This window comes from Halomonas colorata, from assembly GCF_014897985.1.
In the GTDB taxonomy this organism is placed as follows: Bacteria; Pseudomonadota; Gammaproteobacteria; order Pseudomonadales; family Halomonadaceae; genus Vreelandella; species Vreelandella colorata.
In genome coordinates this window covers 114,004-156,636 of record NZ_JABUZA010000004.1, presented here as the reverse complement: position 1 = coordinate 156,636, position 42,633 = coordinate 114,004, and the positions used below count along the sequence as shown (strand labels likewise).

Here is a 42,633-nt window from a genome sequence, read left to right as displayed (position 1 = left end):
CTAAGGCTGTTTACCAGGTGCAGCTATCCAAGCCTGTGCGTGCTGATGGGCCCGTTGAATATGATCAGGTGATTGAATTGAGCAGTCAGCACGCGCTAAAACAGGGCGCGCCGCGACTTCGTTTAGTGGGATACGTCTGTCCGGACAGTGGTAAGCATTTTCGCTTTATCACGAACAACTTCAAGCTGGCAGCGACAACGATTGCCGCCATCTACAAGGATCGTTGGCAGGTCGAGCTCTTCTTCAAAGCCCTCAAACAAAACCTGAAAATAAAGGCCTTTTTAGGTAACAGTAAGAATGCTGTGCTGACGCAGATTTGGATTGCCATGATCTGCTATCTGTTACTCTCGTTTGCACGTCACAGTGCCCAAAAAGGCTGGAGCGTTCAGCGCATTATGCGCACGCTCCAAGTAAGCTTGTTCGAAAGAATCCCGCTTTGGGCTCTCATGAATCCGCCATCGCCAGAGCCACAAAAAAGGGATCCTCAGATGAGAATCCCTTTATGATCAAAAACTATGGGACAGCAATGACCGCGCGGTGGCCTTTTGCATCAACGGCTCAAGTAAAACCGAATGTCGATTTACTCTGCAATGGCTGCGCGGATGCGCGGCAGGTAATCGCCAAACTGCTCTCCATACTTCTCATAGACCGGCGCTACCTGCGCCCGGAACGCTTCAAGATCAGGCGTTTCGTTGATTTCCATACCGGCTTCTTTTAGAGCGCTTAGCTGTTCGGCTTCCATGTCGGCATTCACCTGACGCTCATGCTCGGCAGCTTCCTGAGCAGCTTCTTCCAGCACGGCCTGTGCCTCTTCCGGTAGCTTGTTCCAGGCGGACATGCCCATCACAAAAATGGCCGGGGCATAGGTATGGCGCGAAAGCGTCATGTAGTTTTGCGTTTCGCCCAGGTTGAACGAGTACACCACGTTGACCGGGTTCTCCTGGCCGTCGATAGTGCCCTGCTGCATGGCGGTCAGCGCTTCGGTCCAGGCCATGGGAATGGCGTTGGCGCCCAGTTCACGGAACGTATCGGTGTAAACGGGGTTTTCCATCACACGAATACGCAGCCCATCCATATCGTCTGGTGTATTCACCGCGCGCTCGCTGTTGGTCAGGTTGCGAAAGCCGCGCTCGGCGTAGGCCAGGCCTTTCAGGTTAACGTCGGAAAGCTTGTCTAAAAGCTCCTGACCGATTTCACCATCCAGTACGCCATAGGCCGCTTCAGGAGAAGGGAACAGGAACGGCAGTTCGAACACCGCCATCTCTTCGACAAAGTTGGCCACCGGGCCGTTGGTAATCAGGCCCATATCCACCGTGCCGATCTGCATGCCTTCAAGCAAGGTGCGCTCATCGCCCAGGGTCGCGTTGGGGAAAATCTCAATGCTTACCTTGCCGCCAGTGCGCTCTTCGACCAGCTCTTCAAATTTGGTGGAAGCGATATGAAAGCCATCCTGCTCGTTAACCACATGCGCCAGGCGCAGGGTTACCGGATCCATATCGTCAAAATCAGATGCGTTGGCAGCGGTTGCCAGCGCCAGAGAAATACCTAACGCCAGCGTGTTCAGCGTGAATGTTTTCATTTTTATGAGTTCCCGATGTGTAAAAAGACGAAGTGCCCACAAATCATGCCCTACACCTGGGAAAACGGTCAATCGGGGCAAGCAGTAAAGCCGCCGCGCGGCTGGACACAGCCCGCCCGCACAGGTACGATACGCACCCAATGCGCCCGTAGCTCAGTTGGATAGAGTATCGGCCTCCGAAGCCGAGGGTCGCAGGTTCAAATCCTGCCGGGCGCGCCAGAATTGCACGAAAAAAGCCCACGACTTAGTCGTGGGCTTTTTTGTTGGCTAGCGTTTATTAATTCTTACAGCCATTTTTGGCGCAGGTAATACGCTCTGACGTAGCTACCCAATGAGAAGCGTGTTCGCGGGTATCGAATCCGCATCCCGTTTTACCGCCCTTGGTGCCTTTGTGTACTTCGTTTGTCGGAGTATGTTTGACTGCCATTTGACCTCCTTCTCGCCACTATTAATTATTATGTTCTTTGCGTAGAAGCTATTGCTGTTATGCAATCGGCCTCTAAAAATAAAGCTTAGTTGCAATTAAGGTTAGTGCCGAAGATTTCTTCGCTTTTGATGCTTCCATGAAAACGATGTCGTAAGCTTGGGACCATCAATATCCACCCCGTCAGATAAGCAGGACCTGCAATGAATAAGAAAGGCCTCAGCGAACGCGATATTTTTACTCGCTATGAAGGTCCTGCGCGAAGCACTTGAATCGCTTGTGAAAAAAACATACACCGGTGCTGGTATTGCACTTAACGAAGATCTCAAAGTGCTGACGCTGGTACCCTTTAGCCGTATCGGCGCATCAATGAAGCTGTTACAAGCCTTGGGCGATAAACAGGGTACGACCAGGTAGGGTTTGAATTAGAAAATGTTCTTTATCGGCCAATTGCCTAGCCTGGCACTCTGCTCTGATAACAAGTCGTCGTGAAAGGAGCCCTGAACTAATGGTTTATAGCAGGCCATGGAAGTCTTTTTCCGAGCAACTGGAGCTACTCAAATCCCGGGACATGGTGATCACTGACGAAGCTGCGGCTTTGGATTACTTGGCGCGAGTAGGTTACTACCGGCTGAGCGCTTACTGGTACCCCTTCCGTCAATTTGAGCTGGTACAGAATAGTGAAACCGGCAAGATCTCCACGAAGGCGATGGATGCATTCCACCCAGACACACATTTCGTGGACGCGGTGCGCCTTTATCTTTTCGACAAGAAATTACGCTTGTACCTGGCCGATGCTTTGGAGCGAATAGAAATCTCTCTGCGGGTAGACTTATCCTACTTGCTGGGCAAGCACAGTTCCTTCGCTCATGTTGAGAATATCAAAGCTCATTTCCACCCTGGCTTTGCCAATCGCCCCTTTCGTAAGGGCAGCCAGAAATCCTGCTTTGATGCTTGGCTGAGCAAGTACAGAGGGTTGGTGGCCCGTTCAAAAGAGGATTTTGTTCGGCACTATCATGACAATCACGGTGACGAGTTGCCAATATGGGTCGCGGTAGAGGTACTGGATTTTGGTGCGATCTCCCAGCTTTTCAGCATGCTGAATGTGAAAGACCAAAGGGTGATTGCCAACCGCTATGGCGTTAATGACTGGCAGGTGTTTGCAAGTTGGCTCTTTAGCTTAAGCTATCTACGAAATCTAGTCGCTCATCATAGTCGGTTGTGGAACCGTAATATCACGTCTAAGCCAAAGTTGCCGAAGCGAGGCGAGATCTCGTGGTGTGACTCGTTCATTGAAAACGAGGACACCCGGTTCAAACCTTTTCTGCTTATGACCATTACACGGACGCTAGTGAAGTCTATTTGCCCCAATACCCAATGGCATAACCGACTTGCTGCACATCTAGATCAATTCCCAGAGCAGAATTCATCAAAGAAGTTGGGTCTGAGCGGGATGGGGATAACGCAGGACTGGAAAGATTGGTGGTAAGCAAAAAATAAAAACCCCAGCGTAAGTTGCAAGCAACCAAGAGGCCGGGGTCGTGTTGAGGTAAATACTAGGCGCCCACGTTTCGAAATACAACATTTTTTACACCTGTAGGGTGGCAAATTACTATGGCCATTGAGCAAGGAATTTGGAAGCTCGCGAGCACTCCTGGTGCGCTACCGCAAAAACTGCGTCCGGCGGGGCTAGCGGATGAAAGCCTGCTGGAAGAGCAAGTCATGCAGGATGTCTCGATTCTGAATCGAGACTGGTTGTTGATTGGCCGTCAGGTGCGTACCGGCTTCGATAAGCTGATCGACCTTCTTGCCGTGGATGCTAACGGTACGGTGATTGTGATCGAGCTAAAACGCGATAAAACTCCGCGTGATGTTGTTGCTCAAGCTATCGACTACGCCTCTTGGGTGGTGACGCTCGCCGATTACCAGTTGATTGATATTTACCAGCAGTTTGCCGAGCGCTACGCACGTCCGCATGTCACTTTAGGCGAAGCCTTTGAGGCCAAGTTTGGTATTGCGCTGGATAGCGTGACGCTCAACGAGAGCCATCAACTGGTCGTGGTCGCCACACAGTTGGATGCCAGCAGCGAGCGCATTATCAACTACTTGAACGAACATGCGCAGCTATCCATCAATGCCATGTTCTTCTCCGCGTTTGAAGATAACGGCAATCGCTATCTCAGCCGCGCCTGGATGATTGATCCTGACGAGCCGCCCAAGCCAGTAGCACGTAAAGTCAATAAAGAACCTTGGAATGGCGAGTTCTACGCCTCGTTTGGCGATGACCGGCCCTGGGAGCTTGCTCGGCGCTTGGGTTTTATCGCCGGAGGCGGTGCTACGTGGTATTCCAAAACGCTGGCGATGCTTTCAGAAGGCGACCGTGTTTGGGTCAATATTCCTAAAACAGGCTACGTGGGCGTTGGAGAAGTTATCGGCGAGCGCAGCCGGGCCACGGAATACCAGTTTGAAACGGAAAACGGCCCCAAAACGTTACTCGATATCGCGCTTCCAGATGATTACCCACACCTGTATCAAGCGCTTAATGACGAGGAAGACAACGCAGAATATCTAGTGCCGGTGCGCTGGCTCTATACCGTCGAGCGTGCGCAGGCGTTCAGCGAAGTGGGGCTGTTTGGTAATCAAAATACGGTGTGCAAGCCTACCGCGCCTAAGTGGTCGCATACGGTTAGTCGGCTTAAGCAGGTGTGGCCGTTAGATATTCGTTCTCCAACGTAATGCTAATTTTCTAGATACACCTCGTACTTCTGCGTAACTACACCCTCGGAAAGCGCCCTAACGCTCACCAAGGGCGTGCCTGGTTATCACCCCAAACAATACCCAGGCACGTTTCACCACTGAAAAACTACTGACTAGCAGTAGGCCGCACCACAATATCGCTGGTATCAACATCGCCAGGCTGGTTGATGGCGTGGGCGATGGCGGCGGCGATGGCCTCGGGTTTAAGAGCAGTCTGGCGATAAGCTTCCATGGCCTCGGCGGCTTCCTTGTCGGTGATGGTGTTGGCCAACTCCGACTCCACAACGCCTGGATAAACGCAGGTTACGCGCAGGCAGTTGGTTTCCTGACGCAGACCGTCGGAAATGGCGCGCACGGCGTATTTAGTCGCGCAGTAAACCGCAGCGGTGGGCACGACACTCAGCCCGCCGATGGAGGAGATGTTGATGACTTGCCCCGCCTGTTGCGCCTGCATGGTGGGAAGAACCGCCGCGATTCCGTTTAGTACGCCACGAATATTCACATCGATCATGCGGTTCCACTCGTCTACCTTGAGCGCTGACAGTGGGGAAAGCGGCATGATGCCCGCGTTATTGATGATGACATCGATGCGGCCATGGGTAGTGATCGCAAACTCTGTAAACGCCTGCATATCTTCAAGGCTAGTGACATCCAAGGCCTGGTAATCAACCGTGCCGCCGCTGGCACGCAGGTCGTGTGTCAGTGCTTCCAGTCGGTCGGTACGCCGCGCGCCAATAATCAGGCGATGGCCTTGCTTGGCCAGTTCGCGGGCCGTGGCTTCACCAATACCGCTGCTGGCGCCGGTCAATAAAATAACTTTAGAGGGGACGTTCGATAGGCTGGTCATACGTTTTTCCTGTTGTGGGAAAGTACAGGGAAAGCGTAGAGGGTGCCCACGAACGGCAATAGAGACGATCCTCTTGCATGCTTGCCTAAAGCTATTAATTGGCGGGCTGGAGGCAGGAAACCGACCCAACAACCTATACTATTGCTCTTATGTTGCCCAAGGTACTGGCAGTGTCAGCGGCAATAAACAATGGCGAACAGTGAGAGCATTTAGCGAGGTTGCCCATGGTAGCGAGTAGCGATGCGGTAGTGCAGCGCCGGATAATCGAACGGTTATATCAGCTCGCTCCGCAGGAGGGGTATACCCAATCGCTGGTGGGTGATGTGCGCCTGATGCGCTCAAACCGGACGCTTAAAAATACCCCGGTTCTATATGAGCCGAGCATCGTTATCATCTGCCAGGGGCGTAAGCGGGGCTATCTGGGCGGTGAAATGTATCTTTATGATGCCCATCACTATCTGGTACTGGCGGTACCTCTACCGTTTATTTCAGAAACGGAGGCGAGCCCTGAAGTGCCGATGCTGGGGATTGCGATCCGCCTTGATGCCGCGGTCATTGCAGAGCTTGTGACCCAGCTGGATGCAACGGGTGATTACCAGCCAATCCCACCCAGGGGCATGCTTTCCACGCCGCTTGATCAATCGCTTGCCGGTGCAACGCTACGTTTACTGGATGCGCTGGCAACGCCTGCGGATGCACGCATTCTGGCGCCGTCCATCGTGAGAGAAATTTGCTACCGGGTGCTGACCGGCGAACAGGGCGGAAGTGTTCGCTCGGCGTTATCCCACTATGGGCAGTTCGGGAAGATAGCCAAGGCGCTGCGCCGCATCCATGTACATTTCGCCGCTCCGCTGGAAGTAGGCACGCTCGCCAGTGAGGTGGGCATGAGCGCTCCGGCGTTTCATGTGCACTTCAAATCCGTCACTCAAACCTCGCCTATCCAGTACATCAAATCGACGCGCTTGCACCATGCGCGGCTGATGATGATTCGTGATGGGTTGACCGCCGCTGCTGCGGCGAGCCGGGTAGGCTATGAAAGCCCTTCCCAGTTCAGCAGGGAGTTCAAGCGATTGTTTGGTCAGCCACCGGCAGAAGAAGTGCGCGCCATGAAATTGAGCCTTGCGCTATCCCCGCCTGCGTCAATCACCGATATCGCTTTGCCGCATTGATATCGCCAAGTACTTTGCCCGCGAAAACAGCATCCGCCGCTCCTTTAATCAACCCGACTAATCGGCTCTCGATCAGGATCTACATACCAGACCAGCCCCATCCGCGAATTGCGCTCAAGCTCAGCGATGACCTGAGCGCCCAGCAATAAAATGATGGCGCCTATTTCCAGGCTGAGCAGCACGATCACCAAGGCTGCCAGGGAGCCGTAGATGGCGTTGACGAAAGAGAGGTGGGTAAAGTAGTAAACCAGCAGCAGCCGCACGCCTTCCCACAGTAGCGCCGCCACGAAGCCGCCGACGACTGCTCGGCGCAGGGAGATCCTGACCACCGGAAGCACCTTATAAATGGCGCTGAAGAGCAGGAATACACCGAGAAAACTAATCAGGTTGAGCACCGACCCTGAGAGCCCTGCCAGCGGTAGCTCCTGGGCGAAGAGGGCCAGCGCCAGCGCATTGAGCGAACTTGCCAGCGTGACGACCAGGGTCAGCGCCATTAGCCCGGCGCCCAGCACCAGCATGAAGGCATAGGGCAGCAGCATCGATATCCAGAGGTGGCGCTTTGGTGTCTCAGAGGTATGAAAGATCAGCGCCATGGCGTCTTCGAGCATGCGAAAGGCGAAGGAGCTCAACAGCAGCAAGATGGGCAAGCTGAGAATGCCGACCACGTCGCGGGAATCCAGCAGCCCTCGGACGGCGTCCATCACGACCTCGGCGTGAGCGGGGGCGAGATGGCGCGCCTGCACCGCCAGCACCTCTAGCAGGTGTTGCTCGTCGACCACGCGCGTCAACATCACCCCTAGCAGAGCAAAGAGCGGCACGACCGAAAGCAAAATGTTGTAGCCCACGCCGCCGGCCAGCAGAATACCGCGATTTTTCAGAAAGTGGCTCAGTACCCGCCAGGCAAAGGCGGTAAGCCTTGGCAGCAGTAACAAGACGCTGTTGAGCAGTGTGCGATTGCGAGCCATAACTTGCCACGCTCCTTGTGCATCAATGCATAGTTGAAAAAACATGAACGAAATATGAATGAACGTATCATGCTTGGGTAAGGTGGGCTTGAGTAGAGTGGGTGCCACTGGATGACATCGCCTCACCTTGAGGCGTTTCATTCATCGAAGCGTCACTTCATCGAAAAAGGATATTGCCATGAAAAAGACATCGATCGCACTCGCCTTCACCGCCGCCGCCACGCTAGGAATCAGCCAGGGCGCAATGGCCGACCGTAACGACTATCAAGAGGCGCTCGACCAGGCGGCTTTCTCCGATATGATAGGGCAAGCTGCCAGTGCTGGCGTCACGTCATTTCGCGAACTGCAGATAGACGAAGAGCGCGGCACATTGGAGTTTGAGGTTGAAGGCTGGAACGCCGAGGGTCAAGCGTATGAATTGACGCTGAACGGCGAGAGCGGAGAAGTGATCCGCGAGTCGAACAAAGATACTCAGGTTGCGCCCTGGGGGCTTGATCAGGAGCAGCTCAATAGTCTGCTCGACCGGGCCAGCGGCGACGGCTTCGACCGTTTCGAAGATATCGATCTTGATGAGGACGGTACGGTCGAAATCAGCGGCTTCGACAGCGACCAGCGTGAAATGGAGCGCAGCTACGGCATCGATGAGTTCAACGCTGGCCAATAACCATCAGGCCTCGATGCCGTCTTGCCACGCCCCGCCGTCCCACGCCGGCGGGGCGTTGTCGTTTTAGCCTTATCGATCAGTATCATCACTTAAGGTTTAGAGCCCATGCGTTAACGTTAGCGCATGGGCTCTAAACGTGGTGGCTGTTTAAACGAGTTCACGGTTTTCCTCGCGTGCGCTACGCCGGTCGCGCATGACGGCGCGGCAGATAACGACCAGTACAGCGAGTGTCAGCACAGGCCACACCAGCACATAGACAGTGAATAGTAGCGTCATGGAAGCAGTCTCCTGAAATAAGTTATTTAGGCATTGGCAGTCGTATGACGTGGCGGCGTCTGGGGCCGGTCGTCTGCACTTTTTTCGTCAAGCGTGTGGTCATAGTTGCCCACTTTCCTGCCTATCGTGGCAAAGTCGAAACGTGGCTTGCGGCTGGCAAGGCTAAGCACCACGCACACCAGTGTGCTGGTGCCGTAAGCGGTGAGGGAGGCCAACAGTACCGTGTAGTCATGCAGGAAGCCTGTGGCAAAAATCAGCATCGCTATCATCGCCAGCACACCGGCGATAAAACCAATGGTACGGCCAAGAAAGCCAAATACCATCAGGCCGATGATGACGCCTCCTCCAATGCTTGCGAGTAGCTCGAAGAACAAACCACCGAGCCCGGTGAGAGGGACTAATTCAAAGCGCGCAATGCAGAACAGCAGCATGGCGGCCAGTACGGATACCGTAAAGGCGGTATTGGTGACGCGGTCCCAGAAACAGCTGGCGATCACGGGAAAGACGATAGCCCCCCATAGCGCGCCAACGAAAACCAGCATCACCAGAATATCCAGCGAGAAACTGGCAAATACGATGCCAACGACCGTAGCAACAATCATGGTCAGGCGCCCGATAAACAGCATGCGTTTAGGGTCTGCCTTGCCGCGCGCAATGTTCTTGCCGTAGACATCGGCCATGATAATGGCGGAAAGCGCCGAAAGATCGGAGTCAGCGGTCGATGAGAGCGAGCCAATCACCAGAATAAAGAACAGGGCAATGAAGAAGGGCGACAGGTAGCTGGATACCATCTGGGGAATGAGATTGTTCATGTCGCCATTGAGCGGCTCAATCCCAAGTGTCAGTGCCATCAGGCCGATCATGCCTAAGCCGATTACAATCGCGCCGTAGCCTAGGGTGGCCGTCAAGAATGTGGGCTTGATATGGTCTTCATTCACCGCGAACAGGCGCTGGGAAATCGTCTGGTTACCAATCGCATAGGCCAATACGGCGACAAAAAACGGTGCGCCCTGATTAAGAATGGCGTCTGGCGAGAAGAAGTTGTTCTGCTCGGGCGTCAGATTTGCCAACCCTGCAACAAGCTGTGAAGGGCCACCCATGGCGAAGAAAACCGCAGGAATGATCACGATGGCAATGGCCATCAGCGCGACCAGTTGAGCAAAGTCGGTGAGTACGGAAGCGCGAAAACCGGACCACAGCGTGTAAAGCAGGACGCCGAAACCGGCAATGATGACCCCGGCCTGGAAAGAGAGTGGTGAAAGCACCGAAACCAATGCCCCAGCGGCGGTAAAATTGACCATCAAGCTAATCACGCTGCCCAGCACATTGGAAAGCGCCAGAATTAGTTGGCTAGACGCGCCATGGCGGGCATGAATAAGCTCTCCCAAAGTGTGTGCGTTGGGTGCCAGTTTGCGAAAGCGGCGCCCGAAGGGGTAGATAAATAGAATCATTAATGCGCCCCACAACCCATAGTGGATAGGGCCTGATACACCATAGGTATAGCCAGAGGTTGCGGCGGCGTAGAACGAGGCCGCCCAAATCCAGGTAGCGGTCATGCTGGCCGCCCCCATGCCAAAGCCCACTCGATGGTTAGATACCATAAAGGCATCGGCATCTTCGTTCTTTTTGCGTATGCCGAAAGTCATGAGGTAAGTGCCGCCGTAGAAGGCAAGCAGCAGTAAAATAACGGTCAGAGATGAGAATTGATACAGTGATTCGTTGTTCAAAAACAGGTCCTCGTTGGGTCAAACGGACACGATCAAGCAGTACCGCAAAGCAGTATGCTGAACGCAGCGACGAGCAAGGTGGGAGAGGTTTTAAGCCGTGGACGGAGTCCATCACCTTTTGCTAAAGCAAACGGTAATTAACGTGCGCGTAGCATCGCGTTGACGTTATTTTTATAACGGCAAGACACAGTAAACGTACTGTGGTTAGCGCTCCCCAAAAAAAGGAGTGCTGGGAGGCGGGCGTCGCGGCATGCACTTGCCCTCATCTGAGTAGTGACGTGACATGGATTCCCTCTTCTATCGAAAATGTCCGCGCAGGACAAAACGTCAAAAGTACTGGTGATCCAGCCTATCTATAGCAAAACAAGCAGCCCACAGGGGGCAAAATACAGGCTCGTTGTGTGTTGATCACGAACCCTAGGGGAGATCTACCTTAGTGTGTATGAGTTGCGATGTCTAATGAGCCGAGTGTGTAGCCGGAAACATTTCCAGCCACCGGAACAAGAAAAGCGCAATAGCGATAAGACGTTGGGCTATTAAGTGATCCGCGTATCTCGTTCCTTTTATATCGATCAAAAGCCCACCACGAGCATGCTTGATACTCGTTATTCAAACGTACCTGGCGTTTTTTTATCGCCTAATACGGTTAATTCTTGCATGCCAGGTATCAGGGCTTCGTCTGGGCGGTCTGATACCGCAGGCGAGCAGCCACAATAGTGCGGTGATGTGTATCGGCCCACGCCACCAGCTGTTGCATCGGCTCAAGAAAGGAGTGCCCCAGCGGGGTGAGGGTATATTCCACCCGTGGTGGGACTTCTGGGTAGAGCGTGCGCGTGATAAAGCCGTCCTGCTCCAGCTGTTTAAGGGTGCGGGAGAGCATTTGCTTTGAGATATCGCCAATCTCACGCATCAGGGCATTAAAGCGCAGCGTGCCGGGGGCCAAGGCTTCCAGAATCAGCAAGCTCCACTGGTCGCCGATACGATCAAGCACATCACGAATCGGGCAGGGCTGTTCAAGAACGATCTCTTCGCTAGCGGTAAGTGCAGTCATCAAAGCTCCATGGATGGGTATGCAGTGGGCATATGGGTATGACCGGGTCAGTTAAATGTGACTTCTTGCGCAGCTACAGAAACTACTTTAAGTTTATCTAAAGGTCTACATTTTAGACCGTATAAAACATAGAAGCTCCAGGAGGTTTCTCATGGCACAAGTTGCACTTATTGGCGCATCGGGTGATGCAGGTTCACGTATTCTCGCGGAATTATCACACCGCGGGCACCAGGTAACGGCCATTGCTCGCCATACCGATAAGATCGCCACATTGCCGGGTGTTACACCAAAGCAAGGCGATGCCAACGACCAACAGGCGTTGGGCGCATTGCTCAAGGGACATGATGCGGTGATCAGTGCCGTGCCTTTCTCCGCCAGCGATGTCAAAAAGCTGGTGGGTGCGGTACGCGATAGTGGCGTTGCCCGCTATCTGGTGGTGGGCGGGGCAGGCAGTCTTGAAGTTGCTCCTGGCGAGAAAGTTATTGATCAGCCGGATTTTCCTGAAGCGTACAAGCCCGAAGCGAGTGCCGGTGGTGAGTTTCTGGATTTTTTACGCGGCGTTAATGATCTTGAGTGGACATTCCTGTCGCCTTCGGCCGAGTTCGTACCCGGCGAGCGTACCGGCGTCTTTCGGCTTGGCCAGAATGAATTGCTGACCCATGACGCGGGCTCAAGTATTTCCTTTGAAGATTATGCCGTGGCATTAGTGGATGAGCTGGAGAAGCCTCGCCACGTGAATCAACGTTTTACCGTTGGCTATTGAGCCACCTACCCGAAACAGGAGTTTTGACATGTCGTTACTGAAATCGTTGAGCGTTGCCACGTCGGTGCTGATGCTATCTTTACCCGCCGCATCGTTTGCGCAAGCCGAACGTGATCTTGAGGCTGAGGAAGCAAATCGGGAACTGGTCATCCAGTTCTATAACCAGTTCTTCAACGAGCATGAAACAGAGCAGAGCTCATTGGTGCTGGCGGAAGATTACATTCAGCACAATCCGGACGTGCCGGATGGCAAGGCGCCTTTCGTGGATTACTTTGCAGGCTACTTCCAGGAAAACCCGGACTACCAGAGCGAGATCGTGCGTAGTGCAACCGATGGCGACCTGGTCTGGCTGCATGTTCACTCTACCAATGGTGATGATGATCGCGGTGAAGCCGTTGTGGATATCTTCCGCGTTGAAAATGAAATGATCGTCGAGCACTGGGATGTCATCCAGTCTGTGCCGGAAGAAGCGGCCAACGATAACACTATGTTTTAAAACAGATAGATTTGTTTTAAATTAAATAGCTATGTTCTAAATCGGATAGCAGTCGATTTTATTTGGCCCGAAAGGGCCTTTTTTTATAAACCACAAAAGCTACCTACCGGTATCAGTGTCGCAGGCCGGTGTGGCGTGGCCGCTTTATTGCTCTGCCGGCTTGCAGGCTCCATGACGAATAAAGCACAGGTCGCGGACTGCCTATCGAATAGTGAGGCACGTTGAGTAAACGGGCTAACCGACAGCCCTTAAACGAGAAGGCCGCGCAAAAATTGCGCGGCCTTTTTACTTGTGCTGAACGCTTTTAGAACTCGGTCCGTAGCGTTAGCGTGGCACTGCGTGGGTTGCCGTAAATGGCGCCGGCGTAGAAGCCGTAGCGCTGGTAGTAGTGTTTGTCGAACAGGTTGTCGACGTTGAGCGTGACGTTGGTGGCGTCAGTAATATCGTAGCGGGCCATGGCGTTCACAGTGGCGTAGCCTGCCCAGTTGGCGGGCGTGGAGCCGGTACTGACGCCGTCGGTGGGTTGGCCGGCGGGGCTTGAGATAGCGTCGATATTGCTCTGGGCGTAAACGCCGGTACCGAAGGTCCAGCGATTCAACAGGCCGGCGGGCTCGTAGGTGGTATGCAGCTTGAACAGGTGCGAGGGGTCGCTGCGACCGTCGGAGTCAATGCGCCGGAAGTGCAGGTAGGTATAGCCGCCGTAGACGTTCCAGTTTGGGGTGATAGCACCCGCGATCTCAAGATCGATGCCATCGGTTTCATTGCCGGTACCCGCGCGGTAGGCCTGGTTGCCGTCGGGGGTCAGGTTGCTGCCATCCAATACGGCGCTGTTCTCCTGGCGGGTGCGGAAGTAGGCCGCAGACGCATTCAATCGGCCATTAAACCACTCGCCCTTTACGCCAGCTTCATAGCTGTCGCCTGCGATGGGTTTGACCGTGTCGCCGCTGGTGGTTTGCCGACTTTGCGGGGTGAAGATGTTGGTATAGCTGGCGTAGAGCGAGTGGTTGTCCGTAAGGTCATAGACCAGGCCCGCATAGGGTGTGAATACGCCAGTTTCACGCTGGCTGGTAGTATCACCTGAAGCCGTTTCATTCTCGGTTTTATAGTAGCTGGTACGGCCACCTACAATAAGGGAAAGCGGCTCGGTGATGCTTAGACGCGTAGCCGCATAAATGCCGCGCAGGTCGGTCTCGGTGAGGCTGGACTGGCCGTTTCGGGCGCCACTCAGGTGGATGTCGGCATCGACGCCGTTGCGCCAATCGGTGATCGGCAAGCCGTTGTTGTTGCGGTACATGCAGCCTTCGGCAAACTCGGACGTGGTGGCGCTGCTCAGCATGCAGTCGTGGTCATGGGTGCGTGAACGCGTGCGGCTGTCGCTATAGCCAAGCGCGATCTCGTGACGACGACCGAGCAGACCATAGGCGCCGTTCAGGTCGATCCGGGCGGAGCGCTGGCGCGTCTCGTTATCATTGCGCATGCCGTTCAGAATGGCACCGCCGCCATCTTCTTCCCAATAGCCCGTGTAGGTGCCTCCTGGCCCGCGGTTCACCTTGCCCAGGGCGAGGTTGCTGAACGCATCGGTATTACTCTGGGCAGCCTGTACCTCAAGGCTCCAGTCGCTGTTGAAACGATGATTCAGCGAGGCGAAGGCAGTGTTGGTCTCTTGCTCTGCGTAGCTCCATTCAGGGACCAGATTGGTACTGCGTGAAAGATCCGTCTTTCGGCCGCTGGCGAACCAGATAGGTATGTTGGCACCCCAGCCAGCGCCCGAGGTCTTGTTGTATTCGTACTGGTAACCCACTCCCAGCGTAGTTGCGTCGCTTACGTCAAATTCGAAGTTGGCCAGTGCCGCCCGGCTGCGGGTGGATTCATGGTCGCGGAAGCCGTCGCCTTCGCCCTGGGTCACCACGAAGCGCGAGCGGATACTGCCATCCTCGGTAAGTGGCGTATTGATATCCACCGCGCCGCGCGCGTTGTCCCAGCGGCCATAAGAGGCGTAGGCACTGCCGCCAAACTCCCGCTCTGGGCGTTTGCGAATCAGGTTGACGGTGGCCGAGGGGTCACCGGTGCCGCCCAGCAGGCCATTGGCGCCACGCACGATATCCACACGCTCGTACAGGTCCAGGTTCACAGCGTTGCCGCCGCCACTGAAACCGGAATCGCCAGGGAACTGCAAGCCGTCGATTTTCCAGTTGCTGATGTTGTAGCCTCTGGCACGGTAGGACGTACGTACGCCCACTTCCGCTTTGCTGGCGGCGATACCGGGAGTGAGCTCCAGCGCATCTTCCAGGCTGACCGCTTGCTGATCGTCTAACTGCTGCCGGGTAACACTCGTAACGGATTGCGGCGTCTCGCGAGGGGAGAGATCCAAACCGGTGGAGCTGCTGGTTTCGGACACTGTATAGCTTCGGGCAGGGTCGCCTTGATAGGCCGCCTCGACCTGCACAGTACTCATCTGGACGTCGGATATACGTTGAGGTTCATCAGCTGCTGTCTGGGCCAGTGCGCTGGTACTTAACAGACAGCTACCACAGGCGGCCGCAATTGCCTTGGCGAGTGGGGTTTTTGAACACACAGGCGAGTTCCTGAAGGTGTGCGAGGCGCGATACATCATGAATGTCCCTTAAAATAATAATGATTGGCATTTACCATTTCCCAGGCCACGATTATATTGGCGTCTTTGGCTAAGAAACTTTTGCTCTATGGGGCATATGTAATGAATTGTATGGGTGATGTAGCGCCGTTGGCGTCAAGCGCTGAACAACACGATGAATCTGCCCTCGTTCTGGTGGTGGATGACGATGATGAAATCCGTGAGCTGATCTGCGACTATCTGGCCGGGATGGGATACCGCACGCGCGGCGCGGCCAATGGCCGCGAGATGTGGGGCCAACTGAATGGCAGCGTGGATCTGGTCATTCTCGATCTGATGTTGCCAGGCGAAGACGGCTTGAGCCTGTGTCGTGTCCTGCGTCAGCAAAGCAGCCTGCCAGTGATCATGATCAGCGCCCGAGGCGCTTCGGCGGAGCGTATTATCGGCCTTGAGATTGGTGCCGATGACTACCTGTGTAAGCCCTTCGACCCGCGCGAACTGCTGGCACGTATCCGCGCCGTCATGCGCCGAGAACCGCATGCCAGAGACAAGCCGGACACCCCGCCGCAAGCTGCGGCCGATGAAGCCGTGCTGTGTTTTGCCGGTTGGCGTCTGGATCTACAAACCCGTCGGCTGAAATCACCCGCCGGCCACGCCTGCGATCTCGCCCGCTCCGATTTCATGGTGCTAAAGACCTTGAGCGAGATTCCTAACCGCATCGTCAGCCGGGACGAGCTGAGTCGCCGCGCGTTTGGGCGGGAGTATTACGTTAACGACCGCTCCATTGATGTCTGCATCAGCCGCTTGCGTCATTATCTTGAGGATGATGCTCGTCGTCCGCGTTTTATTCGTACCGTGCGCAACGAGGGGTATCTGCTCGAGCAGCCCTCTATTTCTCAATGACGCGCATGTTCAGAATGACGCGTACGCCGGGATGGTGGTGCCGATTATGGCCTGGTTCGTTGTTCGGGCAGTTGAGCGTGATTGTGGTGGCCGGTGGCCTGGCGATTCAACTGCTGTTCAGCAGCATCTGGTATGACGTGCGCTACAGTCAGGTACTCGAAGTACCCGCTCGCCTGGTGGCGTTTCGTACCGTGGAAACGCTGCATAAACTGGCCAATGGCGAGGCGATGACCCACCTGGCGTCGGAAACCTTTCACCCTGAGCTTCTGGTATCGCCACTTGCCACACCGCCACGGCTGGACAGTGGCCAGCAAAACGTGGAAAGCATGCTGCAGGCCGCGCTCAGTCAGGAGGTCGGCGAAGCCGTAGAGCTGTCGCTGCTCGACGTGACTATCCGGGATGAGAACGGCCACGCCAGAACGTGGGCTGGCTTGTTTGGTCTTTCTCACGTGGTTGGGCATTTCGACTTCCAACTGCGCCTTGCGTCGGGGCAGTGGCTGCACATCCAGGCGGTTCAGGAACAGGGTTGGAACGCTGAGCCTGCCTGGCGCGTGCTGGGCGATTATGCTCTGCGCGTTTATCTGCTCCGCGCCTTGGCCCTGGTGGCTATCGCGCTCATCGTGGTGCGTATCAGCACTCGCCCGTTACGGCGCCTGGTTCGCGCTGCCTCGGCGCTGGGTCAGAACATCGAGCAGCCGCCTTTACCGGTCGAAGGACCGAAGGAAATGCGCCAGGCCGCTGAGACCTTCAATGCCATGCAGCAACAGCTGATTGATCTGATGGGCGAGCGAACTCAGCTGCTTGCCGCCGTTTCCCATGACTTGCGCACGCCGCTTACGCGCATGCGCATTCGGGTGGAAGGCATCAATGATGCACGGCTGCGGGAAAAGCTGGTTACCAATATCGGCCAGATGGAAGAGCTGATTCGCTCGCTTCTGGATTCCGCCAGCAGTGGCGCAACGCCGGATGGTCACGCCGCGTTTGACTTGGTCGGATTGATCAATGAAGTGGTGGATGAGTTCGTCGATACGGGAGGCGATGTCCGCTGGCACGGCGCACCGGCCGTGATTATCACCGGCCACGCCGCCAGCATTCGACGGGTGCTGCACAACCTGATCGACAATGCCCTGCACTATGCGGGTAGCGCTCAGCTAACGCTGCGGCTGACAGAGCGCTGGGTCGAGGTTGAGATTCAGGATGACGGCCCCGGTATTCATGACCAGCATCTGCCTGCCGTCATGCAGCCTTACGTGCAAGGCGAGGCCTCAGCGCCATCAAGCGGCATCGGGTACGGCCTGGGGCTGAGCATTGCCCGGAGCATCGTGATGGCCCATCGCGGCAGGCTGGCGCTTGATAACCGAACCGGCGGCGGGTTGCGCGTTGTAATGGCGCTGCCCACCCATGCTGGCGCGAAAAATGAGTAATGCGTGATTCGCAGGCAAGACGGTTAAACACGGCGTTTATGCACTTGAAGCCCGTTAGCCAAGCAGCAGGTCGCGCTTGATAGGGATGAACTCGCTCGCCGCATTAATAAGCGAAGCGGCGGTCAGCTGGGGAACGCCATACACTTCCACTTTCTTGCCATGTACGGTGCGGATTTTATGGGCGAGTAGGTCAAAGTCGCCATCGCCCGAGACCAGAACGATAACATCGGCCTTTTCCGCGTACTCGATAGCATCGAGAGTGATACCGACGTCCCAGTCACCCTTGGCGGAACCGTCAGAGCGTTGAATGAACGGTTTGAGCTTCACCTCAAAACCGATCGCTCTAAGTATGTTCTGAAACTCACGCTGTTTCTGGTCGCCTTTATCGATGGCATAGCAAAACGCGCCCGTTACCTCTCGGTTAGCGGTGGCTTGCGCCCAAAACGTGTTGTAATCAAAGTTTTTTCGATATGCGTCCCGCGTGGTGTAGTAGACGTTTTGGGTATCAACAAAGATGGCGACACTGGTCATATGCGGTAAGGCTCCTTGGAAGGCGTTAAAGCATGCCAGCATGGTCAGGTGAATGTAAGGTTTTACAGCACAGCACGTCGGGTGCGCTAAAAAGGGAAAAGGGCAAGTAATAAATTCCTTTGTCGTGTACTAACATCGCTGGTCTCGCTCTGGCGGATTCAGCGCAATACAATGGCATGCGCTAGTTGGTTAGCATGCTTTATGTATCTCCAGCCTATTACGAGCCATCCATGAATATACTCGATAAACGTGCTTTCTATTTGCTGGAAGTAAGCAGCTGCGGCGGTATTCGCGCGGCGGCTGAGCATTTGCATATTAACCCTTCCGTGGTGAGTCGGCAGGTGCGCAGTCTTGAGCGAGAGCTGGGGATGGCACTTTTAGAGCGCCAGGGGCGCCATATGATGTTAACCGAGGCGGGCTTACTGGTAGTAGATAGCTTTCTTGCCCAGCGGCGGCTCAACTCGGAGCTTGGGGATACGCTTTCCCGGCTGCGCAATCTGCAGGCGGGCAAGGTCGTGGTATCAGTGGGCGACGGGTTTGTGGATAGTTTTATCAACTATGTGATGAAGCGTGTCTCCGAGCACTACCCTGACGTGCTGATCGAGATCAAGACGGGTATCTACTACCCCCGTGAGCCTCACGAGATGGTAGCCAACGACGAGGTGGATATCGCGATTACCTATGGACCAATTTCGGACCCGCGGCTGGTGGTGCACTCTTTTGAGCGCGGCCCGCTATGCGCCTTGGTGGCCCCTTTTCATCTGCTGGCCCGGCAGGAGAGTGTTACGGTAGCAGAGCTTTTGCAGCACAAACTGATTTTTCTGCCCGATGTATCGGGGTCGCAGCAGTTTGTAAATGCGTTATTTAGCGCCGCCGGGCAACCCGCCACGCCCGCCTATCGCTGCAACCTGCATTCTGTTTCACGGCGTATGGCGAGTGCCGGTATCGGCGTATCGTTCATGACCGCAGCCGCTGCAAGTAACGAGATACAAGCAGGACAGCTTATGGCGATTCCCGTAGCGCATCCACTGGCAGCCAGCAGTCAGGGCAACTTGGTAAGAAGAGCCGGCAGAAGGCTTTCGCCCGCTGCCGACTATCTGTGGAAGTTGATGCTGACGATGCAGTAATCAGTTCGCCATCATGTAAACGCCAGGCCCAATCGGCCAGCCCATGGCCAGCCAGAACATCAAAAAGGTGGACCAGGCGAGCAGAAAGGTAACCGCGAGTGGAAGCATGGTGGCTATCAGCGTGCCTAACCCCATATCCGGCTTGTAACGCTGCATATACACCAGTGCGACCGAGAAGTACGGACTCATAGGTGAAATGATATTGGTGCTGGAGTCACCTATACGGAACATGGCGAGTACAAAGGCGGGGTCAAAGTCGATCATCATGAGCATGGGCACAAATACTGGAGCCATCAGCGCCCACTGGGCTGAGCCGCTGGTCATGAACACGTTAAGCACAGCACTCATGGCAATAAACGCGCCCACCAACGGCAGGCCGGTAAAGCCGGTGCTCTGCAGAATGTTCGAACCTTCTATGGCGATGTACTGGCCAAGCTCTGACCAGCGGAAGTAGGCGATAAACTGCGCAATCGCGAAGAACAATACCAGAGTAGGTGCTAAATCGCTTGCCGACTCTGCCATGCGTTGAGGCACATCGCGGCTGGTTTTGATCTTACCGGTAGTGATGCCATAAACCAGGCCGATGGTCACGAAATAGCCAAACATGAGTGGCACCAGCGAGCGTAGGAAAGGTGATGGGATCAACCCTCCCTCTTCGTTACGTAGCGGTGATGCTTCGGGAAGAACGGCAATCAGGATCAACGCTAGATAGATCAAGGTAGCAAAGCCGACCCGCTTAAGCCCTCGCTTTTCTGCAGGCGTTAACTCCGGCTTGATGATATCTGTCTTGAAGTCCTTACTCATCGGCAGCGTGCGTGTGAGCCGCGGTTCAACCACCTTATCGATAATCAGCGTACCTGCAATGGCAAGCACGAACACCGAGCAGGCTACAAAATAGTAGTTATCCACCGGAGAAACATAGGCGTCGGGATCAACCAAGCGCGCCGCTTCGGTAGTGATACCGGCAAATAGCGCGTCCCCAACGGTAATAAACAGGCTGGCATCAAAACCCGCCCCGGCGGCGGCGTAGGCGGCGGCGGCACCAGCAATCGGATGGCGGCCCACCGAGTGATAGACCATGGCGGCTAGCGGAATCAGGATCAAGTAGTTGGCATCGGAAGCGATGCTGCCGCAAATACCTGCCATGAAAACACAGAAGGTCAAAAGTGACGGTGGTGCCTTGGCCACGCTAACCTGCATCAATGTGGACATCAGGCCGACCTTATCAGCCAGACCGATGCCGAACATCACCACCAAAATAAGCCCAAGCGGCGGGAAATTGACGAAGTTACTGACTACGCTGGTCAGCATGAACTCCACGCCATCGCCGGAAAGCAGGCTTTGAACGTAGACAGTATCGCCGGTTTGCGGATTGACCGCCGAGACGCCAAAGGCGGCAAGCAGAGCGGAAATAACCACGACCACCACGGCGAGAATGGTAAACAGAATGAACGGATGAGGGAGTTTGTTACCCACGCGTTCAATAGAAGCGAGTACGGACTGCATAGTGTTAACCCTTATTTTTAGAAGCTATTGGTTGTAAAAGGTTGTTAGCTGCGTGATAGCAGCCCTTTTGCTAAAGCCACAAACATGCCGCCGGCCACCGGCAATATGTTGTCGTTAAAGTCGTAGTGTTCGTTGTGAAGATAAGCGCTGTCACCGTTACCGACGAAGAAGAAGCAGCCGGGCACTTCTTGTAGGTAGAACGCAAAATCCTCGGCTCCCATGGTGGGCATGTAATCCAGCTTCTGAATATCGTTGCTCACCGCGTACTCGGAAGCGAGTTCCAGCACGCGCTCGGACCATTCGGGGTCATTGGCCAGCGGTGGGATCTGATGAATGTGCTCAAGCTTGAAGCGGGCACCATGGGCATCGCACACGCCTTTTATTACCTGTTCAAGCTTGCCGGCCAGCGCCTCGCGGGAGGAGGGGCGGTCGCTTCTGATGTTAACCATCAGCTCAGCGCTTCCGGGAATGACGTTGGCGGCATCGCCTGCATGAAAGGAAGCTACGGTAATCACGCCGGATTCAAGGGGCGATTTGTGGCGGGCCACCAAGCCTTGTAGTTGTTGAACAAGCGAGGCTCCTACATAAATAGGGTCAATGGCCAGATGGGGCATGGCCGCATGGCCGGAGACACCATTGATGGTCACCTTGAACGTGTCATTGCCACCCATGGCCGGACCGGGTTTCACGAAGAGCTGGCCTTCAGGAAAGCCGGGGCGGTTGTGGTAGCCAAACATGGCCTCCACCCGGGGGTTTTCAAGCACACCCGCCTTAACCATCGCATCCGCACCGTTGCCGCCTTCCTCCGCCGGCTGAAAAATCAGCTTGAGGTGCCCGCATAGCTCATCCCGCTTTTCCATGATGGCTTCGGCGGCGAGCAGCAGCGTGGCAGTATGTCCGTCGTGTCCGCAGGCGTGCATAAGGCCTTCATGCTGTGAACGGTGGCCAAACGTATTGGCTTCGTGAATGGGCAGGGCATCCATATCGGCACGAAACGCGATCACCGAGCCTTCGCGGCCGGTATCCAGCTCCGCCAGAATACCTGTGGTCGCAATACCCTCTGTTACCTTATAGCCAAGCGCACGTAACCGCTCTGCGGCGAGCTTTGCGGTTTGAGCTTCTTGATATTTAAGCTCAGGGTGCTGATGGAGGGTGTGACGCAGGGTGATCGCATCTTGTACTTGCTTTTCGGTAAACATTGCCTGTCCTTGCCGTTATTGATGTCATTATGTGCCCTAAAGCTAAGTGACTTGATGGGCTTAAAGGAGAGGCTTGTATGTTGAGTTTGTTGCTTTTTGAGCAACAGTAAGAAGAAACCTTAGATTCTAGGCCCTGTTGAGTATGTTAATTTCACACGAATAGTATTTTAGGTTTGTTATTTTACGTTTAGTGGTATCAATCCGTTACGTTATAAAAATAGAAACCTAGGTGATTATCAGAGAACATATGAGGGTGTAAAAACCGTTGAGGGTGAGTCATTTTGTCATTATTCAAGGTAAGTCATGTCCACATCTACCCTATTTTCGCTTGATGATTTCCCCGTGGGATGCATGGTTACCGACAATAAGCGGCGTATTCTGTACAGCAATCGCTATATTGAAAAGTATTACGGTTATTCAGTCAGCGGGCTAGTGGGCGCTGACCTGTTTACCTTGTTAAGCCAAGCGTCACAGATTATTTATGAAGCATACATTGTTCCCTTGCTGCTTCAGGAAACCTGCTGTGATGAAATCCGTCTAACGCTGGTGACACCCTCAAAAGGCAAGGTGCCAGTGTCGGTAAGTGCTTTTTTTGATGGCAGTTCTGATGGAAATGTTTATTGGAGTATCAGTAGTGCCAGCCGTTCAGATCAATTATTTGAAGAGCTAACGGAAACCAAAAAACTGCTTGAGCAGAAAGTATCCGTACTGCGTACATTATCCGACACGGATCCGTTAACCGGGCTACCTAATCGGGCGGCCTTGACTAAATACCTTGACCACAAAATGTTAGATCGAAAGCGTAGCGTTATGGCATTCGCTTTGGCATTTGTTGATCTTGACGGATTTAAGGAAATTAACGACCGCTATGGGCATCATGTAGGTGATAAGGTCCTTCAGTTCGTAGCCGAGCGGCTGGCCAATAATCTTAGAAGTGATGATTTAATTGCCCGTTTTGGAGGCGATGAGTTCGTTATTTTTTTAAATGGCCGCTTTAGCGCAGGTTTGGTAGAAGAGTCGCTAACGCGGCTTATCAGCAAACTTTCAGAGACCATCAGCATCGGCTCAATGCACTTAAAGCTCTCTGCCAGTATTGGCGTTACGCTTTATCCGCAGGCGAAAGAAGTACAGCCGGACCAGCTGATTCGCCAGGCTGATCAGGCAATGTATCAAGCAAAACTTGCCGGAAAGAGTCAGGTTTGCCTTTTTAATATCGATAATGAAGTCGTTCAAAAGGAGAAGTATTCAGAGCTGCTTGCGATTAGCAGCGCTATGGAGGCCGATCAGTTTGAGCTTTATTACCAGCCTAAAATCAATATGCGCACAGGTGAGGTGTTTGGCGTTGAAGCATTAATACGCTGGAATCATCCGGTAGAAGGCCTGAAAGGGCCGGATACTTTCCTGCCTGTACTTAGCAATACCGCTACCGGTTTGGCGCTAGGCCGGTGGGTGATTACGAAAGCGCTCTGCCAGCTACAAATATGGCTACAGAAGGGGCTGGACCTGCAGATCAGCGTCAACATTGATGGTTACCACTTACAGCACCCGCAATTTCTGCGCGATTTAAGCGTCATTCTTTCGGACTTCCCCCGCCTGCCTAAACAGCGGTTTGAGATTGAAGTACTTGAAACCAGTACCATTGAAGATGTGAGCCATGTTTATTCAGTGCTCAATGCCTGCCGGTTAATGGGAATTCGTATCTCTCTGGATGACTTCGGAACCGGTTACTCCTCGTTGAGCCATCTCCGGGATCTATCGGTAGATACCCTCAAAATTGACCGTAGTTTTGTCAAAAATATGCTGACCAGTAGCAGTGATTTAGCCATTTTGAAGGGCGTCATCGGCTTTGCTCGCGCATTCGAGTGTGGTCTGGTCGCAGAAGGGGTTGAGACACTAGAGCATAGCCAACTGCTGATGGAACTTGGCTGTGAATGTGGTCAGGGTTACTACATAGCCAAGCCAATGCCCGCTCGCGCTTTTTTCGCATGGATTGATGAGTGGTATCAAACGGAGTTTCAAGCGAAGTATAAAACTCACTCATTTAAAACGAAGGAGTAAACGGCGTGTTAACTAAAGAGCAGGTCATGGCACGTAACAATGTGACTATTGTCGGGGCTGGCGAAAAAACACTAATGCTTGCTCATGGGTTCGGCTGTGACCAGCAGGTGTGGCACTATCTAGTTCCTACATTAAAAGACCGTTATCGGTTGGTGCTATTTGATTATGTGGGCTCAGGCCAGTCGCAGCTATCGGCCTTTAGTGAGGCGCGCTACCACTCGCTTGAAGGCTATGCCCAGGATGTCACCGATATCTGCGAAGCGCTGGATTTAAAACAGGTGCATTTTGTCGGGCATTCGGTAAGCGGTACGATTGGTTTGCTAGCAAGCATTGCCCAGCCTGAACGCTTTGCCAGTCAGATCATGATTTGCCCTTCACCCTGCTTTTTGAACATGCCACCTGACTATCATGGCGGGTTTGAACATGCGGACTTGGAAGAACTGATCGATTTGATGGATCGAAATTATATTGGCTGGGCTAATTATCTGGCGCCCCTGGTAATGGGGCCTGAAAGCTCTGAATTATTAGTGGGCGAGCTTTCCAGCAGCTTCTGCTCGACCGACCCGGTAGTCGCCAAGATATTCGCTAAAGCGACGTTCTTTTCGGATTACCGCCACCTGTTGCCTCAGGTAAAACATCCTGCTGTTATTCTGCAGAGTGAGCAGGATACGCTGGCCAATCCTAAGGTTGGTGATTATATGCGTGACCATATGCCGGATAGTACACTGCGCCTGCTGGCAAGCCATGGTCACTGCCTGCATATGACGCACCCTGAACTTGTTCTTCAAGAAATCAACGCCTGGCTGCGTTCTTAACGCGCTATCGAGGCAACGTCGCCGCGCTTTACCAGGCGCTATTCACTGGTCAGCCGTTATGTCGCTCAAGTATCTCTAGAAAGCGCGTTTGGGCCGCGGGCGGCAATGATTCAGGTAGGTCTGCTTGCGTAGCGGCGGTATCGCCGACCTGAATCAGCATAACCATGCCCATGGTGTAGTGTGGCGAGCATTTGATGCCCCAGATGCCCTCGGCATCGAAAGTGACGTCTACCTCTTTGCCGATATTACTGACGAACGCTTCGCCGCCTTCCGGCATCATGCCCTCGATCGATGCCACGTTATGGCCTGGCGCAGAGGGTACAAAGCGAACGGTATCGCCGGGCTGTATCGCCAAGTAATCCGGTGCGTAGGGCATGGGCCCGGTGTCGTTGCGATTGAGCATCTCGACAATATGTGTCTCGGCCTGCGCAGCCAATGGGAAAAGGGCAAGCAGAACCATGATTCGAAGCAGTATCTTCATCACAAAATCCTTTTATAAAAGACAAAGCGCCCCGTAGACGGGGCGCAGTATGGAATAGCCACTGTATCAGTGGGTTAGATCAAAATCGGCAAGCTGGTCAGCGAGCACTTCCAAGGCAAAGATTGACCTGACCGAGGGATCCAGTGCGTGCGCATCAATCGCGATAATACGCTCCTGCTGAACGGCTTCGGTCTCGCGGGTAACGGGGTCGGATGCCAGAAACTCACGCTTGGCGGCAATATCATCGGCCGGGAAGCGGCGCCGGTCCATGCGCGCGGCGGCAATAAAGGTAGGGTTGCTCCTGGCAATGGTTTCCCAGCCAACGGTCGGCCACTCTTCTTCTGCAGTCACGACGTTGGTGATCCCCAGCCTGTTCATCAGCCAGTCGGGCACACTGTTGACACCTGCTACATAAGGATCGATGGCCATGTCGGCGGAGGAGTACCAAAAAACACCGGTGATATCATCGGGCAGATCCAGCGCTTCGGCTTTCTCTACGGCCGCAGCTTCGCGCGCCTTTAGCTCAGCAATCACTTGATCGCTACGTTCGGTCACGTCAAAGAGCTGGGCTAGCGTGTCAATGCTTTCGTAAATCAACTCGGTATCGAAGAGCGTCGAGCGGGCGCCATCCATGCTTTGTTGATTGCTTTTGCCGATGCAGTCTGTGGGCATGATCCAGCTGGGGATCCCCAAATCCTCAAACATCTCTGGTGTGCCAACCACGCCTGCCGGGCCAATCATCCACTCATAGGCCGAGACGACCAGATCAGGCTTTTTGGCCACCACACTCTCGTAACTGGGCGCATCGTTGGAAAGACGCTCAACGGTGGCGTCAACGTCTGCAAACTCATCCAGCACCGGGTTGATCCACAGCGCTGTGCCCTCCAGCTTATCGGCAAGGCCCAGCATATACAGGATTTCGCTGGGTGCCTGGCCGATGCTTACGACCCGTTCAGGGGGCTTTTCCAGCGTGATCTCGTGGCCGCAGCTTTCAAGCGTCAAGGGGTAATCGGTAGCGGCGTAAGCTGCGTTTCCCAGCACAAGGCTGGCGACAGCCGCCGTGGTCAATTTCAACATCATGTACACTCCCGTGCATGATGAGCAGGCCGTTGGAACAGCAAAAAACTGAGCCGACCCGCTCGATGAAGGTTAGGGTGTCGGCAGGTCTCCTGACTGACGGGTCGTCGCTAGCTCACCTTCCCAGACATAGTGTCCAGTGGCATTGTCGAGCATCGCTCGCCGCCTACAGTTGCGGGGGCAGTTCCGTTTCGCGGCCAGGCGCGGCGGATTCTCTGTTAGGTTCTCGAAAGAACACCGACCCGGGGTATTCTAGGGCGTAACGATGGCACTTAACATTGTTAAAAATAGCCTTGGCTCACCGCTTCCTGGTTGCGAGAAAAGGGTGTAGTGCCTAACTTGAGGGAGACTGCTAGGAGCAAGGATGCCATGGCGAATCATTTCCCTTCTTCCAATATTGATACGAAACGCTCGCTATGGGCAGCCGTGCTGTTGGGTACTGGCGTAATGGCGGCCGTCGATGAAATAGTCTTTCACCAGTTGCTTCAATGGCATCATTTCTTTGATTTTGGTACGCCAACGTTTGGGATTATTTCGGATGGGCTACTGCATGCCTTCGAGCTACTCGCCATTGTGATAGGCGTATTCATGCTGCTTGACCTTTCCCAGCGCAAGCGCCTGACAATTCCCTGGGCCAAGACGGGCTTCTTTTTAGGTATGGGCGGTTTCCAGCTTTTTGATGGCCTGATCAACCACAAAATTTTGCGCCTGCATCAGATTCGCTATGGGGTCGATCCACTGCTCTACGACGTGGTGTGGAACGGTGCGGCAATAGTGCTTTTGCTTGTGGGTATCGGGTTTTATCGCCGTGCCAAGCGTCTTGGGCATCGCTAGACATGCACGTTCACGACCATACCCATGCCGCGCAAGGGGGATTGCTTGATTGGCTACCGTTGGCGCTGATTGTTTTAATCACGCTGGCGTATCTAGCGGCGGCTTATGCCCAGCGTCATAAAGCGGCTGGTTGGAGCGGTTGGCGGAGTAGCTTTTTTACCTTAGGCAGCCTGTTGCTTGCCATCGCGGTGGCGCCCCCATTAATGGCCTGGGCGCACCATGATCTGGTGGGCCATATGAGCCTGCATTTGTTGATCGGCATGTTGGCGCCGCTTGCCTGGGTCTTGGCCGCGCCCATCACTTTACTATTACGCACGTTGCCGCAGGCAGGTGGCAGGCGTGTAGCCGCCTTACTGCAGAGCCGGTTCGTGCGCTTCGTCTCCCACCCCGTCAGCGCGCTTATACTCAATATCGGCGGTATGTATGTGCTTTATCTCACGCCGCTGTATAGCGCATCGCTAGATAATCAAGCACTTCACTATTGGATACATGTGCATTTTCTGGTGGCGGGGTATCTTTTCTGCTGGACGATTCTGGCTGAGCCCGATGTGTCGCCCCATCGGCTGAGCCTGCGTTTTCGGCTAGGGGTACTGTTTGCGTCTATCGCTACCCACAGCCTGCTGGGCAAGCTTATGTACGGCTACGCTTGGCCACGTGGCACCGACCATTCGCTTGAGGAAATACAGGCCGCCGCCCAATTGATGTATTACGGCGGCGACCTGGCGGAAGTGCTGTTGGCGGTTGTACTGCTAACGCTTTGGTTGCGCAAGCCGGTCGAACGGCGTGAGGGGTTGTTCAAAAGTGCCGAACGCGACATAAGTCGCGTCGGAGTCAATACATAGATGCGTAAAGACTATTAAGCGCCCTTGGACGCCGCCAGCACATACAAGAACTCAAGCCCCAGCGTTGCCGCGGCAAGCGAGGTAATGTCGCCGTGATCGTAGGCTGGGTTAACCTCGACAACATCCATGCCCACCAGATCCATACCCACCAGACCGCGAACGACCTTGAGCAGCAGGTCGGTGGACATGCCGCCGCATACCGGCGTGCCGGTGCCCGGTGCAAAAGCAGGGTCGAGGCCGTCGATATCCAGGCTGACGTAGGCCGGGTGATGGCCCACGCGGGCGCGGATTTTTTCGAGCACGGCTTTGGGGCCGTTATCGTTTACCCAGTCGGCATCCAGCACTTCATAAGGGTGGTTGTGGCGGTCATAGCTTGTGCGAATGCCGATCTGCAGCGAATGCTCGGGCACAACCAAGCCTTCTTTAAGGGCGTGGTGGAAAATGGTGCCGTGATCAAAGCGCGTGCCCTGCTCGTAGGTATCAGTGTGGGCATCGAAGTGAATCAGTGCCAGCGGGCCGTGTTCGCGGGCATGGGCGCGCAGAAGCGGCAGGCTGATATAGTGGTCGCCGCCCAGGGTCAGCATCTTTTTACCCGCGCTGAGCCAGCGGTTGGCATGGTTTTCCAGGTTATCCACCAGGCTTTCTGGCTCACCGTAGGCGTAGTCCAGGTTACCTGCATCGCACACGCCAAGACGTTCTTCGAGCGCAAAATCCCACGGCCAGCGTTTGCCTTCCCAGATCAGGTTGGCCGTGGCCTGGCGAATGGCGTTCGGCCCCATGCGAGTGCCCGCCCGGCCTGAACATGCCAGGTCAAAGGGCACGCCGCTGATCACGACATCTGCATCGGTCGCTTTAGGATCGGTGGCCTTGGCCACGTTCATGAAAGTCGAAATAACATCACCAAACAGGCTGGGCATGATGGGTGTCTGGGTCACCGGCGGACTTCTCCTTGAGCACAAGATCGCGTAAGCCACGCGATGAGGAAGCGACCATAAATAATTTCCAGCAATAAATTAAATGAATGTTTAGAATTAAATCATTCGCTATATAAATAATGGCTAACTACGGACATTTATGAGCGCGTTGCGCCACTTTGATTTAAACCTGCTGCGCGTTTTCGAGATGCTGATGCGCGAGCGCCACGTTACGCGGGCCGCCGAAAAGCTGCACTTGAGCCAGCCAGCCTTGAGCCATGCGCTGAAGCGGCTGCGTGAGTCGCTGGATGACCCGTTGCTAGTGCGTACCGAGAACGGCATGCAGCCGACCCCCAGGGCGCTGGCGCTTTTGCCGGTGGTACAGCAGGCGCTGGCCATGTTGCAGGAGGGGCTGGCCCCGCCGGCTTCATTCGCGCCTGCCAGCAGTTCGCGTCGCTTTACCCTGGCCACCACTGATTACTTTGAGGAAGTCATGTACCCCGGCTTTTTAAGCCAGCTTTTGACTTATGCGCCGGGCATCAGTTTTTCCATTGAACTGATTACCCCGGAGGCGTTGAGCGAAGGGCTCGAGAGCCGCCAGATCGATATGGTGGTAGGGCTGGATAGCCAGGAGGAGCTGCCCGGCGGCGTGCTGCAGGCACCCTGGATGCACGAAGAGCTGGTATGCCTGGCGGCCACGCACAATCAAGGCGTGGGCGAGGCGCTCGACATTCAGCAGTTTGCCCGGATGTTGCACGTGGAGCTTGCCGATATCAGCGGGCTGCGGCCCAGCAATATCGACAGCTGCCTGATTCAGCACGGGCTCGCGCGCCGGGTGATCTCGAAGAACCTCAACTACATTGCAGCCGCGCGCGTGGTCGCACTGACGGACGCCATCATGACCCTGCCGCGACAGATGGCCGAGCGGTTTATCGCCATGCTGCCGGTGCGGCTGGTAGAGCCGCCCGAAGAGCTTCCCGCGCTCAACATGACGCTGATTCAGCACGCCCTGTATGCCAATGAGCCTTCCATCGCCTGGCTCAATCAGCAGTTGATCGATTTTGCCTGGGATTTCAACGGGCAGGCCTGAGCGAAAAGTGGCCTTCGTCTTGCTTGATAAACCGGGCGGCCGCGAATCGTCTTGGTCGGGCAATCGGCTTACACTGAAGATATGCCTATTGCTTTATAACGACGGCTTTTCATAACCACTAGTCTTCATAAAAACTACTTTTCATAACAACGCCAAACACCATCAAGGAGTTACCGATGTCGCTGAAGGTTCTGGTCATTGGGGCAGGAATGGGCGGTTTGAGCGCTGCGCTGGCACTCCAGCAGCAGGGCCACCGCGTCACCGTCATGGAGCGGGTGGAAGAGATGCGCCCGGTGGGGGCGGCTATTTCGCTGTGGTCCAACGGCGTCAAGGTGATGCACCAACTAGGCCTGGGTACGGCCATCGAGCGCTTGAGCGGCGATATGCAGCGCATGCGCTACCTGAGCCATGATGGTCATCTGCTGAGCGATTTCTCGCTGGTGCCGCTTTATGAAGACGTCAAGCAGCGTGCCTGCCCCATCGCCCGCGCCGCCCTGCAGCAAACGCTGTTTGACGCGGTCGGCGCCGAGCACATCGAGCTTGGCCAGCACTGCGTGGATTACACGAGCGACGCTCGCGGCGTGACAGCCACCTTTGCCGACGGCCGCAAGGTTGAAGCGGACCTGCTGGTCGTGGCGGATGGCACCCACTCCCGGCTGCGCAACAAGATCGTGGGTCGCGCCGTCGAGCGCCAGTACGTGGGCTATGTGAACTGGAACGTACGCGTACCCGCAACGGATGCGCTCGCCCCGCTGGACAGCTGGGATCAGTACGTGGGCGAAGGCAAGCGCGTGTCCCTCATGCCCATGGGCACCGGGGGCAACAGCGAAGGGCAAGAGGAGTTCTACTGCTTCTTTGATGTGCCGCTGCCCGCGGACACCCCCAACGACCCCGCCCGTTACAAAGAGGAGCTGCGCGAGCACTTCACGGGTTGGGCCCGCCCCGTGCAGGCGCTGATCGAGCACGTTGACCCGGCGCGCATGGCGCGGGTCGAGATTCATGACATTGAGCCGCTGGAAATTCTGACCGATACCCGCGTGGCCTTGCTGGGTGATGCCGCCCATGGCATGGCGCCCGATTTGGGCCAGGGCGGCTGCCAGGCTATGGAAGATGCCTGGGTATTGGCCCAGGTAGTTCAAAAGGCCCTTGAAGATGTGCCAACGCCGAATGAGGCGCTGCGCCAGGCGCTGGATAATTACAATACGGCGCGCGTTAAGCGGGTTGGGGAGATCGTGGCAAGAGCGCGCCAGCGTGCGGAAATGATTCACGGCCACACCCCGGCGCTAACCCAGGCGTGGTATGCCGAACTGGGCCAGGAGGATGGCCAGGGCGTTCGTGAGGGAATCAAAAAGACCATTCTAGGCGGCCCTTTAGGCTAAAGTGCCAAGGTAATGGCGGCCGAGATAAAAGCGCGGGTAAAGACAATAAAGGCGCCTAAAAAAATGGCGTGCTGTTATCCAGCACGCCATTAATATGAACGCCTAACGCCTAACGCCTAACGCCTAACGCCTAACGCCTAACGCCTAACGATCAGTAAATAAAACGCACGTAAATATAGCCCAGCGATAGCAGTGCCAACGTGGCAATTGCCAGCCAACTCCAGGCGTTGATCAGCTTGGAGGGGCGCAGCGTCAGCGGCACCGTCGAGCCATTGGCCGTCAGGTGATTGAGCGTGGCAAGAATGGGGCTGATCAGAAATGCCACTACCATCACGAAATCCATGAACAGCCGGAAGCTGCCCATCAGGGTGTAGAGAATCACGATGGCCAGCAGCGAAAGGCCGATCATGCAGGCCAGAAACGCCCGGCTGCCTTCTATGCGGCGCGTCTCTTCGCCATCGTTTTCCGCCCGGGTAAAGGTGTAGTACGAGGCGGTGATCATGCGCGGAAAACCGTCCAGCACGGTCAAGAGCGTCGTCAGCATCACGGTAAACGCGGAAATACCTACTACCACGCCGCTCCACTCACCCAACGTGCTGGTGTACAAACTGATGACCTGGCTGGCAAAACCCACGGCGCCATCGGCAGGAGTGATGCCCTGGCTGTGCATGACGCCCGCGCCCATGATCACGAAACAGGCGGCGAGTACGGCGGCACCGATATAGCCAATGTTGAAATCGATTTTTTCAGCGGCGGTATCGCTGCGCACGCCCTGGTTCTTGTTGCGCGCCTCGGACCACAGCGAGTTCATGATCGCGAGCGTTATATCCGACGGCATCAGGCCGAGCACCGCCACCAGGGTAATGAAGGTCGCCGTGCTCCACAGTGGCGATACTGCCGTTGCCGGATAGAGCGTCCAGTCGACCAGCGGCACGGCGGCAAGCGCTGCGAACACGGTGGTCACGCTCAGGATGACGATAAACACCTTGTTGACCCAATCCAGCAGCTTGTAGCCGCCGACAAAGGTGAGCGCGCAGCACAGCGCAATCAATATCACCGCCACGGTGGGCGGGCTCAGGCTCAGCGGCACGATACTGCCGGCAAGGCCTGCGGTGGTAATCGCAATGGCGGCGATGATGATCGCGGTCACCGGGATCTGCACCAGCGCGAACAGCGCTACCACGGATTTGCCGAACGTCTGGCGATACCCTTCGATCAACGACTTGCCGGTTACGCTGACGTAGAACGGGCCGAAGAAGAACGACGGATATTTGAGCAGCACGGCAAGCAGGATAAACCCCAGTAGGCCGATGCCGTATTCCGCCCCGGCACGCGTCGACTGAACGACGTGCGAGGTGCCGATGGCCGCCCCGGCAAACAGAAAACCGGGCCCGAGAGCCGCGAGGTATTTGGCATACACTGATTTGGCCGGCGCCGTCAGCGTACTGGATTCTTGAGGGGGCATGGCAGGTTCCTTGTGAGCGGGATTCGGTTGATTCTGGTTATTATTTTCGCGTGAACAGCGTTTTGGGGGCGCTATGTTAGCTCAGTCGGGGGCTGCTTTCCTATTGCGCAGGGTTATCCTGAGTAACTAAAACCGCTGACGGTGGCGCCTGCATGTCACGTCTACATGACAACCCACATTGCTTGCCCCAGGTCAGGCGCGCAGCTGATATGTATTTATTGCGCCTTTCTGAGTCTGTACTGGAAAGGCTTGGCAAGGCATAGTCGTACCGGCCAGACTGGCGATTGCCAGCCGGGCCAAGTGCAGGATGATAAAACGCTCAAGAGGCCAACCATGTTAACTGTTTTTATCTATTTGATGATTTTCGTGGGCGTGACCGCCGCGCTGTATCAGGTCTACGAGGTCAACTACAACATCAACTTCGCCAATGACCTGAAGCTTTCAGGCGCCGAGAAGGCGCATCTGGACGAGCTGGCGCAAAAGGCCGAGGGGGCGAAAGCGGGCGGTGACGCCAGTGCCTTCAACCAGGCGGTCGCACGCATCTTTGGCCCGAACCTTGATCCGCACCTCGTACTGCGGGCGTTTTCCGAGGAGAAGTTGAGCACCTACGCCATTCCGCTAGTACGCCGCCGCAAGCGGCTCGAAAAAGGCCGCGAAGCGAGCCTTCGCCACCTGCCCAGGCACAATATTCGCGTGCTGATGATTTCGCTGGTGATCGTGAACAGCATGCTGGCGCAGTTTCTGGGCGGGATGAGTATCTTTACGCTGCTTTACCCGGCTACATCGCCCGCGTTTACCTGGCTGAATTCGCCGGCCATCCTGATGCTGCTGACCTTTGTGCTGATCGCGGCCTCCCACGGCATTTCACGGTTTGATATGTATCGGCACGACCTGTATCAAATCGGCGAGCTGATGCGCCAGACCCCGGAAGGCCACCACCTGCAAGGCCAAACTGCTTAAACGCTAGAACGAGGCGAGCATCTGGCCGAGCAGCGCCATGGCCTCTTCGCTGCGCGGCGTCCAGGGGTGGCCGTAGCTCAAGCGTGCGCAGTGGCGATACCCCTGCGTTGCGGAAAAGATGGGTCCCGGCGCAATGCTGATGCCCTGCTCGCGGGCCATGTGAAAAAGACGCAGCGAATCGACCTGCCTGGGAAATTCAAACCATAGAAAGTAGCCACCCGCCGGGCGCGTGGCCCGCGTACCCGCAGGGAAGTAGCGGGCCGCTGCATCCAGCATGTGCCCCTGCTGAGCTTCCAGGGCGTAGCGCAGCCGGCGCAGGTGGCGATCATAGCCACCGTGCTGCAGGTAGTCGGCAATGGCCACCTGGGCGGGCACCGAGGGCGAGATGGTGGTCATCAGTTTCAGTCGCGAAATGGCCTCCGCGTAGCGCCCACCCGCCACCCAGCCCACCCGGTAACCCGGCGCCAGGCACTTGGAAAACGACCCGCAGTGAATCACCAGTCCCTCGTCATCGTAGTGCTTCACCGGCGCGGGCGGCGTGGTGCCAAAGTAGAGTTCGGCGTAGACATCATCTTCGATCAACGGCACCTGATGCTGCTTGAGCAGGGTGTAGAGCGCCTGCTTCTTGGCATCGCTCAGGCTCGCACCTAGCGGGTTCTGCAGGTGGCTCATGAACCAGCAGGCCTTGATGGGATAGCGGGCCAGGCTTTCCGCCAGGGCGTCCAGGTCGATCCCCTCACGAGGATGCACGGGAATCTCCACCGCCTTGAGCTTCAGGCGTTCAAGCACCTGAAGGCTTGCGTAGAAGGCGGGCGACTCGATGGCGACAAGATCCCCCGGAGACGTGACGCACTGAAAACCCAGGTTCAGCGCTTCCATGGCGCCGTTGGTAATCACCAGCTCCTGCGGCGGCAGATGCACGCCGGTCAAGCGATAGCGCAGGGCGATCTGGCGGCGCAGGTCCGGGTCGCCGGCGGTCATGTCGGCAATGATGGCGTCGGCCGGCAGCGCCCGCAGCCCCTTGGTCATGCTGCGTGCCAGGCGCGGCAGCGGAAACAGTTCAGGGCTTGGAAATGCGGAGCCAAAGGGCACCGTGTCGCTATCCTGGAGCGAGCCCAGCACCGAAAAGACCAGCTCGCTGACCGCAATGTCCGCGGTTTCCTGAACGCACGGATTCATCTCGGGCTCGGTGAGCAGCCGCGGGGCCTGTTCGCGCACGAAATAGCCCGAGCGCGGCCGCGCCACGATCAGCCCCTGGTTCTCCAGCAGGTAGTACGCCTGAAAAACGGTCGAAGGGCTGATAGCGTAGTGGCGGCTGGCCTGGCGCACCGAGGGCACGCGCTCCCCCGGCGCCAGCACGCCGCTGCGAATCAGCTCGGAAATCTCGTCGGCAAAGCGTTCGTAGCGTTTCATGGTTGTCAGCCGCCTAAAACAGGCCTTGAGGATACGCTAACGGCGGCCGAAAACCGACTTCCAACGCTATAGCTGGCTGATAATCAGCGCTGCATTGACGCCGCCAAACCCAAACCCGTTGCACAGCACATGCTGAGTGGGCTGGGTGCGCGTTGTCAGCGGGATAAAGTCCAGATCCTGCATGTCTTCATCGCAGTGGGTCAGGTTGAGCGTGGGCGGCAGATGGCCGGTGGTGGCGGCCAGCGCTGAAAAGATACTCTCGATACCGCCCGCGGCGCCCAACAGGTGGCCCGTTGCCGACTTGGTGGAAGAGATAGGAATGTTCGCTAGAGTGCTACCAAACACGCGGCGTAGGGCCGCAATTTCTGCCCGGTCGCCTACCGGAGTCGAGGTGGCGTGGGCATTGATATAGCCGATTTCCTCGGCAGATATCCCGGCCATTTTAAGCGCTGAATGAATCGCCGCAGCGGCGCCGTTACCATCATCCGGCCCGGCGGTAATATGGTAGGCGTCGGCACTGGTGCCGTAGCCGCTGATCACCGCCAGGGGCGTAGCGCCGCGCGCTTGTGCATGCTCAAGTGTTTCAATCACCAGTAGGCCCGCACCTTCGCCCATCACAAAGCCGTTACGCGTCGCGTCAAAGGGGCGCGACGCGCTTTCTGGCCGTTCGTGCTCGGTGGAAAGCGCTTTAAGCGCGTTAAAGCTTGCTAAAGACAGTGGGTCGATACACGCCTCGGCGCCGCCCACCAAGGCAACGTCAGCTTCACCGCTACGAATTAAGCGCATGCCGTCGCCAATCGCCTGAAGGCCCGCCGCACACGCCGTCACCGGGCAGCCCAGTGGGCCCTGAAAGCCGTAGCGAATTGACAGATTGCCCGCGGCCATATTGGCCAGAAACGCCGGTACGGTAAAGGGTGATACCCGGCGATAACCTTTCTGCTGTAACGTTTGCTGCGCTTCGGTGATCGTCGGGAAGCCGCCAATGCCTGAGCCGATGATGGTTGCCGTAGCGCGTCGTTGAGCTTCAGCCGTAGGCTGCCAGCCTGCCTGCTCAAGAGCCTCTTTTGCTGCCGCCATGGCGTAAAGGCTGAACAGATCCAGCTTGCGGCGCTCTTTAACGTCTGCGATATCATCCAGACGCAGGCCCGCTTCGGGATCATCAGTTGAATGTGCAACGGCCCCGGCAATTTTGATCGGAATGGCGTCGGTATCAAAGCGCGTGATCTGGCTAATACCCGAGCGGCCTTCGATCAGGCGCTGCCATGTTGTCTTGACGTCGCACCCTAAGGGGCTGACCATACCCATGCCAGTGATAACAATAGGTGAATGCATAGCGACTCCTCAGTGCTTTAAATAAGCTAACGCTAGCATTACGCATTATATGATCAAGATAATATTTAGCGGCACCATTTAGCTAGCAGTGCCATGACGAGGTAAACATGCCTTATCCTAAAAGCCACAAGGCAAAAACCCGAGAGCGGATTCTGTCTTCAGCGACAGAGCTGTTTAGTCGGTATGGGTTCAACAAAGTGTCTATTGGTCAGGTAATGACGCTGGCTAAAATGACCCACGGCGCTTTTTATGCCCATTTTGCCTCTAAAGAAGCGCTCTATGATGCCTCTGTGCGTAAGACCCTAGACGGCAGTCGCGCAGCACGGCTGGTCAAAGGGCCGCTCTCCCTGCAGCATCTCACCGAGCTTGTGTCCAACTACTGGAATCTGCAGGAACTTGAGCGTAAGCAGCAGCCGGGGCCTGAAGCGGTGCTGTTTAACGAGATAGGCAGCGAAAAAGCCGAAATCCGCACCATGTTTGAAGCCTCGTATTTAAGCATGAAGAAAATGCTCGAAACGCGCCTGCTCGCGCTGAGCAAGCTTAAACAGCTGCCCTTTGCCAATGACCGCACTGTTATTGCCGATAAGTCGCGGGTTATTTTGGCATCACTGGTGGGCGCCGTCGCCATTGCCAAGAGCTTGCCGGGCGAGGAAGAACGCCAGCACGTATTGATGGCCACCCAGCGTCAGATCTTGTTAATGCTTGGCGTGAGTGAAGGCGACGCCGAAGGGATGCTGCAACGCGTGATGGCCCAATAGCCACGAGCATGTGTAAAGCCATTTTACCAAGCATTACGCTCGCCAGCGCTCAGGCAGCGTTTCCGTCAAGAACTGGCTAAATGCGCGAACTTTGGGGGTTAATTCCCGACGATGCCTCACGCAGAGATAAAACTCCAACGGTTCGATCTCAACCTGCGCGTCGGCCTCAAGCGCAGAGGTAATCGTTTCTGACGTCACCGGTTTTTGGGTAAAGAGCGCCACCAGCTTGCCATTCGCAATAAGCGGCTCTGCGATAAACGCTGCTAATCGAGTGATCCCACCACCTTCAACCGCCATCTGCGCGAGTGCATCAATGTCATCGCTGATCATGCGCGCGTTTACCGGTGCATCAAAGCGTATTCCGTTACGCACAAATCCCCAGCCGAGATAACGTCCGTCCAGCGGAAAGCGGAACACCAGGCAGTCATGCTCTTTTAGCTGCTCCAAAGTACGCGGGTGGCCGGCGCGTCTAGATAGCTGGGGGCTGCGCAAAACAGTGACGGTACGCGAGCAATCGGGCGCGCAACCAGCCCATCTTCCAGGGCGTGGCGGATTCTAATGCTGGCATCTACCGACTCCGCAATATGGTCCACGTTTCTGTCCGCGATATTGAGTTCAACCGTAAGATCCGGATAGCGCCGGTTAAATGCCGGAATCATGGGCGCCAGAATATGCCGGGCAAATGCGCCGGTGGAAGCAATACGCAAGCGGCCTTTAGGCGCCGAATTGAGCGCATTGACCGCTTGGCTGGCAAGCTCCAGCTCCTGTACCAGTTCGCGCACTTTGGCGTAATAAGCCGAGCCGTTTTCCGTTAACGCCAGGCTGCGCGTGGTGCGAGTGAGTAAACGCACGCCAAGGTGGTTTTCTAATCGGCTGATATTTTGACTGGCAGCGGCGGGGGAAATCCCCAGCAGGCGGGCGCCACCAGCAATAGAGCCCGCTTCAACAGCTTTTACGAAGCTTTCAATACCGCGCAGGGCAACCATAAGTTAAACCATGTTGTTAAAAATAATTCGTAAGTTTAGCTTATTGCTCTGTTCATAAGGGATAGGCTTCTGCCTCCCTTAAGAGCGCTGTAAAGTGCCTACCTGCTTTTCAACGAACAGGTAGGCTTCAATGACACAACGACAGTTCCCCGAACAGCGTATTCTGGCCGCGCGCAAGCTGCATCCTCGTTTTACGCCGGTCGTCTTTGCTTTATATATGTCGACGGTGATGGCGTTTTTAATGACGCTAATTATTACCGCGGTTAATGCGGGGATGAGTGACGATTATTTCAGTCAGGTGTGGCACGCCTACCGCGTGGCCATGCCCAGTGCCTTTATTTGTATTTTGATGGTGCGCCCACTAGTGGCTCGCCTTGTTCAGCTAACCATTAGGTCGCATTGAGATAATTATCCAGGGTACTTTTTGCTCATACTGGTGCTTCCCTGTAATGACGTATTGAGAAAGCTCATGACCTACCTGCATCAAAGGTTGAATAGCTTTTATCCAAGGCTGCGTGAGAATCTATAACGTTTGAGTGAGGGCGGGGCACCGAGATCAGCCGCCAACAACTAAAGCCAATAGCCCACTTTTTAAACAGTAGGGAGTACCCGTGTGAGAATAGGCGCACCTAAGGAAACGAGCCGGGGCGAAGCGCGTGTGGCGCTTACCCCGGAAAGTGCCAAGCAGATCCAAAAGCTGGGCCATGAGTGCCTGATCGAAACAGGCGCAGGACTAGCAGCGGGTTTTAACGACGATACTTACCGTGATGCTGGCGTGACCGTGGTGGATAGCGCGGACGCTCTTTGGCAGGACGCTGAGGTGGTCATTAAGGTCCGTGAGCCCTCTGATAGCGAGGCTGCGCGACTGCGCGAAGGCCAAACGCTGATTGCGTTTTTCTGGCCCGCGCAAAATGAAGCCCTGCTGGAGAAATGCAAAGCACAGGGCGCCAGCGTGATCGCCATGGACATGGTGCCGCGTATCTCCCGGGCCCAGAAGATGGACGCGCTGTCTTCCATGGCCAATATCGCTGGTTACCGTGCGGTGATCGAGGCGGGTAATAACTTTGGCCGCTTCTTTACCGGGCAGGTAACCGCTGCGGGTAAAGTGCCGCCGGCTAAAGTGCTGGTGATTGGCGCAGGCGTGGCCGGGCTTGCGGCCATTGGTACCGCCACCAGCCTGGGTGCCGTGGTGCGTGCCTTTGATGTACGCCCCGAAGTCTCCGAGCAGATCGAGTCGATGGGTGCTGAGTTCTTGTTCCTGGATTTTGCAGACAGCGAAGACAGCCAGGATGGTTCGGAAAGCGGCGGTTATGCCTCGCCTTCAAGCCCTGAGTTTCGCGAAAAACAGCTGGCTTGTTTCCGCGAACAGGCGCCCGACGTGGACATTGTCATCACTACCGCCCTGATCCCCGGACGCCCGGCGCCCAAGCTGTGGCTTGAGGATATGGTTGCGGCCATGAAGCCCGGCTCGGTGATTATCGATCTTGCCGCTGAAAAAGGCGGTAACTGCGATTTAACCCAGCCCGATGAGCGCGTCGTCTCCGATAACGGCGTGATTGTGGTCGGCTATACCGACTTCCCCTCGCGCATGGCGACGCAGTCATCTTTGCTGTATGCCACTAATATTCGCCATATGCTGACCGATTTAACGCCTGAGAAAGATGGCGTAATCAATCACAACATGGACGATGACGTGATTCGTGGCGCGACGGTAACTCACCAGAACGAAGTGACCTTTCCGCCGCCCCCGCCCAAAGTAAAAGCGATTGCCGCGGCCAAACCGAAGAAGAAAGAAAAAGAGCCGACGCCCGAAGAGAAAAAAACCACCGAGGCCGCTGCGTTCAAGGCCCAGACCAAGCGCCAGGTCGGCATATTGGCGATCGGCGGTGCATTGATGCTGCTGCTCGGTCAAGTCGCGCCCGCGTCTTTTATGCAGCACTTTATTGTCTTCGTGTTGGCGTGCTTTATCGGCTTCCAGGTGATCTGGAAAGTCAGCCACTCGCTGCATACGCCGCTGATGGCGGTGACCAATGCGATCTCCGGCATCATTATTTTGGGGGCGATTTTACAGATTGGCTCAGGCAGCGCGGTGGTTAGCGTACTGGCGGCTATTTCGGTACTCATCGCAACAATCAATATTGTGGGTGGCTTCCTGGTGACACGCCGGATGCTAGCCATGTTCCAAAAATCCTGAGCGGCGGAGAAACGATATGTTAGGTCAAGGATTCGTATCTGCCGCGGCGATTGCGGCAAGCGTTTTGTTTATTTTATCGCTGGGCGGGCTTAGTAATCAGGAAAAAGCCAAGCGCGCCGTGTGGTACGGCATTGTGGGCATGGCCGTCGCGGTATTTTTCACCGCCTTAGGGCCGGGCATTGGCGGCTATTGGTGGCTGATCCCGATGATGATTATCGGCGCAGGTATCGGTACCTATATGGCGGGCAAGGTCGAAATGACCGAAATGCCCCAGCTGGTGGCCGCCCTGCATAGCTTTGTGGGTTTGGCGGCGGTATTTGTAGCCTGGAGTGCGGATCTGGAGCGCCGCCGGGTGCTGGCCGCGCGCGCTGCCGACGGCGTGATGCAAGAGTTTTCGGCGTTTGCCGCGCTGGTGGCCACCAAGGCGCCGGATGAGCTAACGTTTTTGCAGATTGAGGTGGTGCTGGGCATCTTTATCGGCGCGGTCACCTTTACAGGCTCGGTGATTGCCTTTGGCAAGCTGGCGGGTAAAGTCGACGGCAAACCGCGCCAGCTGCCTGGTGGGCATTTACTCAATGCTGGTGCTGCAGTGCTTTCACTGCTGTTGGCGGTGCTTTATCTCAACGGCGCAGGCTTCTGGACGTTGATTGTGCTGGCTGCACTGGCTTTCTTCATCGGCTATCACCTGATCATGGGGATTGGCGGTGCTGATATGCCGGTCGTGGTCTCGATGCTCAACAGCTACTCCGGCTGGGCGGCGGCGGCTATCGGTTTTACACTCGGAAACGACCTGTTGATCGTGACGGGTGCGCTGGTGGGCTCCTCCGGGGCCATTCTTTCCTACATCATGTGCAAGGCGATGAACCGCAACTTCGTTAACGTGATCCTGGGTGGCTTTGGTGGAAGCACGGGGCCAGCGGCGGAAATCGAAGGCGAGCAAGTGGCGATTGATGCCGGCGGTGTGGCCAGTGCCCTGAACGATGCCGATAGCGTGGTGATTGTGCCGGGTTACGGTATGGCCGTGGCGCAAGCGCAGAGTGCGGTCAGCGATCTGGTACGCAAGCTGCGTGCGGCGGGCAAGAACGTACGCTTTGGTATCCACCCGGTGGCGGGGCGCCTGCCGGGGCACATGAACGTGCTGTTGGCAGAAGCCAAGGTGCCTTACGACATCGTATTGGAGATGGATGAAATCAATGACGATTTCACCAGCACCGACGTGGTGATCGTGATCGGCTCCAACGATATCGTCAACCCGGCCGCTGAAGAAGACCCCAACAGCCCCATTGCCGGTATGCCGGTATTGAAGGTCTGGGAGGCCAAGCAGGTATTTATCTGCAAGCGCGGGCAGGGTACCGGCTACTCAGGCATCGAAAACCCGCTATTCTTCAAGGAGAACAGCCGGATGTTCTACGGTGATGCTCGCGATAGCCTGAACGCATTGCTACCGCTAGTCGATTAACGTTCCACAACGTAGTGTAAGCCAACGAGCAGGGCGCCCAAGGGCGCCCTGTTTGCGTTTAATCGGCGCGTCTTGCTCACTGCCATGGTTACCAGGAAATGGCCTTTTCACCTGTGAATTAAAAATTACTATCAAGTTAGTCGCTAAATGCAAATTGTAGCTATAGCTAATGTGCTTTAAAACAGTCCCATGTCAGTGAGTCGTCCGCTTGAGCGTTTTGAAAGCGTCATGTTGAGAGACGTCATTGAGTGTTCCTCTGGTCACGCCAGGGGTAAGAGCAATAAGGGGAAACGAACGCATGAGTGGTAAATGCCCGGTAATGCACGGCGGTAACACAGCCGCCAGCAAGTCCAACACCGACTGGTGGCCTAACGCCCTGAACCTGGACATCCTGCACCAGCACGATACCAAGACGAACCCGCTGGGTGAAGATTTTAACTATCGCGAAGCGCTCGAAACACTGGATGTTGAGGCACTGAAAGCGGACCTTCGCCAACTGATTACCCAAAGCCAGGAGTGGTGGCCAGCCGACTGGGGAAGCTACGTAGGCATGTTTGCCCGGGTTGCCTGGCATG

Annotated in this window: 42 protein-coding genes, 1 tRNA gene and 1 riboswitch (1 of these 44 only partly in view); of the genes, 24 read left to right on the top strand and 19 right to left on the bottom strand. The window is 55.6% G+C overall.

Annotation, left to right across the window (positions count from 1 at the left end; translation table 11 throughout):
* A partial coding sequence (locus tag INT33_RS03915) for a transposase (RefSeq protein ID WP_193091159.1) occupies positions 1-506 on the top strand: 506 nt, incomplete at its 5' end.
* Between the two features lie 74 nt (positions 507-580).
* Here INT33_RS03915 and INT33_RS03910 read toward each other — a convergent pair.
* Positions 581-1,579, bottom strand: a complete 999-nt coding sequence (locus INT33_RS03910; RefSeq protein ID WP_193091158.1) for a TRAP transporter substrate-binding protein — start codon at positions 1,577-1,579, stop codon at positions 581-583.
* Between the two features lie 142 nt (positions 1,580-1,721).
* Here INT33_RS03910 and INT33_RS03905 point away from each other — a divergent pair.
* Positions 1,722-1,798: transfer RNA gene (locus INT33_RS03905), tRNA-Arg, on the top strand.
* Positions 1,799-1,856: 58 nt separating this feature from the next.
* Here the strand turns inward: INT33_RS03905 and INT33_RS03900 are convergent.
* Positions 1,857-2,006 (bottom strand): hypothetical protein, encoded by a 150-nt coding sequence (locus INT33_RS03900; RefSeq protein ID WP_193053397.1) that lies wholly within the window; start codon positions 2,004-2,006, stop codon positions 1,857-1,859.
* 276 nt (positions 2,007-2,282) lie between these two features.
* Here INT33_RS03900 and INT33_RS03895 point away from each other — a divergent pair, with 276 nt between their 5' ends.
* From INT33_RS03895 to INT33_RS03885, 3 genes are all read left to right on the top strand, one after another.
* Positions 2,283-2,420, top strand: a complete 138-nt coding sequence (locus tag INT33_RS03895; RefSeq protein ID WP_193091157.1) for a hypothetical protein — start codon at positions 2,283-2,285, stop codon at positions 2,418-2,420.
* 91 nt (positions 2,421-2,511) lie between these two features.
* Positions 2,512-3,492 (top strand): Abi family protein, encoded by a 981-nt coding sequence (locus INT33_RS03890; RefSeq protein ID WP_226940061.1) that lies wholly within the window; start codon positions 2,512-2,514, stop codon positions 3,490-3,492.
* 125 nt (positions 3,493-3,617) lie between these two features.
* Positions 3,618-4,739, top strand: coding sequence for a PDDEXK family nuclease (locus INT33_RS03885; RefSeq protein WP_193091156.1), 1,122 nt, complete (start codon positions 3,618-3,620; stop codon positions 4,737-4,739).
* 127 nt (positions 4,740-4,866) lie between these two features.
* On the opposite strand, the gene INT33_RS03880 is transcribed toward INT33_RS03885, so the two are convergent.
* Positions 4,867-5,607 (bottom strand): SDR family oxidoreductase, encoded by a 741-nt coding sequence (locus INT33_RS03880; RefSeq protein WP_193091155.1) that lies wholly within the window; start codon positions 5,605-5,607, stop codon positions 4,867-4,869.
* 224 nt (positions 5,608-5,831) lie between these two features.
* Here INT33_RS03880 and INT33_RS03875 point away from each other — a divergent pair, with 224 nt between their 5' ends.
* The gene (locus tag INT33_RS03875; RefSeq protein WP_193091154.1) at positions 5,832-6,776 is read left to right on the top strand and encodes an AraC family transcriptional regulator; all 945 of its coding nucleotides are present in this window, start codon (positions 5,832-5,834) and stop codon (positions 6,774-6,776) included.
* Positions 6,777-6,820: 44 nt separating this feature from the next.
* On the opposite strand, the gene INT33_RS03870 is transcribed toward INT33_RS03875, so the two are convergent.
* Positions 6,821-7,741 (bottom strand): YihY/virulence factor BrkB family protein, encoded by a 921-nt coding sequence (locus tag INT33_RS03870; RefSeq protein WP_193091153.1) that lies wholly within the window; start codon positions 7,739-7,741, stop codon positions 6,821-6,823.
* Positions 7,742-7,919: 178 nt separating this feature from the next.
* Here INT33_RS03870 and INT33_RS03865 point away from each other — a divergent pair, with 178 nt between their 5' ends.
* Positions 7,920-8,405: a PepSY domain-containing protein gene (locus INT33_RS03865; protein ID WP_193091152.1), complete on the top strand. Its 486-nt coding sequence runs from the start codon at positions 7,920-7,922 to the stop codon at positions 8,403-8,405.
* A 147-nt stretch (positions 8,406-8,552) separates the two neighbouring features.
* Here the strand turns inward: INT33_RS03865 and INT33_RS21115 are convergent, their stop codons facing one another.
* The 3 genes from INT33_RS21115 to INT33_RS03855 form a co-directional block, all read right to left on the bottom strand.
* Positions 8,553-8,681: a putative transporter small subunit gene (locus INT33_RS21115; protein ID WP_225736001.1), complete on the bottom strand. Its 129-nt coding sequence runs from the start codon at positions 8,679-8,681 to the stop codon at positions 8,553-8,555.
* Positions 8,682-8,707: 26 nt separating this feature from the next.
* Complete coding sequence (locus tag INT33_RS03860; RefSeq protein WP_193091151.1) at positions 8,708-10,408, bottom strand: sodium:solute symporter family protein; 1,701 nt, start codon at positions 10,406-10,408, stop codon at positions 8,708-8,710.
* Positions 10,409-11,075: 667 nt separating this feature from the next.
* A complete protein-coding gene (locus INT33_RS03855; protein WP_193091150.1) occupies positions 11,076-11,459 on the bottom strand; it encodes a winged helix-turn-helix transcriptional regulator in 384 nt (127 codons plus the stop codon).
* A 151-nt stretch (positions 11,460-11,610) separates the two neighbouring features.
* Here INT33_RS03855 and INT33_RS03850 point away from each other — a divergent pair, with 151 nt between their 5' ends.
* The gene (locus INT33_RS03850; protein WP_193091149.1) at positions 11,611-12,222 is read left to right on the top strand and encodes an NAD(P)-dependent oxidoreductase; all 612 of its coding nucleotides are present in this window, start codon (positions 11,611-11,613) and stop codon (positions 12,220-12,222) included.
* Between the two features lie 28 nt (positions 12,223-12,250).
* The gene (locus INT33_RS03845; RefSeq protein ID WP_193091148.1) at positions 12,251-12,718 is read left to right on the top strand and encodes a nuclear transport factor 2 family protein; all 468 of its coding nucleotides are present in this window, start codon (positions 12,251-12,253) and stop codon (positions 12,716-12,718) included.
* Positions 12,719-13,022: 304 nt separating this feature from the next.
* Here the strand turns inward: INT33_RS03845 and INT33_RS03840 are convergent, their stop codons facing one another.
* The gene (locus INT33_RS03840; RefSeq protein ID WP_193091147.1) at positions 13,023-15,293 is read right to left on the bottom strand and encodes a TonB-dependent siderophore receptor; all 2,271 of its coding nucleotides are present in this window, start codon (positions 15,291-15,293) and stop codon (positions 13,023-13,025) included.
* 141 nt (positions 15,294-15,434) lie between these two features.
* Here INT33_RS03840 and INT33_RS03835 point away from each other — a divergent pair, with 141 nt between their 5' ends.
* On the top strand, positions 15,435-16,214 hold the full coding sequence (locus INT33_RS03835; RefSeq protein ID WP_226940060.1) for a response regulator: 780 nt from the start codon (positions 15,435-15,437) through the stop codon (positions 16,212-16,214).
* A 5-nt stretch (positions 16,215-16,219) separates the two neighbouring features.
* The gene (locus INT33_RS03830; protein WP_193091146.1) at positions 16,220-17,638 is read left to right on the top strand and encodes an ATP-binding protein; all 1,419 of its coding nucleotides are present in this window, start codon (positions 16,220-16,222) and stop codon (positions 17,636-17,638) included.
* Between the two features lie 54 nt (positions 17,639-17,692).
* Here the strand turns inward: INT33_RS03830 and INT33_RS03825 are convergent, their stop codons facing one another.
* Positions 17,693-18,169, bottom strand: a complete 477-nt coding sequence (locus tag INT33_RS03825; RefSeq protein ID WP_192536700.1) for an NYN domain-containing protein — start codon at positions 18,167-18,169, stop codon at positions 17,693-17,695.
* A gap of 230 nt (positions 18,170-18,399) precedes the next feature.
* Between INT33_RS03825 and INT33_RS03820 the strand changes: the two genes are divergently transcribed.
* Positions 18,400-19,296 (top strand): LysR family transcriptional regulator, encoded by an 897-nt coding sequence (locus INT33_RS03820; RefSeq protein ID WP_192536699.1) that lies wholly within the window; start codon positions 18,400-18,402, stop codon positions 19,294-19,296.
* On the opposite strand, the gene INT33_RS03815 is transcribed toward INT33_RS03820, so the two are convergent.
* Both INT33_RS03815 and INT33_RS03810 read right to left on the bottom strand, forming a co-directional pair.
* Positions 19,297-20,802, bottom strand: coding sequence for an AbgT family transporter (locus tag INT33_RS03815; protein ID WP_192536698.1), 1,506 nt, complete (start codon positions 20,800-20,802; stop codon positions 19,297-19,299). It abuts the gene before it with no gap.
* A 44-nt stretch (positions 20,803-20,846) separates the two neighbouring features.
* Complete coding sequence (locus tag INT33_RS03810; protein ID WP_192536697.1) at positions 20,847-22,001, bottom strand: M20 metallopeptidase family protein; 1,155 nt, start codon at positions 21,999-22,001, stop codon at positions 20,847-20,849.
* A gap of 303 nt (positions 22,002-22,304) precedes the next feature.
* On the opposite strand from INT33_RS03810, the gene INT33_RS03805 reads away from it, so the two are divergent.
* Both INT33_RS03805 and INT33_RS03800 read left to right on the top strand, forming a co-directional pair.
* On the top strand, positions 22,305-24,059 hold the full coding sequence (locus INT33_RS03805) for a sensor domain-containing protein (protein ID WP_192536696.1): 1,755 nt from the start codon (positions 22,305-22,307) through the stop codon (positions 24,057-24,059).
* A 26-nt stretch (positions 24,060-24,085) separates the two neighbouring features.
* Positions 24,086-24,874: an alpha/beta fold hydrolase gene (locus INT33_RS03800; RefSeq protein ID WP_225736000.1), complete on the top strand. Its 789-nt coding sequence runs from the start codon at positions 24,086-24,088 to the stop codon at positions 24,872-24,874.
* A gap of 49 nt (positions 24,875-24,923) precedes the next feature.
* Here the strand turns inward: INT33_RS03800 and INT33_RS03795 are convergent, their stop codons facing one another.
* Together INT33_RS03795 and INT33_RS03790 are read right to left on the bottom strand one after the other, a co-directional pair.
* Positions 24,924-25,355, bottom strand: a complete 432-nt coding sequence (locus INT33_RS03795; protein ID WP_192536694.1) for a pseudoazurin — start codon at positions 25,353-25,355, stop codon at positions 24,924-24,926.
* A 66-nt stretch (positions 25,356-25,421) separates the two neighbouring features.
* Complete coding sequence (locus INT33_RS03790) at positions 25,422-26,435, bottom strand: ABC transporter substrate-binding protein (protein WP_192536693.1); 1,014 nt, start codon at positions 26,433-26,435, stop codon at positions 25,422-25,424.
* A 62-nt stretch (positions 26,436-26,497) separates the two neighbouring features.
* Positions 26,498-26,689: riboswitch (cobalamin riboswitch) on the bottom strand.
* A gap of 112 nt (positions 26,690-26,801) precedes the next feature.
* Between INT33_RS03790 and INT33_RS03785 the strand changes: the two genes are divergently transcribed.
* Positions 26,802-27,266 (top strand): DUF2243 domain-containing protein, encoded by a 465-nt coding sequence (locus tag INT33_RS03785; protein WP_193091145.1) that lies wholly within the window; start codon positions 26,802-26,804, stop codon positions 27,264-27,266.
* 2 nt (positions 27,267-27,268) lie between these two features.
* A complete protein-coding gene (locus INT33_RS03780) occupies positions 27,269-28,108 on the top strand; it encodes a cytochrome c oxidase assembly protein (protein WP_193091144.1) in 840 nt (279 codons plus the stop codon).
* 14 nt (positions 28,109-28,122) lie between these two features.
* Here INT33_RS03780 and speB read toward each other — a convergent pair whose 3' ends face one another.
* Complete coding sequence (gene speB, locus INT33_RS03775; RefSeq protein WP_193091161.1) at positions 28,123-29,025, bottom strand: agmatinase; 903 nt, start codon at positions 29,023-29,025, stop codon at positions 28,123-28,125.
* A gap of 157 nt (positions 29,026-29,182) precedes the next feature.
* On the opposite strand from speB, the gene INT33_RS03770 reads away from it, so the two are divergent.
* Both INT33_RS03770 and hpxO read left to right on the top strand, forming a co-directional pair.
* The gene (locus INT33_RS03770) at positions 29,183-30,112 is read left to right on the top strand and encodes a LysR family transcriptional regulator (RefSeq protein WP_193091143.1); all 930 of its coding nucleotides are present in this window, start codon (positions 29,183-29,185) and stop codon (positions 30,110-30,112) included.
* Positions 30,113-30,288: 176 nt separating this feature from the next.
* On the top strand, positions 30,289-31,491 hold the full coding sequence (hpxO, locus tag INT33_RS03765) for an FAD-dependent urate hydroxylase HpxO (RefSeq protein ID WP_193091142.1): 1,203 nt from the start codon (positions 30,289-30,291) through the stop codon (positions 31,489-31,491).
* Positions 31,492-31,642: 151 nt separating this feature from the next.
* Here hpxO and INT33_RS03760 read toward each other — a convergent pair whose 3' ends face one another.
* A complete protein-coding gene (locus INT33_RS03760; protein ID WP_192536688.1) occupies positions 31,643-32,956 on the bottom strand; it encodes an NRAMP family divalent metal transporter in 1,314 nt (437 codons plus the stop codon).
* 333 nt (positions 32,957-33,289) lie between these two features.
* Between INT33_RS03760 and INT33_RS03755 the strand changes: the two genes are divergently transcribed.
* Complete coding sequence (locus INT33_RS03755; RefSeq protein ID WP_192536687.1) at positions 33,290-33,916, top strand: hypothetical protein; 627 nt, start codon at positions 33,290-33,292, stop codon at positions 33,914-33,916.
* Positions 33,917-33,919: 3 nt separating this feature from the next.
* Here the strand turns inward: INT33_RS03755 and mapR are convergent, their stop codons facing one another.
* Positions 33,920-35,329: a GntR family transcriptional regulator MpaR gene (mapR, locus tag INT33_RS03750; protein WP_192536686.1), complete on the bottom strand. Its 1,410-nt coding sequence runs from the start codon at positions 35,327-35,329 to the stop codon at positions 33,920-33,922.
* Between the two features lie 66 nt (positions 35,330-35,395).
* Positions 35,396-36,661 (bottom strand): beta-ketoacyl-ACP synthase II, encoded by a 1,266-nt coding sequence (fabF, locus tag INT33_RS03745; protein WP_193091141.1) that lies wholly within the window; start codon positions 36,659-36,661, stop codon positions 35,396-35,398.
* 107 nt (positions 36,662-36,768) lie between these two features.
* Here fabF and INT33_RS03740 point away from each other — a divergent pair, with 107 nt between their 5' ends.
* Positions 36,769-37,419, top strand: a complete 651-nt coding sequence (locus INT33_RS03740) for a TetR/AcrR family transcriptional regulator (protein WP_192536684.1) — start codon at positions 36,769-36,771, stop codon at positions 37,417-37,419.
* A 33-nt stretch (positions 37,420-37,452) separates the two neighbouring features.
* Here the strand turns inward: INT33_RS03740 and INT33_RS21315 are convergent, their stop codons facing one another.
* Positions 37,453-37,866, bottom strand: a complete 414-nt coding sequence (locus INT33_RS21315; RefSeq protein ID WP_264298918.1) for a LysR substrate-binding domain-containing protein — start codon at positions 37,864-37,866, stop codon at positions 37,453-37,455.
* Positions 37,854-38,405 (bottom strand): LysR family transcriptional regulator, encoded by a 552-nt coding sequence (locus tag INT33_RS21310; RefSeq protein ID WP_264298917.1) that lies wholly within the window; start codon positions 38,403-38,405, stop codon positions 37,854-37,856. The genes INT33_RS21315 and INT33_RS21310 overlap by 13 nt, the downstream gene beginning before the upstream one ends.
* Before the next feature lie 130 nt (positions 38,406-38,535).
* Between INT33_RS21310 and INT33_RS03730 the strand changes: the two genes are divergently transcribed.
* The 4 genes from INT33_RS03730 to katG form a co-directional block, all read left to right on the top strand.
* A complete protein-coding gene (locus tag INT33_RS03730) occupies positions 38,536-38,808 on the top strand; it encodes a DUF2798 domain-containing protein (RefSeq protein ID WP_192536682.1) in 273 nt (90 codons plus the stop codon).
* A 210-nt stretch (positions 38,809-39,018) separates the two neighbouring features.
* A complete protein-coding gene (locus tag INT33_RS03725; protein ID WP_193091140.1) occupies positions 39,019-40,599 on the top strand; it encodes a Re/Si-specific NAD(P)(+) transhydrogenase subunit alpha in 1,581 nt (526 codons plus the stop codon).
* Positions 40,600-40,615: 16 nt separating this feature from the next.
* Positions 40,616-42,058, top strand: coding sequence for an NAD(P)(+) transhydrogenase (Re/Si-specific) subunit beta (locus INT33_RS03720; RefSeq protein ID WP_192536680.1), 1,443 nt, complete (start codon positions 40,616-40,618; stop codon positions 42,056-42,058).
* A 298-nt stretch (positions 42,059-42,356) separates the two neighbouring features.
* A protein-coding gene (gene katG / locus INT33_RS03715) for a catalase/peroxidase HPI (RefSeq protein WP_193091139.1) crosses the window boundary here: on the top strand, positions 42,357-42,633 show its beginning. The gene runs 1,889 nt beyond the window's last position; the window shows 277 of its 2,166 coding nt (coding positions 1-277); it begins with the start codon at positions 42,357-42,359; the stop codon falls past the right edge of the window.

Bases quoted from the DNA above. Each gene is read 5' to 3' on its own strand.
- INT33_RS03910 (WP_193091158.1), bottom strand. From the start codon at position 1,579: ATGAAAACATTCACGCTGAACACGCTGGCGTTAGGTATTTCTCTGGCG.
- INT33_RS03900 (WP_193053397.1), bottom strand. From the start codon at position 2,006: ATGGCAGTCAAACATACTCCGACAAACGAAGTACACAAAGGCACCAAG.
- INT33_RS03890 (WP_226940061.1), top strand. From the start codon at position 2,512: ATGGTTTATAGCAGGCCATGGAAGTCTTTTTCCGAGCAACTGGAGCTA.
- INT33_RS03885 (WP_193091156.1), top strand. From the start codon at position 3,618: ATGGCCATTGAGCAAGGAATTTGGAAGCTCGCGAGCACTCCTGGTGCG.
- INT33_RS03880 (WP_193091155.1), bottom strand. From the start codon at position 5,607: ATGACCAGCCTATCGAACGTCCCCTCTAAAGTTATTTTATTGACCGGC.
- INT33_RS03875 (WP_193091154.1), top strand. From the start codon at position 5,832: ATGGTAGCGAGTAGCGATGCGGTAGTGCAGCGCCGGATAATCGAACGG.
- INT33_RS03870 (WP_193091153.1), bottom strand. From the start codon at position 7,741: ATGGCTCGCAATCGCACACTGCTCAACAGCGTCTTGTTACTGCTGCCA.
- INT33_RS03865 (WP_193091152.1), top strand. From the start codon at position 7,920: ATGAAAAAGACATCGATCGCACTCGCCTTCACCGCCGCCGCCACGCTA.
- INT33_RS21115 (WP_225736001.1), bottom strand. From the start codon at position 8,681: ATGACGCTACTATTCACTGTCTATGTGCTGGTGTGGCCTGTGCTGACA.
- INT33_RS03855 (WP_193091150.1), bottom strand. From the start codon at position 11,459: ATGACTGCACTTACCGCTAGCGAAGAGATCGTTCTTGAACAGCCCTGC.
- INT33_RS03850 (WP_193091149.1), top strand. From the start codon at position 11,611: ATGGCACAAGTTGCACTTATTGGCGCATCGGGTGATGCAGGTTCACGT.
- INT33_RS03845 (WP_193091148.1), top strand. From the start codon at position 12,251: ATGTCGTTACTGAAATCGTTGAGCGTTGCCACGTCGGTGCTGATGCTA.
- INT33_RS03835 (WP_226940060.1), top strand. From the start codon at position 15,435: ATGAATTGTATGGGTGATGTAGCGCCGTTGGCGTCAAGCGCTGAACAA.
- INT33_RS03830 (WP_193091146.1), top strand. From the start codon at position 16,220: ATGTTCAGAATGACGCGTACGCCGGGATGGTGGTGCCGATTATGGCCT.
- INT33_RS03825 (WP_192536700.1), bottom strand. From the start codon at position 18,169: ATGACCAGTGTCGCCATCTTTGTTGATACCCAAAACGTCTACTACACC.
- INT33_RS03820 (WP_192536699.1), top strand. From the start codon at position 18,400: ATGAATATACTCGATAAACGTGCTTTCTATTTGCTGGAAGTAAGCAGC.
- INT33_RS03815 (WP_192536698.1), bottom strand. From the start codon at position 20,802: ATGCAGTCCGTACTCGCTTCTATTGAACGCGTGGGTAACAAACTCCCT.
- INT33_RS03810 (WP_192536697.1), bottom strand. From the start codon at position 22,001: ATGTTTACCGAAAAGCAAGTACAAGATGCGATCACCCTGCGTCACACC.
- INT33_RS03805 (WP_192536696.1), top strand. From the start codon at position 22,305: ATGTCCACATCTACCCTATTTTCGCTTGATGATTTCCCCGTGGGATGC.
- INT33_RS03800 (WP_225736000.1), top strand. From the start codon at position 24,086: ATGGCACGTAACAATGTGACTATTGTCGGGGCTGGCGAAAAAACACTA.
- INT33_RS03795 (WP_192536694.1), bottom strand. From the start codon at position 25,355: ATGAAGATACTGCTTCGAATCATGGTTCTGCTTGCCCTTTTCCCATTG.
- INT33_RS03790 (WP_192536693.1), bottom strand. From the start codon at position 26,435: ATGATGTTGAAATTGACCACGGCGGCTGTCGCCAGCCTTGTGCTGGGA.
- INT33_RS03785 (WP_193091145.1), top strand. From the start codon at position 26,802: ATGGCGAATCATTTCCCTTCTTCCAATATTGATACGAAACGCTCGCTA.
- INT33_RS03780 (WP_193091144.1), top strand. From the start codon at position 27,269: ATGCACGTTCACGACCATACCCATGCCGCGCAAGGGGGATTGCTTGAT.
- speB (WP_193091161.1), bottom strand. From the start codon at position 29,025: ATGCCCAGCCTGTTTGGTGATGTTATTTCGACTTTCATGAACGTGGCC.
- INT33_RS03770 (WP_193091143.1), top strand. From the start codon at position 29,183: ATGAGCGCGTTGCGCCACTTTGATTTAAACCTGCTGCGCGTTTTCGAG.
- hpxO (WP_193091142.1), top strand. From the start codon at position 30,289: ATGTCGCTGAAGGTTCTGGTCATTGGGGCAGGAATGGGCGGTTTGAGC.
- INT33_RS03760 (WP_192536688.1), bottom strand. From the start codon at position 32,956: ATGCCCCCTCAAGAATCCAGTACGCTGACGGCGCCGGCCAAATCAGTG.
- INT33_RS03755 (WP_192536687.1), top strand. From the start codon at position 33,290: ATGTTAACTGTTTTTATCTATTTGATGATTTTCGTGGGCGTGACCGCC.
- mapR (WP_192536686.1), bottom strand. From the start codon at position 35,329: ATGAAACGCTACGAACGCTTTGCCGACGAGATTTCCGAGCTGATTCGC.
- fabF (WP_193091141.1), bottom strand. From the start codon at position 36,661: ATGCATTCACCTATTGTTATCACTGGCATGGGTATGGTCAGCCCCTTA.
- INT33_RS03740 (WP_192536684.1), top strand. From the start codon at position 36,769: ATGCCTTATCCTAAAAGCCACAAGGCAAAAACCCGAGAGCGGATTCTG.
- INT33_RS21310 (WP_264298917.1), bottom strand. From the start codon at position 38,405: ATGGTTGCCCTGCGCGGTATTGAAAGCTTCGTAAAAGCTGTTGAAGCG.
- INT33_RS03730 (WP_192536682.1), top strand. From the start codon at position 38,536: ATGACACAACGACAGTTCCCCGAACAGCGTATTCTGGCCGCGCGCAAG.
- INT33_RS03720 (WP_192536680.1), top strand. From the start codon at position 40,616: ATGTTAGGTCAAGGATTCGTATCTGCCGCGGCGATTGCGGCAAGCGTT.